The sequence below is a fragment of the Spongiactinospora sp. TRM90649 genome, from assembly GCF_029382225.1.
GTDB lineage: Bacteria > Actinomycetota > Actinomycetes > Streptosporangiales > Streptosporangiaceae > Spongiactinospora.
Genome location: NZ_JARLTC010000013.1, coordinates 167,368 through 224,304, shown reverse-complemented (window position 1 = coordinate 224,304; position 56,937 = coordinate 167,368). Strand labels below are relative to the sequence as shown.

Genomic DNA, 56,937 nt, shown 5'->3' with positions numbered 1-56,937 from the left:
TGCCGTCGTGGCCGCGTCCGAGCTCGGGCTCAGGTGGGAGCGGTGGCCGGTCGACGGCTTCCTCAAGGTGCTTGTCATCGTTGCGGATATTCATGGCGTGTCGCCTTTCAGAGGCGTTTAAGGGGATTTTCCTGGCATATTGCCGGTCGTCGCGGATAGGGGCGGCTGGTCGGGGCGGGGGTGATGCCCGGCGAGTAGTTCCTGGAACAAGCCCTGTCCGCCTCCCGGGATCGATCCATTTCAGCCGTCCTGCCTGGCCGATCCGCCAGATGCCCGTGGGCGGTCTGAGCTGGCGGTGGGCCCACGACTGTTGCGCCGCCTGGTGTCACGGTCCGCCGGAGCGACGGGACCGGGCGGTGACCGGTCGTCGATGGCGTCCTGCCGGCTTCGGACGGTCGACCCGCTCCAGCGCGACCGGGTACGGAACAGGGACACCAACAGCCCGAGGACGCCACCGAGCATCAGGATGACGCCCACGATGCGCTGTTCGACGCCGCCCGCGGATCCGCCCGCCGAGCCGTCGGCCAGGGCGAAGGTGAGGACGGCGCCGACGACGATGACCGCGACGGCTGCGGCGATGGGCATCACGCACCACCGCTGCCACGGCAGGCACGTGAGCGCTGGAATGGGCTGCGGAGCGTGCCCGGCGGGGTCATCGGCGGCCGGCCCAGCGGCCGGAACGTCGGCCGATGATCAGGTTGTGACCGAGTAGCAGGGCTGCCGCGCCGACGATGGCGCACAGCCAGGTGGCCAGGTGGAAGAACCCCTGGATGCCCGAGACGTGCAACACCTCGGTGGCGACGAACCCACCCAGCAGCGCGCCGGCGATGCCGAGCCCGAAAGTGGTGATCAAACCTTGCGTGTCCGTGCCGGGGACCAGCATTCTGGCCACCACCCCGGCGACCAGTCCAAGCATGATCCAAGCGATGATGCCCATGGCGAACTCCTGTGGCGGTGCATCGACGGCTGCGTGGGATCGGTCTTCCGGACCGGTCGAAGCAGGGACCGGCCGCCGCGCGATCGCCGGCGGTCAGGCTCGTTCACTTCGAGCCAACACCCGCGCCTGCCGTACGGGAAACAGGCGATCCGGGAAGGACTCATCTCCAGAACCGATCACCGGGGCATCAGGCAGGCTCATCACTGTGGGTGGTGGCCGTGGGGATGTCTTCGGCGGGCGCCGGCTCGGCGGCCGGGGTGGCGGGTTTCAGCCAGTCGAGCCGCTCGGCCAGTCGCCGGGCGCTGTCGATGACGGTGGCTATGTGCGGCGAGGGGTTGGCGTCGTGCCACAGCAGTGACCAGGGGTAGTGCGTCGCGGGGTCGACCAGGGGCAGCCAGGTGGTGCCGGGCCGGTTGGAGGAGCGGAAAGAGGAGGGGACACAGTACACGCAGCTATGCTGGCGGACGAGGTCGGCGGCGGCCCGGGAGCTCTCGACGGTTCCCTCGTAGAGTGTGGGCACGAATCCGGCCGAACGGCACAGCGCGATGACGAACTCATTGAGCTCCGGCGTCTGGGATTCCTCGCCCAGCAGCAGGAGCTCACCGGCCAGGGCGGTCACGGGTATGCCGTCCATGCCGGCGAAGCGGTGGCCGTCGGGTAGCAGAACGCCGAGCGGATCGAGCCTGATGAGCTTGGAGGTCACCTCGGCCGGGGCCTGGGCGGCGTGTCCGATGGCGATGTCCAGCCGCCCATCGGCCAGTTGCCGGTACTGCTGGGGGCTGCCCGCTTCGACCTGATGGATCGTGATGCCGGGATGGTTGCGCTGGAGTTCGCGCAGGATCTGGGGCATGGTGTCGTAGCCGGCGTCGATGATGCCGACGCGCAGTGTGGGCGCTGAGGCGGCGGCGTGCCGTGCGGCCTGCCTGGCCCGGCCCACGTGGTCGAGGATCTGGCGCGCCTGGATGAGGAAGGCGTCGCCCGCCGGGGTCAGCTCGACATGGTGGGTGCTGCGGTCCAGCAATCGCACCCCCAGTTCGCGCTCCAGCCGCTGGATCTGCTGGCTCAGCGCGGACTGCACGATGTGCTCGCGTACCGCGGCCCGGCCGAAGTGCAGCTCCTCGGCCAGCGTCACGAAGTAGCGCAACTGACGTAACTCCATGCCCGCCACCCCTTCCCAGTCTGGGAGGCGCCGTTCCAGGCCGTTGTCTCCCACTCTAGGGGTGCCTCGCGGGCGTATGAACTTCTGGAAAGGGGGCACTACGTGCCGGGCCGGGGTGTCCGGCAGGCGATCTTCGGATGCGTGCCGAGGTGGTGAAGGGGCCTGCCAGGATCGTCACCGCGATGACGGCCATCCGGTCGAAGCGCTCCATCGGTCTGGTGTGGTGGTTGCGCTGCCCTGCGAGACGGCAGCGGCGATCAGGCTGCAGGATCAGCGCCTGAAGGCGTCCATGGCCCTCCTGCCGGCCTGCCTCAGCTTGCCGGTGGTCTGCTGACGCCGATCGCCGGTGACACGACCGAAACGCTGCCTGGCCCAGCCCCTGAGGGCCTGGGCCTTGTTGCTGATTTCCCAACGTAGACTCATCGCGATCTCCCTTCGCCGCTCCGACATCCCGTACGCCGGTATGTCGGGCGGACTGTTGTTGATCCACGTGCCTGTCTGCCATGGCCCTGGGCAGTGGATGCTCCGCCGTGGTCAGGCGGGCGGAACCGGCAGGGCCATCGGTGTCAGTCCCCGGCCGGGGCCGGGGAGAGCGGGCCGGTACGCAGGCGCTGGATGCGTTCGGGGTCGGGCCAGCGCACGTCGCTCGCCCAGCCGAGCCGTTCGAACAGGCGGATCACCGCGGCGGATGGGTCGATCTGGCCTCGGCCGATGCCGTGACGGGCGCAGGTGGGCTGGCTGTGGTGGCCGTTGTGCCAGCTCTCGCCGAAGGACGGCAGGGCCAGCGGCCACAGGTTCGTGGCCCGGTCGTGGCGGCGGGTCTTGAAGGGCCGGTCGCCGATGACGTGGCACAGGGAGTTGACGCTCCAGGTGACGTGCTGGAGCAGGGCGATGCGGATCAGCCCGGCCCACAGGAACGCGGTCAGGGCGCCGTACAGGGTGCCGGTGATCGCCCACCCGGCCAGGAACGGCAGCACCAGCGACAGCGCGCACAGCGCGGGGAAGGCCCGGGCCACGCGGGTCATTGCCGGGTCTGCCAGCAGGTCAGGGGCGTAACGTTCGACGGGTGTCACGTCGTCGGCGAACAGCCAGCCAAGGTGGGCGTGGGCAAGCCCCCGAAGCTGCCCGCGCAGGCCGGTGCCGTACCGGTAGGGAGAGTGCGGATCGCCTGGCCGGTCGGTGAAGGCGTGATGGCGGCGGTGGACGGCGACCCAGTCGATGACGTTCCCCTGAAAGCCCATCGACCCCGCGCCGGCCAGCGCCACGCGCAGCCATGGCGAGGCGGTGAACGAGCCGTGGGTGAGCAGCCGGTGGAACCCCACCGTCACCCCCAGCCCGGTCACCATGTAGAAGACCGCTGCCAGCAGCAGGTCGGTGAGCGCGACGCCCTGCCCCCACGCCAGGACGATCGCGACGCCGAGCGCGAGGAACGGCAGGATCACGATCGTCGCCGTCAGCCAGATTTGAGCTCCGCCGATCGCAGGGTGCTGCTGTGCTCCGGGGAAGGGAGATACGCCGTCATAGTCCAGCCGATCTTTCATTGGCTGCTGAGACTGCTGAGGCTGCTGAGGCTGCTGATCAATGGTCATGATTTCTCTTTTGTCTTGTCTATGGCTATACGGTCCGCCGGTGCACGTAGCACCAGCGCCAGGCCGGGCCCGGACCGAGGGCGGCGACCACAGGGTGATCGGTCTCCTGGTAGTGGGCCTTGGCGTGGCCGCCGCGCGCATCGTCGCCGCAGGCCACCCACCCGCAGGTCAGACACATCAGTAACCGCGTCCAGGCGCGGCCGGAGTCCAGACATTCCTCGCATTCGGACGCCCTGGGCTCCACATTCGGGAGCAGATCCATGTGATTGCAACGCGGCGTCTGACCGTTCAGACCGGCCCGTCCGGTCGCGCTCGCTTCTCCTGCGTCCAGGGTCATTACGACCCCCTCACGGTGACAGCGACGCAAGTTGCGCCGACTGATCACTCCTCAGTCAATGCGATCCGCGAGCCGATGGAAACGTCGATTCCGAGCAAACCTCATCACTTGCGGCGATGGCGAACCTGCGGGCGCGTTGCCAGCGCATCTTTGCGCCGAGGGTCGGGCCTGATCATAAGCGGCGGCGGCCCCCTCCAAGAGCTGACCAGGCGGTCGAGCATCCAGACAGCCGGCCGGCCACTGCCGGTCACCGCGGCAGGCCATGTCCGTCGCGTTCTGCAGGGCGAGGGCGCGCGAGGCTGCGGCGATCGCCTCTCAAGACACCGGCCAGGGTCTCACTCCGTCACCGGTTGTGACGCCGGCGCGGACGGGCCAGGCGGCGGAGTTGAGTGATGCGGGCGGTACCGAGCACCAAGGTGAGCAAGACCCCGCTGACCATGGCGATCAGCATCGCGACCGCCAGCGGCAGGGTGCCGCGCAGGCCGAGAAAGGACACCTGCGTAACGGTGGTGTTCTGCAGCATGAACACGATGAAGGCGATGGACATGAGCGCGGCACCCCACACGCCCGCCCAGGCCACACTGGTGCGGGTGACGGGCACCGGCCTGGAGTCCTCGGCGCTTGAGCCCGCGTCCGTGGAGCGCGGGGCCAGCGCCGGTGCCGGTGCCGGGGCTGGGGCCTCATCACCGTGGGGCGCAGTGCCCTCGGCCGTTTCGGGGGATGGCTCGGATCTGTTACGGAGGCGGTGCAGGATGTCCATGATGATCTCTCAGTGAGCAGGCGTTGATGGTGCGGCGCTCGGATAGAGATCTCCTGCCGCCCGGCTGCTGGACGAGTCGGATCTTGCTGGGGAGCCGACATAAGAGCCCTCTCTTTGTCGGCCACTTCGACTTGGTCCTTGTCGGCTACTTCGAGCGGGGCGAATGCCCTGTCCCTCAACACCAAGGCGGGGCCTGCCGGGCTCGTGCCCGACGTTTCCGCTCAGCCCACCCCCGCCCGGTCCCGTGCTGAGGCGGAAAGCGGGTCCCAGGCGGAGTCGGTGCGCCGATCGGTCAGGCCACCAGCCGCAGGCTGTGGTCCAGGCCGGTGATGCGCAGCAGCTTGGACATGTACGGGCGGGGAGCGGCCAGGGCGAGGGTGATGCCCATCGCTCGGGCGCGGCGCTGGATGCCGACCAGGACGGCCAGTCCGGAGGCATCGCAGAACGACACCTCCGACAGGTCGAGAATGAGCAGGTTCGTGCTGTAGCACAGGACCCGCATCAGACGCTGACGAAGCGCGTGGCTGGTGAAGATGTCGATTTCACCCGACAGGTGGATGGTCGTCGCTGCGGTGCACGACCCAGCGGGGACAGCACCGGCCCACGGGCCGCTCTTGCCGGTGCGCATGCCGTCCACGGTGGCGCGGGGTCTGTCGATGGTGATCATGATCGCTCCATTCGGAGAACGTCTGCGAGGGCTTGCCGGCCGGGCAGGTCAGGCCGGGTCGCCGGTGGGCCGGTGTTCAGGCGGTGGACGACTGAGGTGATGTTCCCGCTCTCGTTCTCGCAGCCAGCATGGCCGTCCGCATCCGGGGTGCCGAGGCCGGTTGCGGCCGGCCGGTGTGCGGCGCGGAGGATGTCGATGGGACGCTGGCCAGGCGCGCCATCGACGGAAAGGGTGAGCGCGGCGGCTGCCGGGCCGGCGGCGGTATCCGGTGGGATGACCAGCAGTCTGATCGGCTCCGCGCCCATGGAGACCAGGCTGATCAGGTGTGCGTTGGCGCGGCGGAACCAGCCCACCCGGATCCGGCGCCCAGGGGCCGGGACATGCTGCGGAGTGTCGTCCCAGCCGTCGGCATGCAGGCCGATGCGCATCGTGATCTGCGCCAGCCGCTGGTCGACGACGGCGATGAGAGCAGGAAGTTCGGCGGCGGCGTTGCGCGAGCGAGGCCACCACGCCCCGTCTACGGTGCCCCGCCGGCCAAGGAGAGCATTCAGCCTGAGCCGGACCGTAGAGTCGATCGCTGCAGAAGCGCCGCCGGCGGCGTTCAGTGGCTTGAGATGAGCAGGAACTCCCGGTGTCATGCGCGCCTGACCTATCCGGCCCCTTCAAAGGGCGCGGTGGTGATTCGCCGGAGGCGACGCCGACCTGAGTGCCAACGTTCGGAAAGTCCTCGGTACTTTGAGTTTACCTCTTTACTGCTGGAGTTACCAATTTCGGAAGTGGCTGAGCTGGGTCGATGCTGTGATCGCGGGTGGTTTTCACCTCCTGACCGGGCTTTCACCTCCTGACCGGGCCCGGGGTGACGGTGGGTTTCACCGCCATCTCACCCACGGCGCGTTCAAAGCCCCGTGGTGGCTGCGGGTCGGCCTGCCGGTGGCAGGGTCCTTGGCCGGTGCAGGGCCTGGTCATCCAGTGGGGGCCGACCACCGGCGTCATCACGCCAGGGCACGGCGGTTCCCTTCGGTGGTGGAACCGGTTCGGGTAGCGGACGGTGATCTCTGGATGGCGTGAGGGCGCGGTCACGGGGAACGGAGCATCATGGCGGGTGCCGGTCTGCAGCGGCTACTGTGCACCGCCCGCTGGGACGCCGACGAGGTACGCGACGACGTTCGCACCTTCGTCATCGACCGGCTCGACCCCGGCGGCGTACTTATCGCCGATGAGACCGGGTTCGTCAAGAAGGGCGCCGCCTCCGCCGGGGTGCAACGGCAATACAGCGGCACCGCCGGCCGGATCGAGAACTGCCAGATCGGCGTGTTTCTCGCCTATGCCACCCCGGCCGGGCGGCACTGCTGGATCGGCGGCTCTATCTGCCCGAGCACACCTGGCCGCGGCCGATGCCGGGCGGCCGGCGTCCCCGACGAGATCTCCTTCGCCACCAAGCCCGTCTTGGCCGTTCAGATGATCCTGGCCGCGATCGAGGCGGGAGTACCGGCGAGTTGGGTGAGCGGAGATGAGGTCTACGGGCAAGATCCACGCCTACGCGCCACCCTGGAGCAACACCGGATGGGTTACGTACTGGCCATCGCCGGTAACCGGCGGGTCGATCTGGAGGGCGTCCAGGTGAGCGCGGCCGAGGCCGCAACCCGAGTGGCCGATCGGCACTGGCAGCGCTATAGCACCGGCCCGGGCGCCAAGGGCTCACGCTGGTACGCCTGGGCCCGCATCGACGAACGCGAAGCCGGCGGGTATCGGTGGCTACTGATCCGGCGCAATCTGGCCACTGGTGAGCTGGCGTTCTACCGATGCTACGCGCCGACCCGGCAGCCGCTGCTGGCGCTGGTCAAGATCGCCGGGATCCGCTGGGCGGTGGAGGAGCCCTTCCAGGCGGCGAAAGGCCAGACCGGCCTGGATCTATCAAGTACGCGGCTGGACGGCCTGGCACCGGCACATCGCCCTGGCCGTGCTCGCCCTGGCCATGCTGACGGCCATCGTCGCCGCCCAGCCGTCCAGCACGACAGACGACGGCATCCTCCTGACCCTGCCCGAGATCCGCCGGCTGCTCGCCGCCCTCGTATTGATCCGGCACAGGAGGCCATGGCTATGTGGTGAACTTCCAATCCGGCAAGGTCCGCCAGGTGGTGCCGCCAACCGGCGGGCATGGCCGCCAAGCCGGTCCGACCTTGACCCGCGAGCCTTTGAGCCACCCCTCGGCTGCAAATACCGCAAAACTCTATTTGCAAACTAACCTTTGCGGTCTACTCTGGGCGGCGTGGAAAAGACGTATCCGTTCGCCGACAGGCCGGCCGCGTGAACGCCGCGTCGGTACGGCGGCGCTATGCCCTGATCAGCTTCCTGACCTGGCTGCCCGCCGGGCTGATGATCGCCCCGCTGGTGCTGCTCATGCTGGACCGGGGCATGACGATCGTTCAGGTCGGCGTGGTCATGACCGTGTACTCCCTGGTCATCGCCGGGCTGGAACTACCCACCGGGGGGCTGGCCGATGTGGTGGGACGCCGAGTGGTGCTCGCCGTATCCGCCGCCTGCACCGCCCTGGCGCTCGTGCTGCTCGCGGTGGCCGGCTCGTTCTGGATGTTCACGGTGGCCTGCGTGGTGCTGGGAATCGCGCGGGCGTTGTCCAGCGGCCCGGCCGAGGCGTGGTTCGTGGACACACTGCACGCCGCCGAGGGGCCTGATGCCGATCTGCGCCCCGGACTGTCGCGGGGCCACGTCATGGAGGACGTGGCGCTGGGCATCGGCGTGATCGTGGGCGGCCTCGTCCCGCTCGCCGCCCAGGCCGCCGGCGTGGCCGATACGACGGACGCGGACGGCAGGGCCATTGCGGTGTCGCTCGACCCCCTGGCGCTGCCCGCGGTGCTCGGGGCCGTCGCCGCGCTGGTGTGGCTGGGGACCGTGCTGAGCGCGATGCCCGAGAGCGCCCGGCCGTCCGCCTCGGTGACGCAGGTGTTGCGCGGGGTCCCGGTCACGGTGGCGGCCGGGGTCCGGGTAGCGGTACGCGACGGGGTGCTGCGCAGGCTGGTCCTGGTGTGCGCGGTGACCGGGATGGCACTGACCGGCATCGAACTGCTGGTGCCCGGCCATCTCGCCGAGCTGACCGGCTCCGGCGAGGTGGGGGCCACGGCCTACGCGATCGTGTCGGCCGTCGGGTTCGCGGCGAGCGCCGTGGGGGCGGCCCTCGCCCCCGCCCTGGCCCGCCGCCTGGCCCTTCGCGCGGGCGGGCCGGGAGAGGCGGCCAGGGGATCGGTACGCGGGGCCGCGGCCGGGCTGCTGGTCGCTGGAGCCGCGCTCGCCGGGCTGGCCGGGTCGGCGGCCGTGGGCGGCGCGGGCGTCCCGGGCGTGGTGCTCGCGGGCCTGCCCTACGTGGTGTTCTTCGCGGGGTTGGGCGCGCACGGAGTGCTCAGGGCCGAGCTGGCCCACCACCGGGTCACCGCGGACGAGCGGGCCACGATGGCTTCGGCGACGTCGCTGGCGGGATCGGGCGGCGGCGCGCTGGCAAATCTGGCGCTGGCCCCGCTGGCGATGGGGTTCGGCGCGGGGACGGCGTGGGCGGTGGTGGCGGCCGTGGTGCTGATCACGACGACGGCCTTCGCCCGCCTCCCCGAGGCCGCCGGCGGCGTTTCGCCGGCGGCCCCCTGAGCGGCCACGACGAACCGGCCTTGGGCCACCTCCACGACGGTCCGGCAGCGGCGGCCCGGGGGCGTCCGCTCCCGGCCTCGATCCGAGGTCCGGCGGGCGGAGTGCGCGGCACTGCCCGTCGTACTCTGCAAGAGCGATGACCGCGCAGAGAACCGCAGTAATCGCAGGTCACAGACGGGCTCGCCGGATTTTCGCGATTGCCGCCGACACCGTGACGATCCGAATAACCCAGCCGACCCCAAAGGGGATCGGTTACCTCAACCTCCCCTTCAGCAATACGGAGCCTGCCCGCGGTCTCGCCCAGATTTCGTCTACTCCGGTAAATTTCAAAGCCTGTGGTATTTACTTCCCAGAGAAGCGGGGCTGTGGACAGAGAATACCCAGGCATCGAGCATAATAAGTGCAGCGCTGTTTCGGTTGAGCCGAATTTCGGGAGGGCGGGCATGGCCATTTCCATCTCGATCGTCGCCGCCAAGGGCGAGGCTTCTTCCAGCTTCAGCGCCTTCGGCGCGAATCACCTCCGAGCAGCACGATTCCGCAGGTAAAGTGCATCGGAACAGCCATCCATGCCAACCAGGGCGCTGGGCGGCTAAACGAGACTCTTCGTTCGCATGCTGGTCAACCCCCGGCAACACCATGAGGGTCGAGGGCAACTATGTGGACTCGCACGGGGAGTCCGAGCCTGGCTTCGCCGCGACGCGGTTGCTGAATGTGGACCTGCTGCCGCGTATCAACCAGATCAACCGGGTCAGGCTGTATCAGGCCGACCATGGCGACCTGGCCCGGCATGCGAACCCGGCGCCGGCGATGACCCGGCCGATCCGCAGGGACATCATCGCCAAGAATTACGACCAGGTCATCAAGTACGCCACCGCGTCCGCGCCCGTACCGCCTCCACCGAGGCCATCTTGCCGCGCTTCACCCGCACCGCCTCTCACCCGGCCTATCAGGCGATTTTGGAGATTGGCCGCGCGGCGCGCACTGCGTTCGTATTAGTTACGTGGAATTTGACCAGAGGGACGATCATGCTCTCTGCGGTCTCGCCACGAACTGAGGAGATGCGTTGGGCACGGTGGTCCTGGAGGAGAAGTGGCCCGTCCTGGGGAGGCATAAGTAGGCGGCCCGCTGGCTATGGATCTGGACTGATCTGGGACGAGCGCCCCGGGCCATCGACGCCTACGCACGTGGCCTGGCCGAGTACCTCGACCGGTGCGAGCGGGAGAACATCGACCCGATGAAGGCGACGCGGGAGCACATCGCCGGCCACGTGCGGGAGCTCACCACCCGGCCGAGCCGCCGCAGTGTCAACGTGATGTCGATCGACTCGAGGTCAGGGCTGGCCAACGCCACGATCCAGCAGCGACTGGTGCCAGTCCGGTTGTTCTACGACTTCCTCGTTGAGGAAGGGTTGCGCGAGTCGAACCCGGTCGGGCGCGGCCGCTACACCCCGGGTCGGAAGTTCGGCGGCCACCAGCGTGGCCTGGTGCCCCGGCTGACGAAGCTGCCCTGGATCCCCACCGACCAGGAATGGCTGGCCTTCCTGCAGGCGGCTAAGTTCGAATCGCCGCGCAATCGTGTGATGCTCGCGCTGGCTTACGATGCGGCACTGCGCCGTGAGGAGTTGTCCTCGTTACGGACCGACGATCTGGATCTGGGTCGTCGTACGCTCCGGGTTCGGGCCGAGACCACGAAAAGCCGCTACGAGCGCGCGCGCTGGCCGCCGCCCAGGTGCACACCGTCAAGAACATCGTGGACCGGATCGAAACCTTCCATGAGCTCAAGGGGCGCCGTCACTGCGGTGCCGGCGCGCGTGCCCACGCCCACGCCCGCCCGCTGCGCGACCGCGCCATCATCTACCTGCTGTTCGGCACCGGGCTGCGCCGTGGACGCACCGAGATCGAGCCGGGGGAAGGAGGTACGAACAGCCTGGACATGATGGACGCGATGGGCTTCGTCAAGAAGTCCACGATCACCGCGTGGGATCCGGGCAAGCGCCTGGCCTTCCGTGAGCACAGTCCGGACGGCACATTCTCGGCCGTCGAGTACCTGTTGGAGGGCCGGGACGGCGGCAGTACCGTCCTGCGCTTCGTGCACAGCGGCATCCTGGGCGACAACTGGGATGCGGAGTACTACGACAGCCTGAAGGCAGGCGACCTGATGTACCTCAGGCAGCTCGCCACCTACCTGAAGCACTTCCGGGGCCGCCACGCCACGCGCAACCTGTTCCTGGCCGGCCCGGCCATGCCGGACAACGAGCGGGTGTGGTCGCGGTCCGCGGCCGCACTGTCGCTGACCGGTGAGATCACCCAGGGCGCGCCCGTGCGGCTGAACGTGCCCGGCCTGCCCGCCACCGACGGTGTGGTCGAGTTCCTCGGCACGCCGTATTTCGCCGGTGTGCGCACACCGCACAGCATCCACCTGTTGGTGAAGGGCTACCGGGACACGCTTGTCGTTGGGTACCACGGCTTTTCCGACGACGAGGACGAGAAGGAGATCGAGCCGGCATGGAGGTCCTGGCTCGCGTCGGCTGCCGTATGACACCGACATGACACGCACGACCGACTTTTCACGAGACCGCGGCATCCCCTGATACGGCGGTCGGTTCGATCAGAACCTTGCAAAAATCATGCAAGCGCCCACCTAGTACTCCAGTGTCATTTTGCGATCATGGTTGGGATCTGCGCTGGTAATGGCAGTGTCGGGCAGTGGCTTGGTGCCGTCGTCGCCATGAGGACCAGCGCAGCACCTCAGCGGTCGAGCGGCGCGGGGACAGGACAAGGGCAGCCAGCAGGCGACGGATCTCGGGCATGGTCAGCGGGATGTGCCGCTCATCGCAGGGTGGCTGATCTGCGGCGAGGGCGGCCAGGAACGCCAGTGCCAGCATGGCCAGGGTGACGTGCCGATACCAGGCCCGCCACCTGCGTACCTGGTAGTGGTCCAGCCCGGCTTGTCCCTTGGCGGCCTGGAAGACCTCCTCCACCGCCCACCGGATGTCCGCGATCTTCACCAGTGCCGCCAAGGGCATCGGCTTGGGCGCGTAACAGCCGTAGAACGCCAGTTCACCGGTGGTCAGGTTGCGGCGGATCAACAGCCACCGATACCCGTGCCCTTCCCCTTCGTCGTCGGCTTCGGGGCCGGGATCATCGATGCGGGCCCAGGCCCAGGCGTACCAGCGCGGGCCTTTGGCGCCCTGACCGGCGCGGTAGCGATGCCAGTGCCGGTCGGCCACACCGGTGGCGATGTCGGCCACGTCGCGGTCGATGCCCTCCAGACCGACCCGCAGATTCCCCGCGATGGCCAGTACATAACCGATCCGGCGCCGCTCCAGCATGGCGCGCAGCCGCGGGTCTTGGCCATAGACCTCATCACCACTGACCCACCGCGCCGCAAGACCGGCATCCAGCGCATCGGCGACCATCTCGGCGGCGAGCGCGGGCTTGGTGGCGAAGGTGGTCTGCGCTGGGACCCCGGCGGCATGGCAGCGACCCGGATCGGCGAGCCAGGAGCGTTCGGGCAAGTAGAGCCGGCGATCTAGGAGCTGTTTGAGGTTCGGATCTAGGTGAGCCCCGGCGACAGGCCGGCCCGGTGGCTGGTAGAACCTCGGATGTGGCGCGCTTTGATCTGACGGATGCCGAGTGGACCTTGATCGAGCCGCATCTGCCGGTGGCGGCCACCGGGCCGCTGCCACGGCGGGTGCGTGATCAGTTCAACGGCATCTTGTGGCGGTTTCGCACCGGGTCCGGCTGGCGTGATGTCCCAGAACGCTACGGGCCTTGGTCCACCATCTACTCCCGGTTCAGCGGCTGGGCCAAGGCCGGGGTGTTCCAGGGGCTGATGGACGCGCTGATCGCCGAGGCGGCATCGCGTGGGCAGGTCGGGCTGGAACTGGTCAGTGTGGACTCCACGATCGTGCGGGCGCATCAGGAGGCGGCCGGGCTGGCGGTCGCCGGGGAGACCCTGGACGCGCTGGAGCAGGCGCTGACGGAGGAAAAGGGGGCTCCGCTTCCGGAGCAGCCGCCGGTGCTGCGGGTGATGCGCCGCAGGTCGCATCCGGCATCCAGGAGGCGGGTACGCCCCCGGGCCAGGATCGCGCCCGCACCCGGCGACGCCGCAAGGCCCGGGCAACGGCTGCCGGGCTCGGCCGATCCCGGGGCGGGCTGAGCAGCAAGATCCATGCCGCGGTCGACGCGGCCGGGCTGCCGCTGGCCTTCGTGCTCACCCCAGGCCAAGCCGCCGACTGCCCGCGGTTCATCACCGTCCTGGACAAGATCCGCATCCCCGGCCGGGTCGGCCGGCCCCGGACCCGCCCGGCGGCGGTGGCCGCGGACAAGGCCTACTCCTCCAAGGCCAACCGTGCCCATCTGCGCCGCCGCCGGATCACCGCGGTCATCCCGGAGAAGATCGATCAGCAGGCCAACCGGAAGAAGAAGGGTTCGGCGGGCGGGCGGCCGGTCGGCTTCGATCCGGAGCGCTACCGGCAGCGCAACACCGTTGAACGCTGCTTTCAGAAGATCAAGGCCTGGCGCGGCCTGGCGACCCGCTATGACAAAGCCCGGGAAAGCTATGAGGCCGGCCTTCACCTCCGAGGCTCGATCATGTGGTTGAAACTCCTCACCTCAACCATATGATCCGAACCTCAAACAGCTCCTAATACTACAACCAGCCTTTGTGATCTATAGCCTGAACGCATGGTTGGTGAGTTAACGCCGGATGATCTCCAGGAGTGGGTCTCGGGGTTGAACGTGCTGTTCGGGCGCGTGGCATGCCGGTTCGGGCGGGTGGAACCGCGCCGTCAGGCGCGGGCGTATGTGACGGGATTGCTGGCTCCGATCGAGCGTAAGAACGGCTGGCAGTTGGCGGAAGCGGCTGGGGATGCGGCGCCGGATCGCATGCAGCGTCTACTGAACAGTGCCCGCTGGGACCCTCGCGAGGTGCGGGTTGACCTGCGCGATTACGTGATGGATAACCTCGGGCACCGCGATGGCGTGCTGATCGTGGATGAGACGGGGTTCCTGAAGAAGGGGGACAAGTCGGCTGGGGTGCAACGTCAGTACTCCGGTACCGCGGGCCGGGTGGAGAACTGTCAGCTGGGTGTCTTCCTCGCCTACGCGTCTCCGTCGGGCCGGGCGCTGATCGATGCCGAACTGTATCTGCCGAAGTCCTGGACCGATGATCGAGTCCGATGCGCCCAGGCCCGCATCGGCGAAGAGGTGCAGTTCGCCACCAAGCCCATGCTGGCCCGGATGATGCTCACCCGCGCTCTGAAGGCGGGCGTACCAGCCTCCTGGGTAACGGCCGATGAGGCGTACGGCATGGACTTCAAATTCCGGCGCTTCCTGGAGGAGCACCACCTCGGCTATGTGGTCGCGGTGCCCAAGAACCAATGGATCGGCCAGGGGTGGGGCGGGCAGATCCACGCCGGCACCGCGACCACCCAAGCCCCGCCTGAGGCATGGAAGCGCCGCTCCTGCGGCAACGGCGCCAAAGGGCCGCGCCTTTATGACTGGGCCCTGGCCACTGTGCACTTCGAGACCGAACCCGGCTACCAGCGCCAGCTACTGGTCCGCCGGAGCCTGACCCCTAACGCCAAGGGTGAGCTCGAACTGGCCTATTACCTGTGCCATGCCCCGGTCGGCACCGCCCTGGAGGACCTCATCGCCGTCGCCGGCGCCCGATGGGCCATCGAGGAATGCTTCCAGAGCGCCAAGAACGAGACCGGCCTGGACCAGTACCAGGTCCGCCGGTTCGACGCCTGGCACCGGCACATCACCCTCGCGATGCTCGCTCACGCCTATCTGGCCGTCACCGCCGCACACGCCCCAAAAGCCCAAGCGGCATGGTCCGCCTCACACCCGCCGAGATCCGTCGTCTCCTGGCACACCTGACCACGATGATCACCCGACCGCTCGACTTTGCCCTTGCCTGGTCCGACCGCCGACGCCAGGACCAGACCCGCGCCCGCAGCAGCCACTACTGGAAGCGCTGGCTCAGACATCACAAAATCATGTTGTAGTACTAAGGGGGACGGCGAAATCCACGTCGGCACCATGCACCGCTTCAAGGGCCTGGAGTACCAGAGGCTCGCCGTCGTCGGCGTCAGTGATGGCATCATCCCGCGTAGCGGTGTCATCGAGCGTCATCGCGTGGAAGACCCGCTTCGATACGAACGCGAACAACGCAAAGCTCGCTCGCTGCTCTTCGTCGCCGCGACTCGCGCCCGGGACGCCTTGACCATCAGTTGGCACGGCAAACCCAGCCCGTACCTCCCGATCTGAGCCTGCGATGCGCTCCGGCGACGTATACATGCCGTCGCCGGAGCCAAGCGGTCTGGTTTACGTCGCGGGTTCGGACCGCGACAGCGAACTCGACTCGTACCGCAACTGATAGGTGCGGACCCCGCCGCCGTTCACCCGGTAGAGCGTGATCGCGGACAGGAACTTCTCCTTGACCTGTACCGTACGACGGCGTTCCTGCTCCCCGATGCTGCTGATCCACTCTTCGATATGCTCCGGGAGCTTGAAGGTCAACTCGTAGGCGTCCACGGCATCGACTGGCGACAAGGTCCACTCCGCCGCGGTTCCCATGCCACGCCGCCTGATCCGGACCGTATGATCCGGCCTGTCCTCCGCGTACTCCAGAAACCGCCGATGATCCTCCGACGCCAGCGGCAGAATGAACGGCGCGGAAGGGAAACCCAGCAGCAACTCGGCTTCGCTGCGCCGCCGCAGCACAGTGGCGAATGCAGTGACCGCGGCAGTGGCCGCCTGCTTGAACGTCTCGCCCGCCACGACGGCGGGAGGCAACAGATCCAACGGAGAGGTCCCCAGCGCCCGCCGCAGTTCCGCGCGCATCCAGGTCACCGGAAAGCGAGCCGGCTTCGTCAGGTGCCTCTGCGCAACGGTCAAGGTCGACGCTGTGGCTCCAATATGACCGAGCAGCCAGGCGAAGGAGGCGCCGGAGAGGTCTACCAGGGAGATCTGGTGTGCGAGCGCGTACTTCTGGGCATCCGCGGTGAAACCACTCGCGGAGAACAGGGCATACGAGTACTTATACCGCTGTCGCGGGCCTCTTCCCTGGTCCGCCATGAAGTTCTCGTTCACGTCGTGCACCACACCGTGGGCATTTCGTACGATCTCCAGGCCGCATCGGTCCTGATAGTACTTCGCTTCAAGGAACAGCCGCACCGGCATGGAGAACGCCGGGGTGAACGTGAACTCCCCGAGGACGTCTACTTGATGGAGCGCACCCCGTCCGCGTACCCGCAGTGTTTCTCCATCCGTGACCAGCTCAACGGGGTCCTGGTTCTCGTGGACGAGCAGCCGGTAACCGCTTGAGCGCAGTAGCCAGGCCAGCGACTCTTCGAGCAGATAGCCCCGCAAAGCAGAGTCCTTGATCGCCAATATCCCCTCCCCGGGAGCGGGCCACGCGCTGTCCGAGATCAGCGGATCGCATCTGAGCTCGTCCATACGTCATGAACCGAGCCAGGTGGGCGACCTGCAAGCAGATCGTCATCGTCCTCAGCAGCCCGTGTCGAAGCAAGCGCCATCGCGTCGTACACCATCGGCATGCCGCTCAGACAGTGCCGGTGCCACCTGTCGTGGGCGCGTAGTGATCGTGGAGTCGGTTGAGTTGCCCCACCCAGAACTCCACCTTCTGCCGAGCCGATGGCTTGCGTGGAAGAAGTCCTAGGTCAACAGCGAGGCTGTAGAAGCCGCTACCCGCATCGCTTCCATCCAGGTAGATCACCAGGGCCGAGATCATCAGTCCACTCGCTGGACGATTCTGCTCCACGATTCGCCTGAGGAGATGCCCCATGGCCGCTCGGCCGTCCTGCCGGCCGAAGTCGAACCCAGAAAGCCCGGTTCGACGCTCGAGTACGGTGTTCAACTCCGTGTACGACGTCGTCTTTCGGAGCCGTGCGCGTTCGATCAGAAACTTCAACCCAGCTTCTGTGAGCTGCTCCCAGGTCTCGTCGTCACGACCGTACAAAGACATCGCATCGCCTCCACATAGAGAATAGCGGGACTTCTTCAAGCACCGCATGAAGAGCTCATCGGCGAAGGGGTTAGGGGGCGGGCTGCCGAGGCGAGATGAACCGACTTGAATACAAGTGTGGTGATCTGTTGGCTGCTGTCATATCTTGTACTCTCTTGGCATCGTCGATCTTTCCTCGCTGAAGTTGATGACGGGCAAGCTGGTCGATGCCGCTGACGGTGAATTGGACAGCCTGGTGCGCAGGGCCGACCAGATGCCCTCTTACAGCGTGCCGGTGCAACCATCCGGTGAGCGCGCAAGGCAGGCGGCAAGAACCGCGTCATGCAAGGACCGCCCGATCAGCCCAATCCGGCTTCGCCCGGGCGCCCTGACTCCGCGGCACCGCCACCTCATCCGTCATCGGGCAACGTAGTAACCCTTGTGCGTGTTGGTCTTGATGAACTCCATCAGGTGCTCACGGGAGATGAACTTGCGCGAGCCGACAGCCACCCACTCGACGTCCCCCTGATTCATCATCTGGTACAGGGTCGAGTAGCTGATGCCGAGTGCCTTGGCGGCGTCTTTGATGCTGAGTAGCAGCGGCCCTTTGTGTGACAGGTGAGTCGGCCCGATCACCGTGGTCTGCTCGGCCTCGATTACGTCGACCTCCGAGCTGGTCGTCTTCCACGAGCCGAAGTAGCCGTAGGGACGGTCGAACTCCGCTTGGACCTTTGCCGCGGCGTCCTCCTCGTTGGTGGCACGGACAAGGCGTTCGGCCACTTGGACCCGCGTGACCACGACCTTGTAGCGCATGTATGTCTCCTTGATCTCCCGCCTCGTCTGCTTGACCTCGACGGGTCTGGGTCGGTTGGCGACGCGTCTCATGGCGCGTGAGGTGGCGTCCGATGGAGAACTGTCTGGAACGGCGTGCGCAGGCCCAGCTTGCCTGCGGGGCCCCTCGGCTCCGAGCCGTTCGGCCTCGAATGTGGGCTTTGGCTGGTATGCACCGTGTTTGAGGTAGTAGCTGCCGGCCCCGGTGATGGTGGCCGCCCAGATCTTGCGCTTACGGCTGACCTCGGCAAGACCGCGGCTCTGAAGCGCTCGAGCGGTGATCTTGTGGGTCTCATCCGGCCACGAGCGCTCGGGGCAACCGTCCGCAATCCAGCGCAGGACCTCGACCTGGCGATCGGTTAGTTTCGGACGGATCACGGACAGTAGTCCACCACACCACGTGGACGCCACACATGTGAAATGCGAGACTGCGGCTGCCGAAACCTTCATCCGCGGCGTGCGAGCGTGTCGATGCGGATTTGACAGCGAGCGTTCTCAAGAGCCTCAGTCGAGCCTGTCTCGTGTCAGCGGTGAAGACAGAGCAGGCCGCAGTTACTTGGGTAAAGCCCTGCAGGCTGGCCTGTGGTTGCTCGCTGGTTGCTCGTGCATGCGCGGTACAGCCTGACAGACATCGTCACGGCCTGGGATTCCAGGGAGCGCAACTACAGAAAGAACGGCACAAACCGTCACTTCCTAATACTTGGCAGTGTTGATCAAGGGCGCTTTTAATCTGTAGGTTCAGGGTTCGAGCCCCTGGCGCCCCACCACCCCACCCCACCCCACCTGACCTGCGGTTTCTCGCTCCGAGAGACCCGCGGTGAGGTGTTGCTCTCCCAGGCCCGCTCGCCCGCTGCTCGCGGGCACCCATCGGCCTCCCCGGCCGGTCATTCCGCCGGCGCGCGTCGCGCATGGTCCTTGCTCCGTCGGCTCGGCCACCCGGTGCCCTCGGGCTCCCACGTCAGTGGGGAGCCGTTCTCTTCGGGAAGGTGCCGTGTCCGGATCATCGAGTGGTCCATGCGGTTGCGGCGGGCGCGGTTGGGTGCGCTGTCTCAAGCTCTTACCAGTTGACCCGCGAGAAGCGGGCAGCAGCGGAGTTTGCGGAGGACGCGCCAGGTCTTCAGGACCGCGTTGGCGCGTTCGCCGGGGCCGCGGAGCTTGGCGTGTGCTGAGTTGGCCGTCTTCTGCGACCGCGGCTTGTCGCGTCCCTTGTACGGCACCAGCACTCGCTGACCAGCGCCGATGTCTGCCTTGTCGGCGAGTGCCACCAGTCCGGCGGCCTGCAGGCGGCGGGTGATGCCCCAGATGCGCGCCGCCGTCAGGTCGTGCACCGATCCGGGCAGGGAGCCGGAGGTTCACAGCGGTGTGCCGTCCGGAGCGGCCAGGATCTAGATGTTCATGCCGTGCTGTTTGTGTTTGCCGGAGTAATAGGGCCGGTCGGCGGCCACGCGGTCGATGGGAATCAGCGTGCCGTCCAGTACGACGAAGGCGTGCCCGGCCTGTTCGGCGGTGCGGATGGCCTGGTCCAGGCGGGGCGAGCGGCGGGCGAGCAGGGTGATGGCCTCTCGTACGTAGCGCCGGGCGGTGGCGGTGCCGATGTCGAAGCCGGCGGCGATCTCGGCGAAGGTCTCGCCTTTGCGCAGGTGGATCAGGACCAGCAGGGCTTGCCGGGCGGGGCTGAGCCGTCGTGGGGTGGATCGGATCGCGTGGCGGTGGTGGCGCAGGACGCCGGCCAGGTAGTTCAGGGTTTGGGATGGCAACGGCAGCGCGGCACGGTAGAACTGCACTCAGGCCCCTGGTTGGACTGGTTGATCTTGGTCGACGACCCTTCTACCAGGGGCTATCTGCGTTCCGGGTCAGGAGCCGTGATCTGTAGTGAGCTTGTGACCTGCGACGTCACGGTGAAAAAGGCTCACTGTGTGGACTTCAGCAATCCAGCACCGTACGAGATGGCGCCCTTTCCACGCGCGAAACGGACAGAAGTTTATATTTGGGTGACAACCTTACGCTCTCCGATCACTCCACAAGAGCCGCACCCAGACTGCTGATACGGTTTGGTTCACGCCCATCGGGGGTTAAATCCCCCCATCCTCCGCCTCTCTTGTGCGTCCTTTTACATGGAACACCGGGGTCGAGAACGACGATCATCTGGTGTGTTCCTCAGCAATCATGCCGTCTTCGCCAGCTCCGACCTCGACCAGGTCCGCGGCGAGGTCGCCAAGGTGTTCTGCCCGCACCGGCTGGACCTGGCCGGCGACGCGGACCTGCTGTCGGCCCGGTTCAACTCCGTCCAGCTCGGCTCGGTCCGCGTCAGCTACCTCAATTACGGGGCCGACGTGCATATCGAACCAGGCGATCTCGACACATTCTTCCTGGTCATGATCCCGATCGCCGGGCGCAGCCTGATCCGCGCCGGCGATGAGGAGATCGTCTCGACCCCGTCGCTGGCCTCGTTACCCTCGCCGACCCGCCACCTTGACATGCGCTGGGTTGCCGGCTGCCCCCAGTTGGTGGTCAAGTTCGAGCGCACCTCGATCGAGCGCTCTCTGGAGCAGATGCTTGGTGAACAGCTCGACGGTCCAGTCATCTTCGACCTCGGCATGGACCTGACGACGGGCTGGAGCCGGTCCTGGCGGGAGATGGCCGACCTGCTCGTCAGGGAGGCCGAGCGCGACGACGGGCTGACCGGCCATCCGCTGGCCATCGCGCACCTGGAGAACGCCATGATCACCCTGCTGCTGACCATGCAGCGCTCCAATTACCTGGAACGGCTGACAGCGCCCAGGCCGCCCGCGCTGCCAAAGGTCGTGCGCCGGGCGATGGAGTTCATCGAAGGGCACGCGCACCTCCCGCTCAGCACCACCGACATCGCCGGCGCGGTCGCGGTCAGCAGTCGCTCTCTCCAGGAGGGTTTCCGCGCGCATCTCGGACTTACCCCGATGGCTCACCTCAGGCAGGTACGACTGGCGCGGGTACACGACGAGCTCAGGATGGCCGACCCCGCCAGGACCACGGTGACCACGGTGGCCGCCCGATGGGGCTTCCTGCACCAGGGACGTTTCGCCGCCCAGTACCGCGGGAGGTACGGGCAGCCGCCGTCGGAGACGCTGCGCAAGGTTTCCGCGTCAGGTGGATGAGATCCGCGCTCAGCGGATGGCCCGGGCAGACGCGCCGGCCGTACCTTTCTTGTCAGGCGCCGATCGCAAACCGCACTCCTGACACCGAAGGGACACATCACCATGCGCGACATCCTCATCGTCGGCGCCGGCCAGGCCGGCCTCCACCTGGCCATCGGCCTGCTCCAGCACGGCCACGACGTCACCATCGTCACCAATCGCACTCCCGAGTCCATCCGCGACGGCCGAGTGATGTCCGGCCAGGCCATGTTCGGCACCGCACAGGCCCACGAACGCGAGCTCGGCCTGGACTGGTGGGCCGACGCCTGCCCGCCTATCGAGGGCATCGCGCTCACGGTTCCGAGCCCGGAGGGCGGCAAGGCCCTCGACTGGGCGGCGCGGCTGCACGTCCCGGCCCGCTCGGTCGACCAGCGGCTGAAGATGCCGGCCTGGTTGGGCGAGTTCGAACGGCTCGGCGGCGAGCTCGTCCTGCACGACGCCACCCCCGAGGATCTGGAGAGCTATGCCGCCCGGTACGACCTGGTCCTGGTCGCCGCGGGGAAGGGGCCGATCGCCTCGGTCTTCGAGCGGGACCCCGCACGTTCCCCGTACACCGCTCCGCAGCGCGCGCTGGCGGTCACCTACGTCAACGGCCTCGCCCCCCGCCCCGATCACTCGGCGGTCTGCTTCAACCTGCTCCCCGGCGTGGGTGAGTTCTTCGTCTTCCCCGCGCTCACGCACACCGGCCCCTGCGAGATCATGGTGTTCGAGGGCGTGCCGGGCGGCCCCATGGACTGCTGGGGCGACGTACGTGGTCCCGCCGAGCATCTGGCACGCAGCCGCGAGATCCTGGAGACCTTCTTCCCGTGGGAGGCCGAGCGCTGCGCCGGGATCGAGCTCACCGACGCCAACGCGGTCCTGACCGGCCGCTTCGCTCCCACGGTCCGCCGTCCTGTCGCCGTTTTGCCCTCCGGGGCACCGGTGCTCGGCGTCGCCGACATCGTGGTGCTCAACGACCCGATCACCGGGCAGGGCAGCAACAACGCCGCCAAGTGCGCCGACACCTACCTGCGGGCCATCGTGGAACGGCGCGATCAGCCGTTCGACGCGGACTGGATGCTGCGGACCTTCGACCTCTTCTGGACGCAGGCCCAGCACGTCACGAACTGGACCAACGCCCTCCTGGCACCGGCCGAACCCCATCACCTGGCGCTCCTGGGCGCGGCCGGGCAACGTCCGGAGATCGCCTCCCGATTCGTCAACGGCTTCGATGACCCGTCCGACTACGCCGGCTGGTTCATGGACGCCGGCCGCGCCGAGGCCTACCTGAACAGGGTCGCGGCATGAGATCGCTCCGTGAGGCCCTCGGGCAGTTCGCCACCGGGGTGGCGGTGATCACGACGGTGACCGCCGACGGGCATCGGGCCGGCGTGACCGTCAACTCCTTCACCTCGGTCTCCCTCGATCCGCCGCTGGTGCTCTTCTGCCTGTCGAACCAGGCCCCCAGCGCGCCGATCTTCCTGCGGGCCGGGCGATTCGCCGTCAACGTCCTCGCCGCCGACCAGGACCACCTGTCCAGGCGCTTCGCCACGCCCTCGACCGACAAGTTCGCCGGGGTGGAGCTGCTCGGCACGCCGTTGCCGATACTCGCCGGGACGCTGGCCAATTTCGTCTGCCGTACGGAGCGCGTCCATGACGGCGGCGACCACCACATCTTCGTCGGGGCAGTGGAGTGCTACCAGAGGGCCGAAGGGCAACCGCTCGTCTTCCACTCCGGCCGCTACCGGGAGTTCTGGCCCGAGATGACCATCGGCGAGGGCCGCATGGCCAGCTAGGTCGTCACGGCCGGCGAACAGCTCCGGCTGACCCCGGCCATCCGGGAGCTGTTCCGGCTGACGGGAGCCCGGCTGCACAACCACTACGGCGCCACCGAGTTCCAGGACGCCGCCACCCACACGCTGGAAGGTGAGCCGTCGACGTGGCCCGGCGTCGTGCCGATCGGGCAGCCCATCGACGGGGTGCGGATCCGCATCGTCGACGGTGAGTTGCGTGAGGTGCCGGACGGCGCCGAGGGGGAGCTGTGCGTCCTCGGCGCCGGGGTGTCGCCCGGCTATCTCGGCCGTCCCGATCTGACGGCGGAGCGGTTCGTGCCCGACCCGGCAGGGGGCGGCCCCCTCTACCGGACCGGAGACCTGGCGCGGCGCCGGCCGGACGGCGTCATCGACCTTCTCGGCCGACGCGACGGCCAGGTCAAGGTGCACGGAGTGCGGGTCGAGCCGGGCGAGATCGAGGCACTGCTGCTGGCGCATCCCGGGGTCGGCGAGGCCGTGGTGCTGGCGCACGTCGGCGAGGCCGTGGTGCTGGCGCACGAGATCGGCGGGCACCCACGGCTCGTCGCGCACATCGTGCCGCGCGGCTCACTGGCACCCGCCGAGGCGTCCAGGCTGTTCAACACGTTTCTGTCCGCCAGACTGCCGTCCACCCTGCTGCCCGAGGCCTATTGCCTGCTGCCGGGGATGCCGCTGACGTCGAGCGGCGAGACCGACCGCTCCCGGCTGCCGCCACCGGCCACGCTGGAGCGGCTCACGGCACAGGATCCGGTTCCCCCGCGGACCGCCACCGAGCGCGTGCTGGTAGAGGTCTGGGGGAAGGTCCTGCGGCTGACGGAGGTCTCCGTCGAGGACCGGTTCATGGATCTCGGCGGCACGTCGCTGCTCCTGGTCGAGGTCCGGAGCGAACTGCGACGGCGGCTGGGCCGCGACATCGAGATCGGCGACCTCTTCCAATATCCGACGATCAGGGCCCATGCCGCCCGGCTCGACGCCATCGGCCCCGACCCCGCCGAGGACGCGCGGAGCGAGCGGACGCGCGGCGGCACCGCGGACATCGCCATCGTCGGGCTGGCCCTGCGTGTGCCGGGCGCCGCCGATGTGGAGACCTTCTGGCACAACCTCGTCAACGGCGTCGAGTCCGCCGGCCCGCTGCCCGGCGCGGCGGACGGCCAGCGTGACCCGCGGCTCGCCACGCACCCGGACTTCGTCCCCGCCGGTGCGCCGCTGCCGGACATCGACCGGTTCGACGCGGCCTTCTTCGCCCTCAGCCGGAAGGAGGCCGAGCTCCTCGACCCACAGCAGCGGGTGTTCCTGGAGTGCGCGTGGGAGGCGCTGGAGTCGGCGGGGTACGCGCCGGGCGGACGGATCGGCGTCTTCGCGGGGTGCGGCATGAGCACGTACCTGATCAACAACCTTGCTCCGCATTTCGGGTACGGCACCGCCAAGGCGATGACCGAGTCCGACCTGGAGCAGTTCCAGTTGAAGCTCGGCAACGACGGCAACCACCTCGCCACCCGCGTGTCCCACGCGCTGGATCTGCGCGGCCCGAGCGTGGGCGTCCAGACGGCGTGCTCGACCTCGCTGGTGGCCGTCCATCTGGCCTGCCGCAGCCTGCTGGACGGGGAAAGCGACATGGCGCTGGCCGGCGGCGTGCACATCGTGGTGCCGCAGAACGCCGGCTACGTGCACGAAGCGGGAATGATCATGTCGGCGGACGGTCACACCCGGACCTTCGACGCGGACGCCTCCGGCACCCTGTTCGGCGACGGCTGCGGCGTGGTCGTCCTCAAGCGGCTGGCCGACGCCCAGGCGGACGGTGACCGGATCATCGCGGTCGTCAAGGGATCGGCCGTCAACAACGACGGGGCCGAGAAGATCAGTTTCACCGCGCCGAGCGTCGGCGGCCAGGCGGAGGTGAACAGGACCGCGCTCGGCCGGGCCGGGGCGGACCCGTCCGAGGTGACGTACCTTGAGGCGCACGGAACCGGCACGCACCTCGGCGACCCCATCGAGATGAGCGCCCTGGGCCAGGTCTTCGGCCGCCGCCCGGACGAGGCGGCGCCCCGCTTCATCGGCTCGCTCAAGACCAATGTCGGGCATCTGGACGAGGTGGCCGGGGTGGCGGGGCTGATCAAGGCCGCGCTGTGCGAGCAGCGTGGCATGCTGGTGCCGAGCCTGCACTACGACCGGCCCAATCCGGAGATCGACTTCGGCCGATCCCCGTTCCGGGTGTCGGCCGACGCGAGGGCCTGGGAGACCGGCGACCTCCCACGGACGGCGGGCGTGACCTCACTCGGGGTGGGCGGCGCCAACGCCCACGTCATCATCCAGCAGGCCCCACCGCCCGAGACGCGGCCGGAGCCGCCGCGCGAATCGACGCCTGAGACGCGGTCCACGGCGGCGCCCGCGCGGCGGGAGCCGGGCCTGCTCGTCATCAGCGCCCGTACCGACGCGGCCCTGGCGGAGCTGACCGAGCGGTATGCCGCCCATCTGCGGTCGGTCCCGGCCGGCACGAGCCTCACTGACGTGTGCTCGACGGCGGCCCTCGGGCGACGGCACTTCCCCCGCCGCCGCGCGGTCGTCGCCGGCGGCCACGTACCGGCGGGATCTGGTGGAGGGGATGCGCTACATCAGGACGCATCCGGTGGTGCGCTGGTCGCTCAGCGTCTACGGGATCATCTTCCTGCTCGCCGTGGCGCCTTCGATCGCGACGCCGCTCCTGGTCGCGCGCACCTTCGGCACCGAGAAGTGGATGCTCGTGGTCCCGGAGGTCGCCTTCAGCCTCGGCATGCTGCTCGGCGGGGCGCTGATGTCCACGGTGCCGGCCCGTCGCGGCGGGGGCGGTCTGACGCTCCTGGCCGGTTACGGGTTCGGGGCCGTCACCGTGCGGATGGGGCTGACCTCGAACCTGTGGGCGTTCTACGCCTTCATGTTCGTCTTCGGGCTGCTCGTGCCGCCCTTCGCCACGCCGATGACGACCTTGCTTCAGAAGAGCGTCGAGCCGGCCATGCACGGACGGGTGTTCAGTTACGTCGGCATCGTCATGGCACTCGCCACGCCGGTCGGCATGCTGGTGTTCGGCCCGCTGGCGGATCTGGTCAGTGTGCAGGTCCTGCTGGTCGCCGCCGGGCTGTGCGCCTTCGGGGTGATGACGATCGCCACCCGCCTGCCGTCCGGCCGCGCGGCGCTCGCCCGATGACCGGCCGCCGTCATTTCTCCACTCCGGTGCTCATGATGCCGCGCACGAACGTGCGCTGGAAGCAGATGAAGAGGATCACCGGCACGGCGATCGTCATCATGGCGCCGGCCTGGATGTAGGCGGGCTTCGTGGAGTACAGGCCGTTGAAGGCGGCCAGGCCCACCTGCAGCGGTTGTAGCTCGGGACGGCCGACGGGGACCGTGCGCGTGTCCGGCACCGAGGCGTACGCGCAGACCTTCCCCGGCGCGGTGGCGCGGCCCGGTGACGGCGTGCAGAGCACGGAGGCTGAACGCTTCTCCGGAATGGTCATTCGTGCGGCCACAGACCGGTGAGGCGGGCGATTCGGAGGCCGGCATGGAGTTCGAGGCGGATTGAGCCGTCGGTGATGTCACAGCCGGTGAGTTCGCGGATGCGGTCCAGGCGGTAATAGAGCGTGCTGCGGTGGATGCTCAGCCGGCGGGCCGCGCCCTGGATTTCGCCGCCGCTGTCGAGGTAGCCCTCCAGGGTGGCGGCGAGTTCGGCGCCGTGCGGGGCGTCCAGCAGACGGCGCACTCCGGCGGGGAACTGGCTCGGGGTCAGCCGGTCGAGAGGGAGTTGCAGGAACAGGCGGTCGAGGCCGAGGTCGTCCCAGAAGACGCGTTTGCCGTAACGGGACGGGTCAAGGCTGGACGCCCGGTGGGCGAGCCGGGCCTCGTGGTAGGAGTCGACCGCCTCCGTCAGCGACGGTTTCACGCTGCCCACGCCCGCCACCACCGCTTCCAGGCCGGGGCCGGCGAGCGCGCGTTCCAGCCTGTCGTGATTCACCGGACGCGGGAACAGCACGATTCCCTCGGCCCCGAGAACGGCGCCGACGATCTTCACGGTCGTCGATCTCCGGGTGAATTCGAGAGTCGCCTCGACGGCAAGTCGGGTAAGGGATTTCGAGGACGATTCCGGGGCCCGGAGAACGAGCACGGCGTAATGCTCGACATCCTCAATGAAATTATCGCGAACCAGGGTTTCCGCCGCCTTCGAGCGGGCCGCCGGTGATTCTCCGAGCAATTCCGCGAGCAGCTGCCGAGAATTCTCCTCGCCGTGTCGGCGATCGGAGATCCGTAGCGCCAGCAGGACCCCGATTTCGGGTGCGGCGGATTCCAGGGCTTCGAGGTCGCCGGGGCGCGGCGTCGCCCGGTCCTCGACGTAGTAGACGTAGCCGATCAGGTGCTGCTCGTGACGCAGCGGGAGGACGACCAGCTCGCCGCCGGGCCGGGACACCCGCACGCCGTGCTCGGCTTGACGGAGCCGATGCTCCCTCACCAGGGACTCCGTCACCGGCGCCGCCGAGCCCGCGAGCAGCCGGGCGAGACGGGCCAGCCGGGCGTCGGTGTCGTGGACGCTGAACGCCGCGACCTTCAGGTCGTGGTCGAGCACCACCAGTGCCACGCCCAGGCGATCGGCCAGCTCTTGGACGGTTTCATCAAGGCTCACGGGGGTTGGTCCTCTCCCGCGACACAACGTCGGATCGGCTGCGACAAGTAACGACAGATCGTACGAAGCGCATCGACGTGGTGTCCGTCTACGGTGGTGCGACACCGCACAAGTTAGCAATGCGGGGGGTGGTAGAGGCAAGCCCCGTCGTCGCCCGGCGGGCCGGATCCCGGCCCTTCACCCGATCAACACGCCGTGCCGAGCAATGCCCTACATGACGGGAAGGAACCCATTCCAGTGACCGAGCGCACCGTCGAGACCAATGGCTATTCCACTTTCTTCCTGGAAAGCGGCGACGAGAACCACGAGAGCGTGATTCTGCTGCACGGCGGCGGCCCCGGCGCCAACGCGGTGTCGAACTGGAGCGGCTTCGTTCCCACCCTGAGCGACGACTATCGCGTGCTGGCGCCCGACCTCGTCGGCTACGGCCGTACCGACCATCCCGAGGACGGGCCGGCCAGCCTGACCGGATGGATGCGGATGCGGGTCGAGCAGGTGCTCGCCTTGATGGACGCCTGCGGCATTCAGAAGGCGCACCTGGTGGGCAACTCGATGGGCGGCGCGCTCGCCATGCACCTGGTGATGACGGCGCCGGAGCGCTTCGCCCGGATCTCCCTGATGGGCAGCGCGGGCGGGCACTCGCAGCCGACGCCCGAGGTGATGCGGATGGTGTCCTTCTACAAGGACCCGACGATCAGCGCGCTGGAGAACCTCACCAAGTGGTTCGTCTACGACGAGGACGCGCTGGGCACGTCGATCTCGGAGATCACCGAGACGCGTTTCAAGGAGGTCATGCGGCCCGAGGTGCGGCGTTCCTTCGAGCGCTTCTTCTCCTCCTCGCCCGCCGAGATGGCCGTGCCGCCGTCGGCACTGCGCCGGATGCCGCACCCGTTCCTCATCGTGCACGGCCGCGAGGACCGCTTCGTCACCCCCGACTCCAGCGTCTTCCTCCAGAAGCACCTGCCCGACGCGCGACTGCACATCTTCCCGCACTGCGGTCACTGGGTGCAGATCGAGCGCGCCGCCGCCTACGCGGCACTGCTCCGCGGCTTCCTCACCGACGCGTTCTGACCTCGTACGACTGGGAGACATCAGACCATGGACATCAAGCAGCTCGGCTACCTGGGACTGTCCGCGCGCGAGCCGGACGCCTTCACCACGTACGCCACGGAGATCCTCGGCATGCAGCGGGTCGCGGGGGAGGACGGCGCCACCCACTTCCGCATCGACGACGTGCACCACCGGGTCACCGTCGAGGCCGGTGAGCAGGACGGCGGCGCGTACTACGGCTGGGAGGTCGCCGACGCCGACGCGCTGAGCGCCGCGCTCGACGAGCTGAGCGACCAGGGCGTGGTGGCCCACCAGGCGACGCGGCGCGAGCTGGAGATCCGCCGCGTGGCCGGCATGGCGCACTTCCTCGACCCCGCGGGCAACCGGGTCGAGCTGTTCCACGGGGCCTCGGCGGGCGAGGGCGGGTTCACGTCAGCGCGCGACATCGAGCGGTTCGTCACGGGTGACCTCGGCCTGGGCCATGTCGTGCTCGCCAGCCCGGACGTGGCGGCCCAGCAGCGGTTCTACACCGACGTCCTGGGCTTCAAGGTCAGTGACACGATGCGAGAGCCGTTCCAGGCCACGTTCCTGCACACGAACCCGCGCCATCACAGCATCGCCTTCGTGGACGGCCCGTTCTTCGGCATCCACCAGCCCTTCCTGCACCACTTCATGCTGGAGGTCCCTGACATGGACCAGGTGGGGCGGACCTACGACCTCGTGCTCGACCGCGACGTCCCGGTCGCCATGACGCTCGGCCGGCACACCAACGACCAGATGTTCTCCTTCTACGCGACGTCGCCCGTCGGCGTGCACACCGAGTTCGGCAGCGGCGGCGTCCTCATCGACGACGCGACCTGGCAGGTCACCGAGATCCCCGGGCCCGACCTCTGGGGCCACCGGCACTGACGTCAGTCACCTCTCTAGGAGCCATCGAGATGGACAACCTCACCCCCGTCGTGGAGACGGACGTGCTGATCGTCGGGACCGGCCCGGCGGGCGCAACCGCCGCGGCGCTGCTCTCGACGTACGGCATCGCCAACGTGGTGCTCAACAAGTACGCCGGGGTCTCGAACACCCCCCGCGCGCACATCACCAACCAGCGCGGCGTCGAGGTGCTGCGCGACCTCGGGCTGGAGGGGGAGGTGGTGAAGAACGCGACTCCGCAGCACCTGATGGGCGAGCACGTGTACGCCACCAGCCTCGCCGGCCAGGAGCTGGGCCGGCTGCGCACCTGGTACACCCACCCGCACTTCAAGGCCGAGCACGACCTCGCCAGCCCGTGTTCCGTGTGCGACCTGCCGCAGCACGTGCTGGAGCCCATCCTGGTCAACGCCGCCGCCTCGCGCGGGTCGTCCGTCCGGTTCAACACCGAGCTGCTGACGTTCACGCAGGACGACGACGGCGTGACGGCCCTGGTCAGGGACCGGCTGACCGGCCAGGAGTACGGCATCCGCAGCAAGTACCTGATCGGCGCGGACGGCGGCAACTCGACCGTCGCCGAGCAGGCGGGCCTGCCGCTGGTCGGCAAGATGGGGCTCGGCGGCTCGATCAACGTGGTGTTCGAGGCGGACCTCACCCGCTTCGTCGAGCACCGCCCTGGCGACATGTACTGGTTCGTTCAGCCGGGCGTCGGCCACGACGGCAACGGCATCGGCGTGCTGCGCATGGTCCGCCCGTGGACCAAGTGGGTCGGCGTGTGGGGCTACGACGTCAACGCCGGGCAGCCCTCGCTCACCGAGGAGGACGGCGTCCGCATCGCGCACCAGTTGATCGGCGACGACCAGGTGCCGGTGAAGGTCGAGTCGATCTCCACCTGGGCGGTCAACGACGTCTACGCGACCGACAACATCGCGGGCCGGGTCATCTGCGTCGGCGACGCCGTGCACCGGCACTCGCCCATGAACGGCCTCGGCTCCAACACCTCCATGCAGGACAGCTACAACCTGTGCTGGAAGCTCGCGATGGTGCTGCGCGGCGAGGCCGCGCCGGCGCTGCTCGACAGCTACCGGGACGAGCGGCTGCCGGTCGCCAAGCAGATCGTCCAGCGCGCCAAGCGCAGCGACGGGCTGATGCCGCCGATCTTCATGGCGCTGCGCCTGCCGCCCGCGTCGGGCGCGCGGGAACTCCGCGACGCCCTCGACGGCCTGCTCCAGCCGACGGCCGATGGACGCGAGCGACGGCAGGCGTTCGACGCCGCGCTGCAGGCCACGATCATGTGCTTCAACACGCACGGCGTCGAGACCAACCAGCACTACGCGTCCGGCGCGATCGTCCCCGACGGCACGCCCGAACAGCCCGCCCCCCGCGATGAGGAGATCTACTACCACGCCTCGACCCGCCCGGGACGTCACCTGCCGCACGTGTGGCTGACCAAGGACCAGCGGCGCGTCTCCACCTTCGACCTGTGCGGCAAGGGCCGGTTCACCCTGCTCACCGGCGTCGACGGCGCGGCCTGGCGGGACGCGGCCGAGCGCGTCGCCAAGCGCCTGGGCGTGCCCGTCCAGGTCCGGTCGATCGGCCGCGGCTGCGACTACGAGGACGTCTACGGCGACTACCAGGCACTTTCCGAGGTCGCGGAGGACGGGGTTCTCCTGGTCCGCCCCGACCACATGGTGGCCTGGCGGTCCGCCTCCGTGGCGGATGATCCGGAGGCGGCGCTGACCGCCGTGCTCGGCCGGATCCTCGGCCGCGCGGCCCAGGAGTAGCGGCCGTGCGCATCGCGGTGGCCGGCGGCGGGCCCGGCGGGTTGTTCTTCGCCGCGCTGATCCGGCAGGCGGACCCGTCGTCGGAGGTGACCGTCTTCGAGCGCAACCGCGCCGACGACACCTTCGGCTTCGGGGTGGTCTTCTCCGACCGGACCCTCGCGGCGATCCACGAGGCGGACCCCGTGCTGCGCGGCGCGCTGACCGAGCACGGCAGGCACTGGGACCACATCGAGCTCCGGCTGAAGGGCGAGAGGATCAGGTGCGGCGGCAACGGCATGGCCGCGATCGTCCGGCGCACCCTGCTCCTGCTCCTGCAGGAGCGGGCCCGCTCGCTTGGGGCGGACCTCCGGTTCTCCACCGAGGTGACGCTCGACGACCTGGCGGGCTACGACCTCGTGGTGGCCGCGGACGGGGCCTCCTCGAAGATCCGCGAAGCGCTCGGCCCCGGTCTCGGCTCGGAGGTGGAGACCGCCGCGGCCAAGTTCATCTGGTTCGGCACCGACCATCTCTTCGACGGGCTCACCTTCGTCCACGAACGAGGCCCCGACGGCGTCTTCGCGGTGCACGGGTATCCGATCTCCGACACCATGTCGACCTTCATCGTGGAGACCGACGAGGCGTCCTGGCGGCGCGCCGGTCTCGACGCGTTCGACGAGGGTCAACCGGCCGGGGTCAGCGACACGCGCTCCAAGGCGTACCTGGAGGAGCTGTTCGCCGAGCAGATCGAGGGCGGGCGGCTGCTCACCAACAACTCCCGATGGGGCAGCTTCCGCACGCGCCGCACCCGCCACTGGCACACGCCGGCCCCGAGGCCCGTCGCGCTGCTCGGTGACGCCGTGCACACCGCGCACTTCTCGGTGGGCTCGGGCACCAAGATGGCCATGGAGGACGCCGTCGCGCTCGCGCGGGCGCTGGCCGCGCACCCGGGCGATCTCGGGGCCGCCCTCGCGGGCTACGAGCGGGCGGCCCAGCCGCCGGTCCGGCACATCCAGGACTCGGCGCGGCCCAGCCTCGCCTGGTGGGAGAGTTTCGGCCGCTACTACGACGCCCTCGAACCGTGGCAGTTCGCCTACCACTTCCTGTCGCGCAGCATCTCGGACGCGCGGCTGGCCAGGCGTGCGCCGGACTTCGTCGAGTGGGCCCACCGCCGTTGGCGGGGCCTGCACGGGGCCGCCCCCCTGGAGACGCGCTTCGAATCGGAGGGCTGGTCGGCGCCCGGACGGCTGCTCGACGTCGTGCCCGGCCCGGACGGCGCCCCCGCCGCCGTCCGGGGAACGACCGATCTGCCGCTGTCCGCGGTTCCGCTGCCCGGCGCGTGGGGCGCGCTGCTGGAGGCGCCGGACACCGAGGCCGACCTGCCTCACCCGCCCATCGCCACGGGCGCGGCGCTGGTCGCCGTGCACGGCGGCACGGCCCTGACCCGCACCCGGCTGTGCGAGGAGGCACGAATGCGCACGGGACGTCCCGCGCTGCTGATCGAACCGGAGCTCGACCGGGACCGGGCGCTGACCACGGTGCTGTCCGGCCGCGCGGACCTGGTCGGGGTGCTCGCATGAGCGACCTCGGCCCGCTGTTCGCGCCACGGGGCATCGCGGTCGTCGGGGCTCACGCCGCGTTCGACGCCATCGGGGCGGCGGTGGCCGTGAAGCTGCTGGACGCCGACGTCCTGCACAAGACGGAGATCGAGGTCAATCCGCTACGGCTCACGCCGCGAGGTCTGGTCGCGCTTGACGCCGTCATCCTCACCAGGAAGGCCGACGATGCCCACCCCGATCAGTGAGCACACCGTGCCCTGGCCCGACGCCGACGTCGCCCGGTTCACCGAGCGGGGTTACTGGGCCGGGGCGGCGATCGGCACCCTGCTGCGGGAGGTCGCCGACCGCGATCCCACCGCCCCGGCGCTGATCGACGGGACGGGGTTCCGCCTCACGCACGGCGAGCTGGCCGGCCGCGCCGACGCCGCCGCCATGCGCCTGCGTGACCTGGGCATCGCCCCGGGCGACCGGATCGTGATGCAGCTCGGCAACACGTGGGAGTTCGTCGTCCTGCTCCTGGCGTGCCTGCGCACGGGCGTCGTGCCGGTGATGGCGCTGCCCGCCCATCGCCGGTCCGAGCTCACCTATCTGGCCGTGCACGCCGAGGCGGTGGCGATCGCCGTCCCCGACCGGAGCAGGGACTTCGACCACCAGCGGCTCGCCCACGAGCTCGCGGCCGATGTACGCGCCGCCACCGGGGCCGGATGGCGGGTGCTGGTCGCCGGGGACGACGTCGAACCCGGGAGCATCGACCTGCGGGCCCTGTGCGGCCCTCCCACCGATCAGGCCGGGTTCGACGCGCCGCCGCCGTCTTCCCGGGACGTGGCCGTCTTCCTGCTGTCCGGCGGTACGACGGGCCTGCCCAAGCTGATCGCCCGCACGCACGACGACTACGCCTACAACGCCAGAGCCAGTGCCGAGGTCGCCGGGATCACATCCGAGTCGGTTTACCTGGTCAGCCTGCCCGCCGGGCACAACTTCCCGCTCGCCTGCCCGGGGATCCTGGGCGTGCTGCTCGCCGGTGGGCGGGTGGTCATGCTGCCCTCACCCGAGCCGGTACGGGCCTTCGCCACGATCGCGGCCGAAGGCGTCACGCACACGGCGGTGGTGCCCGCGGTCGCCGGCCGCTGGCTGGACCACGCCGTCCAGCACGGCGCCGACCAGGTCGCGAGCCTGCGGGTGCTCCAGGTCGGCGGCGCCCGCCTCGCGGACGAGCTGGCCCGCAAGGTGCGGCCGGTGCTCGGGGCGACGCCGCAGCAGGTGTTCGGCATGGCGGAGGGCCTGCTGAACTTCACCCGCCTGGACGACCCTCTGGAGACGGTCTGCACCACCCAGGGCCGTCCCATCTGCCCGTCCGACGAGATCAGGATCGTGGACGAGCAGGACCAGGACGTACCGGACGGACAGCCCGGATTCCTGCTCACCCGCGGCCCGTACACCCCTCGCGGGTACTACCGGGCGGCGGAGCACAACGCCCGCTCCTTCACCGGCGACGGCTGGTTCCGCACGGGCGACATCTGCCTGCGCACGCCCGAGGGCAACCTGGTGGTGGCCGGCCGCGACAAGGACATGATCAACAGGGGCGGCGAGAAGATCTCCGCCGAGGAGGTCGAGAACCTCGTCTACCGGCTTCCCTCCGTGAACCAGGTCGCCGCCGTGGCCATGCCGGATCCCGTGCTCGGGGAACGCGTGTGCCTGTACGTCGTGCCCCGGGCCGGGGCCACCGTGACGCTGGAGGAGATCCGCGCGCGGATGGAGAGCGCGGAGGTCGCCCGCTTCAAGCTCCCCGAACGGCTCGTCGTCGTCGACGAACTCGCCTGGACCAAGGTCGGGAAGATCGACAAGAAGGCCCTCAGGGCCGACATCGCCGACCGCCTCAAGGCGGAGCCGTCCGGAGACGTCCCGGGCCGGCCGGGTCGTGGCGTGCCGGGGTGAACGCGCGGGCGACGAGTGAGCGGAGTGCCTCAAGGCCGCCTTCGGCGACGCCCGCGGCGCGGGCCTGGACGAGGACGTTGCCGATCGCCGTGGCCTCCACGGGGCCCGCGAGCACCGGGAGGCCCGAGCGGTGGGCCGTGCGTCGGCAGAGCAGCGTGTTGAGCGCACCGCCGCCCACGAGGTGGATGGTCTCGACGGCGACGCCAGAGAGGGCCGAGGCCGTGCGCACGGCTCCCGCGAACGCCTCGGCCAGGCTCTCGACGATCGAGCGGGCGAACTCCGCGCGGCTCCGGGGCGCGGCGACGCCGTGCTCGGCGCACCACTCGGCGATGCGTCCCGGCACGTCGCCCGGGGCGAGAAAGCGTGGGTCGTTCACATCGAACACGGGCATCGCGGTCGTGACCGCCTCCGCCTGCGCGAGAAGCCGGGGCAGCTCGATCGTCGAGCCGTCGCGCTCCCACCAGCGCACCGACTCCGACAGCAGCCAGAGCCCCATGACGTTGCGCAGGAACCGCACCCGGCCGTCCACACCGCCCTCGTTCGTGAAGTTCGCCTCGCGCGCGGCGTCCGTGGTCACCGGCCGTTCGAGTTCGACGCCGACCAGGCCCCAGGTGCCGCAGGAGATGTAGGCCGCGGACTCGGGGCGCATCGGCACGGCGGCGACCGCCGAGGCGGTGTCGTGCGAGCCGACGGCCACGACCCGCGTCCCGGCGGGCGCGCCGAGTTCGGCGGCGACTCCCGGCCGCAGGCCGCCGAGCGGGTCCCCCGGCGAGACGAGGCGGGGCAGCAGCGACGCCCTGAGCCCGAGCCGGTCGGCGAGCTCGCGGTCCCACTCGCCCGTCTCGATGTTCAGCAGGCCGGTCGTCGAGGCGTTGGTGCGTTCGGCGGCCTTCGCGCCGGTGAGCCGGAAGCCGATCAGGTCGGGGATGAGCAGGAGCGAGTCGGCGAGCCCGAGGTGTCCGTCCGCCCGCTCGGCCGCGAGCTGGTACACGGTGTTGAACGGCAGGAACTGCAGGCCGTTGCGGCGGTACAGCTCCTCGAACGGCACCCGCGCGTGCACCGCCCCGGCCGCGGCCCCGTTGCGTTCGTCGCGGTAGTGGAACGGCTCTCCGAGGACGCGGTCGCCGCGCAGCAGCGCGTAGTCGACGGCCCAGGAGTCCACGCCGACCGACGCGACGCGGGGCTCGCGGCGGAAGGCGTCCGCGAGCCCGCGCGTGAGGTCGCGGTACAGCACCGTGAGGTCCCAGTGCAGGCCGGACGCCAGGCGCACGGGCTCGTTCGGGAACCGCGCGACGTGGTCGAGCCCGAGCGTGCCTGCCGCCTGGTCGACGTGCCCGACGACGACCCGGCCGCTCGTGGCCCCGAGGTCGACGGCGGCGAACGCCCCGGCGGTCATCGCAGGAACGCGGCGGCGACCCCCGCGTCGACGGGGACGTGCAGGCCGGTGGTGTGGCGCAGCTCGGGGCCGGTGAGCACGTACACCGCGTTCGCGACGTGCTCGGGCAGCACCTCGCGCTTCAGGATCGTCCGCCCCGCGTAGAACGCGCCGAGGTCCTCCTCGGCGATGCCGTAGGTCTTCGCCCGGTCGGCGCCCCAGCCCGAGGCGAAGATTCCCGAGCCGCGCACGACGCCGTCGGGGTTGACCCCGTTGACCCTGACACCGTGCTCGCCGAGTTCGGCCGCGAGCAGGCGCACCTGGTGTGCCTGGTCGGCCTTCGCCGCCGAGTAGGCGATGTTGTTCGGCCCGGCGAACACCGAGTTCTTCGACGAGATGTAGACGATGTCGCCGCCGAGGCCCTGCTCGACGAGCACCCGCGCCGCGGCCTTCGACACGAGGAACGAGCCCTTGGCCATGACGTCGTGCTGGAGGTCCCAGTCGGCCTCGGTGGTCGAAAGGAGCGGCTTGGAGAGCGAGAGACCGGCGTTGTTCACCACGAGGTCCAGGCCACCGAAGGCGAGCACCGCCTCGTCGATCGCGGCCCGCACCTGCGCGGCGTCGGTAACGTTCGCCCGTACGCCGATCGCGACATCGGCGCCGCCGAGTCCGGCCGCCACCGCCCGCGCCTTCTCAAGGTCGAGGTCGGCGACGACCACGCAGGCGCCCTCGGCCGCGAGCCGGGTGGCGACGGCCTTTCCGATGCCGGAGGCCGCGCCGGTGACGAGCGCGACGCGCGTCGCGTGCGTCCCGGGCTTCGGCATGCGTCGCAGTTTGGCCTCCTCAAGCGCCCAGTACTCGATGCGGAACTTCTCCTCGTCGGAGATGGGGGCATAGGTCGAGACCGCCTCGGCGCCGCGCATCACGTTGATCGCGTTCACGTAGAACTCGCCGGCCACGCGCGCGGTCCGCTTGTCCTTGCCGAACGAGAACATGCCGACGCCGGGCACGAGCACGATCGCCGGGTCGGCGCCGCGGATCGCCGGGGAGTCCTCGGTCGCGTAGGCGTCGTAGTACGCCCGATAGTCGGCGCGGTACCGCTCGTGCAGCTCCTTCAGGCGCGCGATGCCCTCCTCGACGGTCGCCGACGCCGGCAGGTCGAGCACCAGCGGCTTCACCTTCGTGCGCAGGAAGTGGTCGGGGCAGCTCGTGCCGAGCGCCGCGAGCGGGCGCAGCTTCTCGCGGGAGAGGAAGTCGAGCACCGCCTCGACGTCGGTGAAGTGGCCGACCTGCGGCTTGTCGTGCGACGCGAGCCCGCGGATCGCCGGCGCGAGCGCGGCGGCCCGCGCGCGCCGCTCTGCCTCGGGCAACGGCTCGTAGCCCGGCACGACCGCGCCGAACGGCTCAGGGTCGCCGTGCTCGGCGAGGTACGCCGCGGCGGTGTCGATGATCCAGAGCGAGTTCCGCTCGCTCTCCTCGGCGGTGTCGCCCCACGCGGTGATGCCGTGGCCGCCGAGGACGCAGCCGACCGCGCGCGGGCTGTTCGCCTTGATCTCGGCGATGTCGAGGCCGAGCCGGAAGCCCGGGCGGCGCCACGGCACCCACACGACCCGGTCCCCGAAGATCCTCTTCGTGAGGTCCTCGCCGTCGGCGGCGGTGGCGATGGCGATGCCCGAATCCGGGTGCAGGTGGTCGACGTGCGCGGCGTCGACGAGGCCGTGCATGGCCGTGTCGATGGACGGCGCGGCGCCGCGCCCGCCGTCCGGCCCGCCCAGCCCGAACAGGCAGTGGTCGAACGCGGCGACCATCTCGTCGTCGCGTTCGACGCCCGGGTACACCCGCACGAGGTCGCGGAGCCGGTCGAGGCGCAGCACCGCGAGCCCGGCCTCGGTGAGCGTGCCCAGGTCACCGCCCGAGCCCTTCACCCAGAGCAGTTCGACGGGCTCGCCGGTCACCGGGTCGGTCCCGGCGCCCTTCGCCGACGTGTTGCCGCCGGCGTAGTTCGTGTTCTTCGGGTCGGAGCCGAGGCGGTTCGACCGCGCGATGAGGTCGGCGACTGCCTGGTTCGTCATGAGCGGGATCCTTTCTATGGGGTCACGCGCCCCAGCCGGCCTGTGTGCCGCCGACGCGCTCCCCGGCGGTCCTTTCGAGGTGGCCCGACCGGGCGAAGGCCGTCATCGGGTCGGCGGGCAGGCCCCGCGACTCGCGCCACTCCGCGAGGGCCGGGCGCACGTCGGTGTGGAACGCGTCCATCAGGACGCGGTTCGCCTCCAGCACGTCGCCGCCGCGCTGGGCGGCGGCGAGGGCCGCGCGGTCCACGAGCAGGGCGCGCGCGGTCATCTCCTGCACGTTGAGCACCGAGCGGATCTGGCCGGGGATCTTGTCCTCGACGTTGTGGCACTGGTCGAGCATGAACGCGATGTCGGGGTGGTTGAGGCCGCCGCCGCGGACGACCTCGAAGAGGATGCGGAACAACTGGAACGGGTCGGCCGCGCCGACGATGAGGTCGTCGTCGGCGTAGAAGCGCGAGTTGAAGTCGAAGGACCCGAGCCTGCCCAGGCGCAGCAACTGCATCACGATGAACTCGATGTTGGTGCCTGGCGCGTGGTGCCCGGTGTCGAGGCAGACCATGGCCTGCTCGCCGAGCGCGGCGACCTGGACGTAACTCGTGCCCCAGTCGGGCACGTCGGTGTGGTAGAACGCCGGCTCGAAGAGCTTGTACTCAAGTACGAGGCGCTGTCCCTCGCCGAGCCGGTCGTAGATGGTCTTCAGCGACTCGTGCAGGCGATCCTGACGGCCGCGCAGGTCGGCCTGGCCCGGGTAGTTCGAGCCTTCGGCGAGCCAGATCTTCAGGTCGCGGCTGCCGGTGGCGTGCATGACGTCGATGCACTCGATGTGGTGGTCGATCGCCTTCCGCCGGATCCGGGGATCCTCGTGGGTGAGGGCGCCGAGCCGGTAGTCGTCGTCCTGGAAGGTGTTCGAGTTGATCGTGCCGAGGGCGACGCCGAGGCCCTCCGCGTGCCTGCGCAAGTCGTCGTAGGAGTCGACCCTGTCCCATGGGATGTGCAGGGCGACGGTCGGGGCGAGGGCCGTGTGCGCGTGCACCTGCGCGGCATCGGCGATCTTCTCGTACGGGTCGCGCGGCGTTCCCGGCGTCGAGAACACCTTGAAACGGGTGCCCGAGTTGCCGAACGCCCAGCTCGGCAGCTCGATGGCCTGCCGTTCCAGCTCGGCCAGGATCTCGGGGGAGAGCGTGCTCACGATCGCTTCCTTCTGTGCGGCGGTTGCTGTCGCCTGGGGCCTCGGGACCGGCTCATCGGTCGAGCCCGAGCAGGCGCACGCTCTCCTCGCGCATCTCGACCTTGCGGATCTTGCCGGTGACCGTCATCGGGAACCCGTCGACGACGTGGACGTAGCGCGGGATCTTGTAGTGCGCGAGCCTGCCCGCGCAGAACTCCCTGACGGCCTCGGCGGTCAGGGGCGTGCCGCCCTGGCGGATGACGATCCAGGCCATGAGCTCCTCGCCGTACCGCTCGTCGGGCACGCCGATCACCTGTACGTCGGCGACGTCGGGGTGGCGGTAGAGGAACTCCTCGATCTCGCGCGGGTAGACGTTCTCGCCGCCCCTGATGACCATGTCCTTGATCCGGCCGACCACGTTGACGTAGCCGTCCGCGTCCATGACGGCCAGGTCGCCGGTGTGCATCCAGCGGGCGGCGTCGATGACCTCCGCCGTGCGCTCAGGCTCGTTCCAGTAGCCGAGCATCACCGAGTAGCCGCGCGTGCACAGCTCGCCGGGTTCGCCGTGCGGCACGGTCAGCCCGGTCTCCGGGTGCGTGATCTTGACTTCGACGTGCGGCATCACCCGCCCGACGGTCTCGGTGCGGCGCGCAAGGCCGTCGTCGGACCTGGTCATGGTGGAGACGGGCGAGGTCTCGGTCATGCCGTAGCAGATGGCGACCTCGGCCATGTTCATCTCGCCGACGACGCGCTTCATCACCTCGACGGGGCAGGGCGAGCCCGCCATGATGCCGGTGCGCAGGCTGGACAGGTCGTACCGGCCGGCGAGGGCGAGCTCGGCGATGAACATGGTCGGCACGCCGTACAGGGAGGTGCATCGTTCCAGCTGCACGGCCCGCAGCGTCGCCTCGGCGTCGAAACCGGGCGCGGGGATGACCACGCACGCGCCGTGGGAGGTGGCGCCGAGGTTGCCCATCACCATGCCGAAGCAGTGATAGAAGGGCACCGGCAGGCACACCCGGTCGTGCTCGTCGTAGTGGAGCAGCTCGCCGACGAAGAACCCGTTGTTGAGGATGTTGTGGTGCGAGAGCGTGGCGCCCTTGGGGAAGCCGGTCGTGCCGGAGGTGTACTGTATGTTGATCGCGTCGTCGGCGGTCAGCGACGCCATGCGCTCGCGCAGCCGCTCCTCGGGGACGCTCAGCGACAGCAGCCGGTCCCAGCCGGGGTCGTCGAGGTAGACGACGTCGGCGAACCCGATCTCCTCGACCATCGCGCGGTAGTCGCCGCCCTTGTGCGAGAGCGCGCCGATCAGCAGGCGCAGTCCGGACTGCCGGACGACGTAGTCGAGCTCGTGGGCGCGGTAGGCGGGGTTGATGTTGACCAGGATCGCGCCGATCTTCGCGGTGGCGTACTGGATGATCACCCATTCGGCGCGGTTGGGCGCCCAGATGCCGATCCGGTCGCCCTTGGCGATGCCGGTGGCGAGCAGCGCGAGGGCCAGCCGGTTCACGTCGGCGTCCAGCTCGGCGTAGGTCCAGCGGCGACCGGAGGGCACGTCCACGAGCGCCTCGCGGTCGCCGAAACGCCGTACCGTGCGCTCGAAGTCGTCGCCGATGGTGTCGCCCAGTAGCGGGGCCGGGGCCACCGCGCTCGAATAGGACTGCATGTCACAACCTCCGGTCGGCCGTCCTCAGCGGCGAGGCGGTCCTGTGGTTCCGCGGACGATCAGCGTGGGCGACACCGACGAGGTCACCGAGCGCGAGCGTCCCTCGATGCGTTCGACGAGCAGTTGCGCGGCGGTCGCCCCGATCACGTGCCCGTCCTGGTCGACGCTCGTGAGTGAGATGCGCTTGAGCGAGGCGATGCCGATGTTGTCGTACCCGGCGACGGAGAGATCCTCGGGCACCGACAGGCCCGCCTCGTCGGCGGCGCGCAGCACGCCGAGCGCCGCGATGTCGGCCCCGGCGAAGATCGCGGTGGGCCGGTCGTCGCGCGCGAGCAGTTCCCGCGCGCCGGAGTGGCCGCCCTCTTCGGTGAAGGAGGTGGCCAGCACGTCGTCGGCGAGTTCGTGGGCGCGCATCGCCTGGCGGTAGCCCTCGGCGCGCACCGTGTGCGGCAGTCCCTGGGCGCGGGCCCGCTCCAGGTGGGTGATGTGCGCGATCCGGGTGTGCCCGAGCCCGACCAGGTGGTCGACCACGAGCCGCGCCCCCATCACGTCGTCGTCGACGACCGCGTCGTAGGCCGCGGCGCCGCCGTGCCTGCCCACCACGACGACCGGGATGGCCTTGGCGATGGCGGCGAGTTCGGCGTCCGTCATGACCGGCGAGATCAGGATGAGCCCGTCCATGCTCCGGTCGATCATGGCGTCGGTCATCCTGGCCTGCGTCTTGGGCTCGATTCCGCCGGGTCCGAGCAGCACCTGGTACTCGGTGTCGCCCAGCCGGTCGGTGACCCCCTCGATGATGTCCGGGAAGAACGGGTTGCGGGTGTCGGAGAGCATGACGCCGAGGGTGTACGTGCGTCCGCGCAGGGCACGGGCCGCGGCGTGCGGGCGGTATCCCAGCTCGTCGATGGCCTGCGTTACCTTGGACTGCATCTCCGCGCTAACGCCGTAGGCCCCGCGTACCACCTTGGACACGGCGGCCGTGGACACCCCGGCTCGCCGGGCCACATCGGCGATCGTCACCCGTCCGCTCGACACACGCCATCCTTCCCGGAGCCTTTGTAGAACGAACTACACACGTTGCTGATGAGGGAGGCTAGCTCGTAACCGATCCTCCGTCTAGCTCTTGACGAGCGATTCCATTGTCCCCTAACAATGGAGAACGTTCTACACGATACTCCCCGACACGAACAGGAGCACGGGCGTGAAAGCACCATCCCGTACGCTCGGCGCGGCGATCGGCGCCGTCCTCGCCCTGTCCCTCTCCGCCTGCACTTCCTCCGCCCCGGAGGAACCCGATCAGGTGAAGCTGACCCTCTGGCACAACAGCGCGGACCCTGCGCCGCTGCTGGAGATGTACAAGAAGTTCGAGAAGCAGTCCGGTCACAAGATCGAGCTCGTGTCGATCCCGTCCGACGGGTTCGAGGACACCACCCAGACCAAGTGGGCCACCGGCGAACGTCCGGACATCCTGGAGTACCACGCGACGGCGAGCGGCCTGCTCGCGCTCAACCCGGCCGAGAACCTCCGCGACCTGACCGGCGAGGCGTACATCGCCAGGTCCGGCGACCTCTACCAGAGCGCCGGGTCCGTCAACGGCAAGGTCTACGCCGCGATCACCGGCTTCCCCCAGGTCTTCGGCCTCTACTACAACAAGAAGGTCTTCACCGAGGCCGGGCTGCTCCCGCCCACGAGCTTCGCCGAGCTCAGCGAAGCCTGCCCCAAGCTCAAGGCCGCCGGGGTCACGCCGGTCTTCGAGTCTGGCGGGTCGATCTGGCCGGTGCAGATCCTGCCCATCCTCTACCTGGCGGACGCCAACCAGGCCAACGCGTACGGCAAGGCCATCGCGGGCCACACCGGCACGCTGGCCGACCCGGGCTCGCCCTTCGTCGCCGGGCTGACCGCCTACGCCAAGCTGCAGGCCGACGGCTGCTTCAACAAGGACATCGTGACCGCCAAGTTCGAGGACTCCATGAAGGCCCTCGTGACCGGCAAGGCCGCCATGGTCGCCCAGCACTCCGACATGCTCCCGGCCCTCCTCGCCGCCGCGGGCGGCGACCAGAAGACCGTGGACGAGTCCGTCGGCTTCGTCGGCCTGTCGAGCGACAAGCCGCTGGCGACCTACGCGCCCGGCCCGATCGGCACGTTCTACCTGCCCAAGACCGGTGACCCGGCCAGGGAGAAGGCGTCGCTCGACTTCGTGCGCTTCATGACCGGCCCGGCCTACGCCGAGTACATCGCCGCTTCCAAGACCTTCCCCGTGCTCAAGGACGTGCCCGACCCGCAGGGCGTCTCGTCCGTGCTGCAGGACGTCAAGAAGGCGTACGACGCCGGCGCGGTCATCGCCTTCAACTCCGACATCCCGGGCATGGGCGGGCTGGCCCAGCTCATGTCCGAGCTGATCGCCGGGCAGAAGGACCCGCAGAAGGCGGCGACCCAGTTGCAGGGCCAGGTCGAGCAGGCGGCCAAGGCGGCAGGGCTGCCCGGATGGTGATGCGGAACAGGGCGGCCTGGCTGCCGTGGGCCCTGCCGGCGATCGTGCTGGTCACGGTCTTCTTCGTCGCCCCGTTCCTGCTCAACGTCCGGTTCGCGTTCTCCTCGTGGACAAGCTTCCGAGCCGAGATCACCTGGAACGGGCTGGACAACGTCCGCACGCTGATCGACCAGGACCTGCTGGCCAACGCGGTCACCGTGACCGTGCTGTACGCGATCCTGTGCATGGCCATCCAGAACACGGTCAGCCTCTCTCTCGCCCTGGCCCTCCAGCGGACCAGCCGGATCAACACCGTCTTCCGCTCCGCGTTCTTCCTGCCGACGCTCATCTCGCCGCTGGCCGCCGGATACATCTGGCGCGGGCTGCTGGCCCCCGAGGGAGCCTTCAACTCCTTCCTCGGCATCGAGTGGGCCTGGCTGGGTGAGCCGTCCACCGCGCTGGTGGTGGTCGCGTTCATCGACGCGTGGAAGTGGAGCGGGTTGATCACCCTCGTCTACATCGCGGGCCTCAACTCCATCCCGAAGTCGCTGCTGGAATCGGCGACCGTCGACGGGGCCGGGCCGTGGACCCGGTTCCGGCGGGTGGTGTTCCCGATGCTCGCCCCGGCGCTGACCTTCAACGTGGCGGTCACGCTGGTGGGCGCGCTCAGCGCGTACGACGTGATCGCCGCCACCACCGGCGGCGGGCCCGGCGACCACACGCGGGCCCTGAACGTGGTGATGCGCCAGCAGTGGGGCCAGGGCTTCTTCGGCTCCGCCAGCGCGCTGGGGTTCACCGTGACGCTGCTGGTGATCGCGACCGCCGTGCCCCTCGTGTGGTGGCTGCGGCGCAGGGAGGTGACGGGATGAGAGCGGCGATCAAGTACACGGCGCTGGTGCTCTTCGCGATCCCGTGGGTGCTCGTGCCCGTCTGGCTCGTGGTCGTCAACTCCTTCAAGCCCGCGGGCGAGGCCGCCGAGCTGGGTCTCGGCCTGCCCAGGACGTGGGCGATCGCCGAGAACTACGGCATCGTGCTCGATCGGGGCGGATACCTGGCGGGGCTGCTCAACAGCCTCAAGGTGACCGTGCCGATCGTGGTGGGCGTGGTGCTCCTCGGCGCGGCGGCGGCGTGGGCGTTCGGGCGCGGCCGGTCGCGGTGGCTGCAGGCGGCATACTTCGTGATGGGGCTGTCGATCCTGCTGCCGCCGTCGATCATCCCGACCGTCTACCTGCTGCGCGCCCTGTCGCTGGACGGCGGCTCGCTCGGCTACGTGCTGACCATGACCGGCTGCCGGCTGGGCATCGTGATCTTCCTGGCGACCGGATTCGTCCGAGCGTTCCCCCGCGACCTGGAGGACGCCGCCTCCATCGACGGCGCATCCCGCCCGCAGGTCTTCGTCCGCATCCTGCTGCCGCTGCTGCGGCCGGTGCTGTTCGTCGGCGGCGTGATCCTGATCATCAACGTCTGGAACGACTTCTTCTTCGCCCTCTTCCTGCTCCAGGGCAGCGCGAACGCCACGCTCCCGCTGAGCCTGTTCCAGTTCGCCTCCGGCACCCTGCAGAGCCTGAACTGGAACCTCGTCTTCGCCCACGTCCTGCTCACCACGCTGCCCCTGGTGGCGGTGTACGTCGTCGCGCAGAAGCGCGTCCTGGCCGGCCTTACGGAAGGTGCACTCAAGGGATGACCACTCACGAAATCGCGCTCGACTGGGTCAGGCGCGAGATCAAGGAGGGGCGGCTGCCGTGCGCGGTGTTCGGCGCCGCCACCTCCGGCGGGATCCAGGTGCTGGAGGCGTTCGGTGAGCACGACGGCCGGGAGACCAGGGTCGATGACCACTTCGCGCTGTTCTCGGTGACCAAGCCGCTGCTGGGACTGGCCGCCCTGCGCCAGGTCGAGCGCGGGCTGCTGTCGCTGCGCCGTCCGCTGCGGGACGTGCTGCCGGACTTCCCAAGGCCCGACGTGACGCTCTGGCACCTGCTCACCCACACCGGCGGCATCGCCGAGCAGACGCTCACGCCCGACGACCTGGTGGAGCACCTCGTCACCGCGCCGTCGCTGTTCGAGGCGGGCACCCTCAGCCACTACTCCAACCTGGCCTTCGCCGGGATCGCGGAGATGGTCCGCGACGCCACGGGGCGCGACGTGGCCGACGTGCTCGACTCGTACCTGAACGCGCTGGTACCGGGCGGCGGGCGCATCACGTTCGACCCGGCGTGCGACGCGGCCGAGGTCCACGGCCTCGACCTGCTCGGGCCCGGCTTCGACTTCGACAAGTTCGTACGGCTCCGCCACCCGGCCGGGGCGCTGTTCTCCCGCGCCGAGGACCTCCTGGCGCTGGGCGGGGCGCTGCTGCGCGGCGACCGCGAGCTGATCCACCCGACCACCCTGGCCGCCATGACGACCCCGCAGACCACGGGCCTGGTCAAGCTGCAGCCCGACCCGGTCAACGCCGGGCAGGACTGGGGCCTCACCTGGAACCTGCGCCACTCTGCCCCCGGGCTGCTCGAACGGCGGCTGTACGGGCACGGCGGCGCCTCGGGGTGCCAGTGGTGGATGTACCCGGAGCAGGACGCGTGCTTCGTGCTGCTGATCAACGTGCTGGCGCCGCATGTGTCCGGCGTCGACATCGACGGCCTGCACAACGCCTTCACCACCGGGCTCGATGCGTGAACCGGGATTCGGGGGTGCTCGGAGTGCAGGTCTCTGGCGCGCAGGCGCCGGTCATCCGTCCGGTTCCGCCCGGTTCGCGGGCGGGCCTGACGTGCGGTCTGGCGGATCCGGTGGGCGTGGACGAGCCGTCGCCCCGGCTGGCGTGGGACGCCCGGCTGTCCGGGGAGGCCACCGTGGTGGTGTCCTCGGACGGGGGCGAAGTGTGGCGGTCGTCCGTGGCCGCCGGATCCCACGGCGTGGACGTGCCCGATGAGGTGCTGGCGCCGCTGACGCCGTACACCTGGAGCGTGGCGGGGTACGCGACCGGCGCGTTCACCACGGGCCTGCGGGCGGACGGCCGGTGGGACGCCCCCTGGCTGGCGGGCGACCCCCGGGCGGCGGTGAGCCTGCGCGGGGCGTTCACGTGGCGGCCCGCCTCCGGGCGTGCCTGGCTGGCCGTCACCGCGCTGGGCGTCTACCGGGCGCTGCTGAACGAGGTGCGGCTGGGCGAGGAGGAACTGGCCCCGGGCTGGACCGACTACGGCCACCGGGCGCGCTATCGGCTGGTGGAGCTCACGGAGTCGCTCGTGCCCGGCGAGAACGAACTGGAGCTGTGGCTCGCTCCCGGCTGGTACGCGGGTCATGTCGCCGGCGGGGGCCCGCGCCGCTACGGCGACCGTCCCACCGCCAGCGCCCAGGTGCTCGTGCGGGACGAAGAGGGGGTTCGCCGCGTGTTCGCCACGGACCCGGCCTGGACCCGGCGGGATCTCGGCCGCCCGCGCGCCGACCTGGTGATGGGCGAGACAGTCCAGGCCCCTTCAGGGCAGGCCGGGCCCGCGATGACGACGGCCGTCCCGGAGATCCTGGTGGAGGCCGACCCCGCCCCGCCGGTGCGGGTGATCGGCACGGTGCCCGCCGTGTCCGTGACCGAACCCGCGCCGGGCGTCCAGGTGGCCGACTTCGGGCGGAACGTCGTCGGGCGCGTGCGGCTGCGCGTCGAAGCTCCGGCCCCCGTACGGATCACGGTGCGGCACGGCGAGGAGCTGACCGCGACCGGGCGGCTGTACACCGAGAACCTGCGCACCGCCGACCAGCGTGACGAGTTCGTCCTCGGCCCCGGCTCGCACATCGTGGAGCCCGCGTTCACCCTGCACGGGTTCCGCTACGCGGAGGTCACCGGCTGGCCGGGCGCGCTGACGCCGGACGACCTGGAGGCGGTGCTGCTGTCCTCCGCGCTCGCCGTCACCGGCCGGCTGACCGTGAGCGATCCCGCCGTGCGGCAACTCGTCGCCAACATCGGCGCGTCGGCGGACGGCAACCTGGTGAGCGTGCCGACCGACTGCCCGCAGCGCGACGAGCGGACCGGCTGGACCGCCGACATCTCGGTCTTCGGCTCGACGCTCAGCTTCCTGCGGCACACGCAGGCGTTCCTGTCCGGCTGGGTGACGACTCTGATCGACGGGCAGCGGGCCGACGGCGCGGTCCCGCATGTCGCGCCGGTCCTGCCCGAGTACGGATACGACTCTCCCGTGTGGTCCGACGCGCTGGCCGAGGTGCCGTGGCTGCTGTGGCGGCGCTACGGCGACGACCGCACGCTGCGCCGCGCGTACGACCCGATGCGGCGGTGGGCCGACTATTGCCTGGCCCAGGCCGAGGGCGGCATCAGACCGGGCAGGGCCCTGGGCGACTGGCTGGGCCCCGGCACGGTCGAGACGCCCAAGAGCCTGATCGCCACCGCCGCCCTCGCCCGCACCCTCCGCCTGGTCGCGCACACGGCCGACGTGCTCGGCGAGCCGCACGCGCCGGAGTACGGCGAGGCGTTCACCCGCGTGTCCGGCGCCTTCCAGCGGGTCTTCCTCAGCGGGCCGAGACTGCACACCGAGACGCAGACGGGCTACGCCGTCGCCCTCGCCTGGGACCTGGTCCCGCCCGAGGACCGGGCCGCGTCGGCGCAGGCGCTGGCCGAGCTGGTCCGCGCCGACGGCCACCGGCTCATGACGGGCTTCGTCGGCACCCCGCTGCTGCTGCCCGTGCTGTCGGAGACCGGCCACCACGACCTGGCGTGCCGGATCTTCAACCAGGAGGGCTATCCGTCCTGGCGCTACCAGCTCCGCGCCGGGGCGACGACCATGTGGGAGCGCTGGGACGCCTGGCACCATCGGCACGGCCTGCAGACACCGGCCATGAACTCCTTCAACCACTACGCCTACGGCTGCGTGGGCGACTGGCTGTTCCGGCACGTGGCGGGCCTGGGCGACGACCCGCGCGGGACGGGCGGCGGCTTCGGTGAACTGCTGCTGCGCCCCGGCCCGGTTCCGCTGCTGCGCCAGGCGCACGCCCGCTACGAGAGCGCGTCGGGCACGGTCGAGTCCGGCTGGCGGGCCGATCCCGGCGGGGTCCAGTTCACGTTCGCCGTCCCGGACGGCGTGACCGCCCGTGCGGTGCTGCCCGTGCGCGGCGCGTGGGACGGCATGACCGTCAACGGCACCTTCCTCATGGGCCTCGGCGAGCAACTGCCGACCACCAGGCTCCCCGACGGCGGCTGCGCCCTGAACCTGCCGCCGGGCCGCTGGTCGTTCACGGCCCCCGCGGCGGCCACGACCCACCTCCTCCAGGAGTGGGACGACCTGGCCCGGTGAGCCCAGGGTGACGACTCGGGCTCAGCCTGACGACTCGGGCAGGCTCCCGATCCTCGTGATCGGAGAGCCTGCCCGAGCCGTGTTTCCTGTGGTGGTCGGTGCCGGCCGGACATGAGGCCCGCATCGGGGTCAGCCGCGGGAGGCGGCGACTTCGTCGGCGGGAGCGGCGGCGGGGGTGCGCAGGGTCGCCGCGGCGATCAGGGTGCCGAGCAGGGCGACGGCGGCGGCTCCGATGAACGCGGCGGAGAAGCCGTCGGTCAGCGCGGGCAGGTCGCCGAGCCGGCCGGCGCCGTTGGCGGCGGCGATGGCGGTCATGGCGGCCAGGCCGAGGGCGGAGCCGACCTGGTAGCTGGTGTTGACGATGCCGGAGGCCAGACCGCCCTCCTCGGGGCGGGCGGAGGAGATGGCGGTGCCGAGGGAGGGGATGAAGGCCAGAGACATGCCGAGCGCGGCCACCAGGCTGGCGGGCAGGACGTCGACGGCGAAGCTGCCGTCGGGGCTGATGAACGACAGCCAGGTCATCCCCGCGGTGAGCAGGAGCAGACCGGTGACCGTGGTCGCCTTGGGGCCGAACCGGTTGATGAACCGGGGCGCCAGGACGATCATGCCGAGCATGATGAGGCCGGTCATCGGAAGCAGCGCGGCGCCGCTGGGGAAGGCGCTGTAGCCGAGGACCTGCTGCAGGTAGAGGTTGAGGAAGAACCACATCGGAATCCAGGCGCCGCCCAGCAGGAGCTGGGTCAGGTTGGCGGCGGAGAGATTCGGGGTGCGGAAGATGGACAGGCGCATCAGCGGCTCGCGGCGGCGGGCCTGGATGGCGACGAACCCGGCCAGCAGCACCAGGGCGGCGGCGAGGGTGATCAGCGTCTCGGCGGAGCCCCAGCCCGCCTCGGGTGCGCGGACGATGGCGTAGACGGCGGCGCCGATGCCGAGGGTGACGGTGAGCGTGCCCAGGACGTCGATGGAGCCGCGCCGGGCGGGGGCGGCCGGCATCAGCGGGCCGGTGGCCAGGAGCGCGATGACCGCGATGGGAATGTTGATGTAGAAGACCCAGGGCCAGCTCAGGTATTCGGTGATGAGGCCGCCGAGGAAGACGCCGGCGGTGCCGCCGGCGGGCGCGGCCGCGCCGTACAGGGCGAGGGCCTTGGTCAGTTCCCTTGGGTTGCCGCCGAACAGCATCATCAGCAGGGTGAGCGCGGACGGCGCGATCAGCGCGGCCCCCACGCCCTGGACGGCGCGGCCGGTCAGTTCGACCCACACCTCGGGCGCGATGCCGGCGAGGAGTGAGCCGGCGAGGAGGATCACCCACCCGGTGCTGAAGAGGCGGCGGGCGCCGAACAGGTCCGAGAGCCGGCCGCCCAGCAGCAGGAGGCCGCCGAAGGCGACGACGTAGGCGTTGAAGACCCAGGACAGGTTCTCCTGGGAGAAGCCCAGGTCCTGCTGGATGCGGGGGAGGGCCACGCCGATGATCGACGTGTCCATGATGACGATGAACTGGGCGGCGGCGATCAGGGCCAGGGCGGACCAACGCCGGGTGGATGGTGCGGACATCACGAACTCCAAGGCTCATACCATACCCATGTAGGGTATTTTTGGATCTTGCCTGTACCCCCGGGGGGTGTGCAGGCAAGGGCTAATAAATACCCAAGGGGGGTATATGTCAAGTCCCCCGGCCGGGCGTCAGGTGAGGCCGACCCCGTGGCGGCGCAGTTCGCGGCGGGCCAGCGAGCGCAGATGCACCTCGTCGGGGCCGTCGGCCAGGCGGAGCGTGCGCGCGTGCGCCCACAGCGCGGCCAGGGGCTGGTCCTGGGAGAGCCCGATCCACGTCTGGACGACCCCCTGACCGGCCAGGGTGCCGCCGAAGGCCGTCCGTGCCCCGGCGCGGCGGCACATCGGCTCCAGGGCGCGTTCGGCCATGCCGATGAGGCGCATGCAGTGGTGGATGCGGCCGGGCCCGAGACGTGCCTGCGCCGCCGCGAACCCGCCGCCCTCTTCGGCCGGCAGGTGGCCGGCGGGCACCCGCGCGTTCTCGAAGGTGATCTCGGCGTGGCCGCCGTGGGCGGCGTCGGTGTAGCCGAATACGTGCATGCCCCAGGTGACGCGGACGCCGGGGGTGTCCCGTGGCACCAGGAGCATGCTGTGCCGTCGGTGCGGCGCGGCGTCCCCGGTCTCATGAAACGCGAACTCGCCGCCGCCATCCGGCACTACGGCGTCCGGGAACCCGCCCAGGGTATCGTCGTCACGGGCGCGGGACGGCCGAGGCGTTCCGGCTCAGCCGATCCGGCCACGTCAGGGGCAAGATCGTGCTGACCGGCTTCCGCTGAGGGCCGCGGGTCAGTTGTTGGCGACGAAGTCGGTGACCAGCCGGTTGAACTCGTCGGCGTGCTCGATCATCGCCCAGTGGCCGCAGTGGTTGAGCACCACCAGGCGGCTGTCGGGGATGTTCGCCAGCAGGTACAGCGAGGTCTCGTAGGAGACCACGCGGTCGTCCCGGCCGTGGATCAACAGGGTCGGCACCTGGATGGACGGCAGCAGCTCGGGCCTGACCCACTTCGGCAGCGGCGCGCCCTTCGGCAGCCCCTCGACGTAGTTGCGCAGGTGTTCCGGACGGGCCAGCGCCGCGTCGGACCGGGCCTGGCACAGTTCCGGGGTGGCGAAGCGGGGCTTGTCGTAGACCATGATCTCGACGAGCCGGCGCATGTTCTCCGGGCTCGGGTCCCGGTACGCCTGGATGAGCACCTTCAGGCCCTCGGACGGGCCGTCGCCCGCGCCGAAGAGGGTCGGGAACCGGCCGACGGGCGGGCCCATGGTGACCAGGTGCGAGATCCGGTCAGGGTGCTCGGTGGCCAGCCGCAGCGAGGTCTGGCCGCCCATCGAGTTGCCGACGAACGCGGCCTTCTCGACGCCGACGGCGTCCAGGAACTGGATCACCGCTGCCACGTGGTCGAGGCGGTCGACCGTCGCCGGGTCGGACTCCCCCCAGCCGGGCATGTCGATCGCGTACACGTGGAACCGCTCGGCCAGCGCCTCGATGTTGCCGGCGAAGTTGCTCCACCCGGTGGCGCCCGGCCCGCTGCCGTGCAGCAGGACGAGCGGGTGACCGGCGCCCGCCTCGTAGTAGCGCAGCTTCCAGTCCTCGGTCTGGACGGTGCGCGCGATGTCGTCCGGGGCGAGGGTCATCGGGCGTCCTCCGGCGCGAGTGCGGCGGTGTAGAGCCCGGCGACGACCTCTGGGGGACGGTGACCCCAGTTGTTCAGCCGGTCGAGCGTCTTGACCTCCCAGGTCTCGTCGTCGATGATCAGCCCGCCCCAGCCGTACTCGACGCTGAAGCCGGAGGGGGTGCGGACGTAGAAGCTGAACATGTTGTCGTTCGGGTGCATGCCGAGCGTCATCTCGAACGGCTGCTTGGCGTCCAGGCACCGGTCGTAGGCCATGCCGACGTCGCGGATGTCGGTCACCTCGACCATGAAGTGGTGGGTGCTCTTCGGCGACGGCAGGTCGCCGAAGGCCACCGTGTGGTGCCGGCCGTTGCAGTGCAGGAAGATCAGGTCGGCGACCACGCCGGGGGCGAGCTCCTCGATGATGATGTCGCTGACCTTGAAGCCGAGCAGGTCGATGTAGAAGGCCAGGTAGGTCTCCCGCGAGACGCCGTGCGCCAGCAGGACCTGGTGGCCCGCGCCGCCCGCGCCGGTCACGAACTCGCCGAGCAGCTTGGCCGACTCGAACGGCGTGGCCGCGTCGGCCAGGCCGGTGACCAGCTCGATCCGGTTGCCCATCGGGTCGGCGGTGACCAAGATCCGGTCCACCTTGCGGGCGGCGGCGAGGGCGGCGCCGCCCTCGGTGATCTCGATCCCGGCGGCTCGCACCTTCTCGGCCAGCGCGTCCAGCGCGGCGTCGTCCGCCACCTCGTAGCCGGTGGCCACCAGGTCGTCGGCGGGGCCGCCGGTGACGATCCAGCGGTGGGCCTTCTCGTCGGTGCGCAGGGTGAAACCGTCGCCGGTCCGCTCGCCGATCCGCATGCCGAGCAGTTCGACCCCGAAGTGCTCCCAGTCGGAGAGGCCGCTGACCTCGTAGACGACGTAACCCAGTTCCTTGACGTGCGACATTCTTTCCTCTCCTCGTTCTCAGGGGGGCTCTCGGGCGGGGCTCTCAGGCGGGTACGGCGAGCCCGCTGACGTCGGCCGCCGCGACGAACTTGTCGGGGCGGAGCGCGACGGCGCGCACGCCGTACCGGCTCAGCCACGGCAGGATGACGTCGTCGAGATCGACTAGTTCGTCCGGTCCCTGCGTGTAGGCCGTTTTCGGCCGCACCGCGACATAGCGGGCGCCCAGCGCGTCCCAGGCCGACTTCTCCTGCTCGGTCAGCAGGGCCGCCGGATCGACGTCGGCGCCGAGCAGCACGAAGCCCGAGCCGAGCAGGTCGTCCAGGCGCCCCATCCGGCCGACGGTGTCACCGGCGATCGGCTGCGGGATCATGCGGCCGACGATGCTGGCGTCGCCCAGCGGGCCCCTGATCCATCCGCCTTCGAGCACCGGCGGGGCGATGAGCGGCGGCTCGAACGGCGTGACCGTGTCCTGCGGCACCGCGTTCATCGCGGCCTGCTCCTCCTCGGACAGCTCCTGTTTGATGACGCGCCCGAGCTGGACGGCCAGGCCCGTGTAGAAGGCGGCGTTGGGGCGCCGCTCCGCCTCGTAGGTGTCCAGCCAGCTCTCCGGCAGTTCGCCGGTGATCACGCGGGCGAGCTTCCAGCCCAGGTTGTGTGCGTCGCGCATGCCGGTCTGCATCCCGGCGCCCGCCCACGGCGGCATCAGGTGGGCCGCGTCACCGGCGAGGAACACGCGTCCGCGGCGCCAGGTGTCGGCCATCCGGACGTGATGGCGGTAGAAGGCGTGCTGGTGGATGTCGACGTCCCGCTCGGTGACGCCGAGCGCCTTGAGCAGCGGCCACACCTCGGCGCTGGTCGGGTAGTTCGCGGGGGTCTCGTCGGGCTTGAGCGGGATCTCCCACCGGTGGTTGCCTGCGGAGAGCGCGATGTCGACGACCGGGCGCTCCTTGTCGGACCAGAAGGTGAGGAAGTCGCGGTCCGGCCACCAGCGCTTGACCTTGCAGTCGATGACGATCCAGGTGACGTCGTTGGTGTCGCCCAGCAGGCTGCAGTCCACGGCGGCCCGGGTGGAGCTGCTGCCGCCGTCGGCGCCGATCGCGTAGCGGGCGCGGACGGTGCTGACCTCGCCGGTGGCGGTGTCCTTCGCGGTGAGGGTGACGCCGTCGGCGTCCTGGTCGACCCGGGTCACCTAGGAGCCGTAGCGGACGGCGATGCGGTCGCCCTGCTCCTGCGCGGCGGCGCGCAGCTCGGCCTCCATGGTCGGCTGGTAGATGTTGTAGAAGCGCGGCTTGCGGCCCAGCGTCGAGGGAGGATGCTCGACCCGCATGATCTCCGTGCCGTCGTACGTGACCCAGCGCAGGGCCCGCTGGGGGTCGATCCTCTTGTCGATCCGCTCGTCGATGCCGAGGTCCTGGAAGATCCGCATCGTCCAGTCGTTGACGGTGACCGCGCGGGCCCGGGGGTAGATGTCCGCGTCGCGTTCGAGAGCGATGGCGGACACGCCGTACCTGGCGAGGGTGAGTGCGGCGATCACGCCGGTCGGGCCGTACCCGATGATCGCTACGTCCGCGTCGTGGCTCTCGGTCATGCGCTGGCTCCGTTGTCTCGTCGCCGGGCTCCTGGCGACTCTTTTGGACCGAACGTTCGGTTCGATTGTGGTGAGGGTAACAAGGAGCCACCGCGTCATGTCAAGGGCCCACCGAGAGTGACCTTGAGGTGAAGCCGGTCCCGTCGGCTCCCTAGACTGCGGCAGGTGGAAATGTCGCAAGCGCGGGCGGGAAACCGGCGAGGCCGCCGGTCACGGCAGGAAATCCTCGACGCGGCCGCGCGGGTGATGTCCGTACGCGGCTACGCCGGCACGTCGATCTCGACCCTGGTCAAGGAGACCGGCCTGCCGAAGAGCGCCTTCTACCACCACTTCGAGTCCAAGGCCGGGCTGCTCTCGGCCGTCATGGCCCAGGGCGCGCAGGGGTTCTTCGAGGCCATGCGCGACGCCCACCGCGAGCCGCCGGAGCACAACGGCCCGCGCGAGCGGCTCGGGTGGTACCTGCGGAGGACCGGCGAGGTCTTCGTGCACCGGGAGGAGTTCCTGCGCCTGCTGCTCGTGCTGGTGATGAGCCACGAGGCCGCCGAGGCGCCGGAGGCGCAGCGGACGGTGAGCGCGGTCCGCGACGAGGGGCGCGACTACATGCGGCACATGATCCGCTCGTCGTTCCTGAGCGAGGGCGAGGACGCCGCGAACCGGGTCGCCGACGCCCTCGCGCACTTCGGCATGGCCGGATTCGACGGCGCGTTCGTCTCGCTGCAATCGGCGGACGGCAAACCGATGGCGGAGTTCATGTCCGAGCTCACCGACGCCATGGCGACGATGGGCGAGGCGTTGATCGCCGGCCGCTGAGCCGGGCCGCGATCAGGCGGGCCGCTGAGCCGGCCGGCGATCAGATGGGCCGCGCCTCGCGCCCGGCGGCGATCGTGAGCGCGATATCGACGATCATGTCCTCCTGACCGCCCACGAGACGACGGTGCCCGCACTCCATGAGGATGTCGCGCACGTCCACGCCGTACCGCGCCGCCGCCGCCTCCGCGTGGCGCAGGAACGACGAGTACACACCGGCGTACCCCAGGGTCAGGGTCTCCCGGTCGACGCGCACCGGACGGTCCTGCAGCGGCCGGACCAGGTCGTCGGCGGCGTCCTGCAACAGGAACAGGTCGCAGCCGTGCTCGAACCCGGACAGGTCCGCGACCGCGATGAACGCCTCCAGCGGGCAGTTGCCCGCCCCCGCGCCGTGACCGGCCAGCGACGCGTCCACCCGGCGCACGCCGTTCTCGACCGCGACGACCGAGTTGGCCACCGACAGCGAGAGGTTCTCGTGGGCGTGGACGCCGATCTCGGTCCCGGCGTCGAGCACGTCACGGTAGGCGCGGACCCGCGCGGCCATGTCGTTCATCGTCAGGCGGCCTCCGGAGTCGGTGACGTAGACGCAGTGCGCGCCGTACGACTCCATCAGCTTGGCCTGCTCGGCCAGCTTCTCGGGCGGGGCCATGTGGGAGAGCATCAGGAAGCCGGACACGTCCATGCCGAGCTCGCGCGCCGCGGCGATGTGCTGCGCCGAGATGTCGGCCTCGGTGCAGTGCGTGGCCACCCGGACGGAGCGGACGCCGAGGTCGTAGGCGCGCTTCAGCTCGTGGATGGTGCCGACGCCCGGCAGCAGCAGCGTGGTGAGCCGGGCGTTCTTCAGCACCGAGGCCGCGGCCTCGATCCACTCCCAGTCCAGGTGCGAGCCGGGGCCGTAGTTGAGCGACCCTCCGGCCAGGCCGTCGCCGTGCGCGACCTCGATCGCGTCGACGCCGGCCCGGTCGAGCGCGACGACGATGCGTCGGACGTCCTCAGGGGTGATCCGGTGCCGGACGGCGTGCATGCCGTCCCGCAGGGTGACGTCCTGAACGAAGATCGGGGTGCCCATCAGCCCGCCCTTCCCGCTGCGATGAGCTCCGCGACGCGCATGGCGGCGGAGGTCATGATGTCGAGGTTTCCGGCGTAGGCCGGGAGGTAGTGCGCGGCGCCCTCGACCTCAAGGAAGACCGACACCTGGTGCGTGGGCCGGACGGCCCCGCCTTCCTCGGTGAGAAGCGTCTCCACCGGCTGGTCGGCGGGGATCTCGGTGATCTGCACCTGCTGCTTGAGCCGGTAGCCGGGCACGTAGGCCGCCACGTCGGCGACCATCTTCTCGACCGACCGCCGGATCTCGTCCTGGACGGCGGCGTCCGGCGCCGAGACGAGGCAGTAGACCGTGTCCCGCATGATCAGCGGCGGCTCGGCCGGGTTGAGGATGATGATCGCCTTGCCTCGGCGCGCCCCGCCCACCTTCTCGATGGCGGCCGAGGTGGTCTCGGTGAACTCGTCGATGTTGGCGCGCGTGCCCGGCCCGGCCGACTTCGACGCGATCGACGCGACGATCTCGGCGTACCCGACCGGCGCGACCCGGCTGACGGCGGCGACGATCGGGATCGTGGCCTGGCCGCCGCAGGTGACCATGTTGAGGTT

General features: G+C 69.9%; 48 protein-coding genes and 5 pseudogenes (2 of these 53 cut by a window edge). 24 read left to right on the top strand and 29 right to left on the bottom strand.

The window, feature by feature from the left end; translation table 11 throughout:
* The 10 genes from P3X83_RS18660 to P3X83_RS18615 all read right to left on the bottom strand — a co-directional run.
* Positions 1-94, bottom strand: partial view of a hypothetical protein gene (locus P3X83_RS18660; RefSeq protein ID WP_277306388.1) — the start only. 110 nt of this gene lie to the left of the window's left edge; only the first 94 of its 204 coding nucleotides appear in the window; it begins with the start codon at positions 92-94; its stop codon lies off the left edge, out of view.
* Between the two features lie 146 nt (positions 95-240).
* A complete protein-coding gene (locus tag P3X83_RS18655) occupies positions 241-585 on the bottom strand; it encodes a hypothetical protein (RefSeq protein ID WP_277306387.1) in 345 nt (114 codons plus the stop codon).
* A gap of 67 nt (positions 586-652) precedes the next feature.
* Positions 653-937 carry a GlsB/YeaQ/YmgE family stress response membrane protein gene (locus P3X83_RS18650; RefSeq protein WP_277306386.1) on the bottom strand — a complete coding sequence of 95 codons (285 nt, stop codon included), beginning with the start codon at positions 935-937 and terminating at the stop codon, positions 653-655.
* Between the two features lie 187 nt (positions 938-1,124).
* Positions 1,125-2,096 carry a LysR family transcriptional regulator gene (locus P3X83_RS18645; protein WP_277306385.1) on the bottom strand — a complete coding sequence of 324 codons (972 nt, stop codon included), beginning with the start codon at positions 2,094-2,096 and terminating at the stop codon, positions 1,125-1,127.
* A 270-nt stretch (positions 2,097-2,366) separates the two neighbouring features.
* Positions 2,367-2,519 (bottom strand): CsbD family protein, encoded by a 153-nt coding sequence (locus tag P3X83_RS18640; RefSeq protein ID WP_277306384.1) that lies wholly within the window; start codon positions 2,517-2,519, stop codon positions 2,367-2,369.
* Between the two features lie 143 nt (positions 2,520-2,662).
* On the bottom strand, positions 2,663-3,637 hold the full coding sequence (locus tag P3X83_RS18635) for an acyl-CoA desaturase (protein WP_277306383.1): 975 nt from the start codon (positions 3,635-3,637) through the stop codon (positions 2,663-2,665).
* A 73-nt stretch (positions 3,638-3,710) separates the two neighbouring features.
* Positions 3,711-3,947: a UBP-type zinc finger domain-containing protein gene (locus P3X83_RS18630; protein WP_277306382.1), complete on the bottom strand. Its 237-nt coding sequence runs from the start codon at positions 3,945-3,947 to the stop codon at positions 3,711-3,713.
* A gap of 418 nt (positions 3,948-4,365) precedes the next feature.
* Entirely contained in the window at positions 4,366-4,623 is a 258-nt protein-coding gene (locus P3X83_RS18625; RefSeq protein ID WP_277306381.1) for a lipopolysaccharide assembly protein LapA domain-containing protein, read from the bottom strand.
* Between the two features lie 451 nt (positions 4,624-5,074).
* Positions 5,075-5,449, bottom strand: coding sequence for an STAS domain-containing protein (locus tag P3X83_RS18620; RefSeq protein ID WP_277306380.1), 375 nt, complete (start codon positions 5,447-5,449; stop codon positions 5,075-5,077).
* Positions 5,446-6,087, bottom strand: coding sequence for a DUF5994 family protein (locus P3X83_RS18615; protein WP_277306379.1), 642 nt, complete (start codon positions 6,085-6,087; stop codon positions 5,446-5,448). The genes P3X83_RS18620 and P3X83_RS18615 overlap by 4 nt, the downstream gene beginning before the upstream one ends.
* A gap of 457 nt (positions 6,088-6,544) precedes the next feature.
* Between P3X83_RS18615 and P3X83_RS18610 the strand changes: the two genes are divergently transcribed.
* The 4 genes from P3X83_RS18610 (at position 6,545) to P3X83_RS18595 (ending at position 11,641) form a co-directional block, all read left to right on the top strand.
* Positions 6,545-7,558: an IS701 family transposase gene (locus P3X83_RS18610; protein ID WP_277306378.1), complete on the top strand. Its 1,014-nt coding sequence runs from the start codon at positions 6,545-6,547 to the stop codon at positions 7,556-7,558.
* A gap of 198 nt (positions 7,559-7,756) precedes the next feature.
* On the top strand, positions 7,757-9,103 hold the full coding sequence (locus P3X83_RS18605) for an MFS transporter (RefSeq protein ID WP_277306377.1): 1,347 nt from the start codon (positions 7,757-7,759) through the stop codon (positions 9,101-9,103).
* Between the two features lie 636 nt (positions 9,104-9,739).
* Positions 9,740-10,099, top strand: coding sequence for a Tn3 family transposase (locus tag P3X83_RS18600; RefSeq protein ID WP_277306376.1), 360 nt, complete (start codon positions 9,740-9,742; stop codon positions 10,097-10,099).
* A gap of 753 nt (positions 10,100-10,852) precedes the next feature.
* A complete protein-coding gene (locus P3X83_RS18595) occupies positions 10,853-11,641 on the top strand; it encodes an SRPBCC domain-containing protein (protein WP_277306375.1) in 789 nt (262 codons plus the stop codon).
* Between the two features lie 127 nt (positions 11,642-11,768).
* Here the strand turns inward: P3X83_RS18595 and P3X83_RS18590 are convergent, their stop codons facing one another.
* The gene (locus tag P3X83_RS18590; RefSeq protein ID WP_277306374.1) at positions 11,769-12,791 is read right to left on the bottom strand and encodes an IS701 family transposase; all 1,023 of its coding nucleotides are present in this window, start codon (positions 12,789-12,791) and stop codon (positions 11,769-11,771) included.
* On the opposite strand from P3X83_RS18590, the pseudogene P3X83_RS18585 reads away from it, so the two are divergent.
* The 3 genes and pseudogenes from P3X83_RS18585 to P3X83_RS18575 all read left to right on the top strand — a co-directional run bounded on the left by P3X83_RS18585 (position 12,710) and on the right by P3X83_RS18575 (position 15,378).
* A pseudogene (locus P3X83_RS18585) lies at positions 12,710-13,731 on the top strand (IS5 family transposase). The gene P3X83_RS18590 and the pseudogene P3X83_RS18585 overlap by 82 nt on opposite strands.
* A 60-nt stretch (positions 13,732-13,791) precedes the next feature.
* A complete protein-coding gene (locus P3X83_RS18580; protein ID WP_277306373.1) occupies positions 13,792-14,988 on the top strand; it encodes an IS701 family transposase in 1,197 nt (398 codons plus the stop codon).
* 27 nt (positions 14,989-15,015) lie between these two features.
* The gene (locus P3X83_RS18575; protein ID WP_346742720.1) at positions 15,016-15,378 is read left to right on the top strand and encodes a 3'-5' exonuclease; all 363 of its coding nucleotides are present in this window, start codon (positions 15,016-15,018) and stop codon (positions 15,376-15,378) included.
* 57 nt (positions 15,379-15,435) lie between these two features.
* On the opposite strand, the gene P3X83_RS18570 is transcribed toward P3X83_RS18575, so the two are convergent.
* From P3X83_RS18570 to P3X83_RS18555, 4 genes and pseudogenes are all read right to left on the bottom strand, one after another.
* Positions 15,436-16,503, bottom strand: a complete 1,068-nt coding sequence (locus P3X83_RS18570; RefSeq protein WP_277306371.1) for a restriction endonuclease — start codon at positions 16,501-16,503, stop codon at positions 15,436-15,438.
* A gap of 172 nt (positions 16,504-16,675) precedes the next feature.
* Positions 16,676-17,098, bottom strand: coding sequence for a hypothetical protein (locus P3X83_RS18565; protein ID WP_277306370.1), 423 nt, complete (start codon positions 17,096-17,098; stop codon positions 16,676-16,678).
* Between the two features lie 396 nt (positions 17,099-17,494).
* Positions 17,495-18,286 (bottom strand): helix-turn-helix domain-containing protein, encoded by a 792-nt coding sequence (locus P3X83_RS18560; protein WP_277306369.1) that lies wholly within the window; start codon positions 18,284-18,286, stop codon positions 17,495-17,497.
* Positions 18,287-18,957: 671 nt separating this feature from the next.
* Positions 18,958-19,692, bottom strand: a pseudogene (locus P3X83_RS18555) (transposase family protein).
* Between the two features lie 366 nt (positions 19,693-20,058).
* Here P3X83_RS18555 and P3X83_RS18550 point away from each other — a divergent pair.
* The 5 genes and pseudogenes from P3X83_RS18550 to P3X83_RS18535 all read left to right on the top strand — a co-directional run bounded on the left by P3X83_RS18550 (position 20,059) and on the right by P3X83_RS18535 (position 26,171).
* The gene (locus tag P3X83_RS18550; RefSeq protein ID WP_277306368.1) at positions 20,059-21,042 is read left to right on the top strand and encodes an AraC family transcriptional regulator; all 984 of its coding nucleotides are present in this window, start codon (positions 20,059-20,061) and stop codon (positions 21,040-21,042) included.
* A gap of 102 nt (positions 21,043-21,144) precedes the next feature.
* Positions 21,145-22,368 (top strand): styrene monooxygenase/indole monooxygenase family protein, encoded by a 1,224-nt coding sequence (locus P3X83_RS18545; protein WP_277306367.1) that lies wholly within the window; start codon positions 21,145-21,147, stop codon positions 22,366-22,368.
* The gene (locus tag P3X83_RS18540) at positions 22,365-22,856 is read left to right on the top strand and encodes a flavin reductase family protein (protein WP_277306366.1); all 492 of its coding nucleotides are present in this window, start codon (positions 22,365-22,367) and stop codon (positions 22,854-22,856) included. The genes P3X83_RS18545 and P3X83_RS18540 overlap by 4 nt, the downstream gene beginning before the upstream one ends.
* 18 nt (positions 22,857-22,874) lie before the next feature.
* Positions 22,875-23,126, top strand: a pseudogene (locus P3X83_RS43340) (AMP-binding protein); the annotation flags it as partial.
* A gap of 411 nt (positions 23,127-23,537) precedes the next feature.
* A complete protein-coding gene (locus P3X83_RS18535; protein WP_346742721.1) occupies positions 23,538-26,171 on the top strand; it encodes a beta-ketoacyl synthase N-terminal-like domain-containing protein in 2,634 nt (877 codons plus the stop codon).
* On the opposite strand, the gene P3X83_RS18525 is transcribed toward P3X83_RS18535, so the two are convergent.
* Both P3X83_RS18525 and P3X83_RS18520 read right to left on the bottom strand, forming a co-directional pair.
* On the bottom strand, positions 26,063-26,362 hold the full coding sequence (locus tag P3X83_RS18525; protein WP_277306364.1) for a hypothetical protein: 300 nt from the start codon (positions 26,360-26,362) through the stop codon (positions 26,063-26,065). The genes P3X83_RS18535 and P3X83_RS18525 overlap by 109 nt on opposite strands.
* Positions 26,359-27,519 carry a helix-turn-helix domain-containing protein gene (locus tag P3X83_RS18520; protein ID WP_277306363.1) on the bottom strand — a complete coding sequence of 387 codons (1,161 nt, stop codon included), beginning with the start codon at positions 27,517-27,519 and terminating at the stop codon, positions 26,359-26,361. The genes P3X83_RS18525 and P3X83_RS18520 overlap by 4 nt, the downstream gene beginning before the upstream one ends.
* 237 nt (positions 27,520-27,756) lie before the next feature.
* Between P3X83_RS18520 and P3X83_RS18515 the strand changes: the two genes are divergently transcribed.
* From P3X83_RS18515 to P3X83_RS18490, 6 genes are read left to right on the top strand one after another with little or no spacing between them, the layout of a single operon-like run.
* Entirely contained in the window at positions 27,757-28,590 is an 834-nt protein-coding gene (locus P3X83_RS18515) for an alpha/beta hydrolase (RefSeq protein ID WP_277306362.1), read from the top strand.
* 27 nt (positions 28,591-28,617) lie between these two features.
* Positions 28,618-29,478, top strand: coding sequence for a VOC family protein (locus P3X83_RS18510; protein ID WP_277306361.1), 861 nt, complete (start codon positions 28,618-28,620; stop codon positions 29,476-29,478).
* Positions 29,479-29,507: 29 nt separating this feature from the next.
* Positions 29,508-31,277 (top strand): FAD-dependent monooxygenase, encoded by a 1,770-nt coding sequence (locus P3X83_RS18505; RefSeq protein WP_277306360.1) that lies wholly within the window; start codon positions 29,508-29,510, stop codon positions 31,275-31,277.
* Positions 31,278-31,282: 5 nt separating this feature from the next.
* A complete protein-coding gene (locus tag P3X83_RS18500; RefSeq protein WP_277306359.1) occupies positions 31,283-32,833 on the top strand; it encodes an FAD-dependent monooxygenase in 1,551 nt (516 codons plus the stop codon).
* Positions 32,830-33,057: a hypothetical protein gene (locus P3X83_RS18495; protein ID WP_277306358.1), complete on the top strand. Its 228-nt coding sequence runs from the start codon at positions 32,830-32,832 to the stop codon at positions 33,055-33,057. Before P3X83_RS18500 ends, P3X83_RS18495 begins: the two co-directional genes overlap by 4 nt.
* Positions 33,038-34,747 carry an AMP-binding protein gene (locus P3X83_RS18490; RefSeq protein ID WP_277306357.1) on the top strand — a complete coding sequence of 570 codons (1,710 nt, stop codon included), beginning with the start codon at positions 33,038-33,040 and terminating at the stop codon, positions 34,745-34,747. Before P3X83_RS18495 ends, P3X83_RS18490 begins: the two co-directional genes overlap by 20 nt.
* Here P3X83_RS18490 and P3X83_RS18485 read toward each other — a convergent pair.
* The 5 genes from P3X83_RS18485 to P3X83_RS18465 are packed head-to-tail and all read right to left on the bottom strand — an operon-like array spanning position 34,689 to position 42,063.
* Positions 34,689-36,143: a rhamnulokinase family protein gene (locus P3X83_RS18485; RefSeq protein ID WP_277306356.1), complete on the bottom strand. Its 1,455-nt coding sequence runs from the start codon at positions 36,141-36,143 to the stop codon at positions 34,689-34,691. The genes P3X83_RS18490 and P3X83_RS18485 overlap by 59 nt on opposite strands.
* Positions 36,140-38,194 (bottom strand): bifunctional aldolase/short-chain dehydrogenase, encoded by a 2,055-nt coding sequence (locus P3X83_RS18480; protein WP_277306355.1) that lies wholly within the window; start codon positions 38,192-38,194, stop codon positions 36,140-36,142. Before P3X83_RS18480 ends, P3X83_RS18485 begins: the two co-directional genes overlap by 4 nt.
* A 22-nt stretch (positions 38,195-38,216) precedes the next feature.
* Entirely contained in the window at positions 38,217-39,383 is a 1,167-nt protein-coding gene (rhaI, locus tag P3X83_RS18475) for an L-rhamnose isomerase (RefSeq protein ID WP_277306354.1), read from the bottom strand.
* Between the two features lie 52 nt (positions 39,384-39,435).
* Positions 39,436-41,028, bottom strand: a complete 1,593-nt coding sequence (locus tag P3X83_RS18470; protein ID WP_277306353.1) for an AMP-binding protein — start codon at positions 41,026-41,028, stop codon at positions 39,436-39,438.
* A 24-nt stretch (positions 41,029-41,052) separates the two neighbouring features.
* A complete protein-coding gene (locus tag P3X83_RS18465) occupies positions 41,053-42,063 on the bottom strand; it encodes a LacI family DNA-binding transcriptional regulator (RefSeq protein ID WP_277306352.1) in 1,011 nt (336 codons plus the stop codon).
* Positions 42,064-42,229: 166 nt separating this feature from the next.
* On the opposite strand from P3X83_RS18465, the gene P3X83_RS18460 reads away from it, so the two are divergent.
* From P3X83_RS18460 to P3X83_RS18440, 5 genes are read left to right on the top strand one after another with little or no spacing between them, the layout of a single operon-like run.
* Positions 42,230-43,519 carry an ABC transporter substrate-binding protein gene (locus tag P3X83_RS18460; RefSeq protein WP_277306351.1) on the top strand — a complete coding sequence of 430 codons (1,290 nt, stop codon included), beginning with the start codon at positions 42,230-42,232 and terminating at the stop codon, positions 43,517-43,519.
* A complete protein-coding gene (locus P3X83_RS18455; RefSeq protein WP_277306350.1) occupies positions 43,519-44,367 on the top strand; it encodes a sugar ABC transporter permease in 849 nt (282 codons plus the stop codon). The genes P3X83_RS18460 and P3X83_RS18455 overlap by 1 nt, the downstream gene beginning before the upstream one ends.
* Positions 44,364-45,182: a carbohydrate ABC transporter permease gene (locus P3X83_RS18450; protein ID WP_277306349.1), complete on the top strand. Its 819-nt coding sequence runs from the start codon at positions 44,364-44,366 to the stop codon at positions 45,180-45,182. Before P3X83_RS18455 ends, P3X83_RS18450 begins: the two co-directional genes overlap by 4 nt.
* Entirely contained in the window at positions 45,179-46,168 is a 990-nt protein-coding gene (locus tag P3X83_RS18445; protein ID WP_277306348.1) for a serine hydrolase domain-containing protein, read from the top strand. The genes P3X83_RS18450 and P3X83_RS18445 overlap by 4 nt, the downstream gene beginning before the upstream one ends.
* Positions 46,165-48,786 carry an alpha-L-rhamnosidase gene (locus P3X83_RS18440; protein ID WP_277306347.1) on the top strand — a complete coding sequence of 874 codons (2,622 nt, stop codon included), beginning with the start codon at positions 46,165-46,167 and terminating at the stop codon, positions 48,784-48,786. Before P3X83_RS18445 ends, P3X83_RS18440 begins: the two co-directional genes overlap by 4 nt.
* 129 nt (positions 48,787-48,915) lie before the next feature.
* Here the strand turns inward: P3X83_RS18440 and P3X83_RS18435 are convergent, their stop codons facing one another.
* The 5 genes and pseudogenes from P3X83_RS18435 to P3X83_RS18415 form a co-directional block, all read right to left on the bottom strand.
* Positions 48,916-50,337 carry an MFS transporter gene (locus P3X83_RS18435; protein WP_277306346.1) on the bottom strand — a complete coding sequence of 474 codons (1,422 nt, stop codon included), beginning with the start codon at positions 50,335-50,337 and terminating at the stop codon, positions 48,916-48,918.
* A gap of 129 nt (positions 50,338-50,466) precedes the next feature.
* Positions 50,467-50,958: pseudogene (locus tag P3X83_RS18430) on the bottom strand (acyl-CoA dehydrogenase family protein); the annotation flags it as partial.
* 162 nt (positions 50,959-51,120) lie between these two features.
* Positions 51,121-51,966: an alpha/beta hydrolase gene (locus tag P3X83_RS18425; protein WP_277306345.1), complete on the bottom strand. Its 846-nt coding sequence runs from the start codon at positions 51,964-51,966 to the stop codon at positions 51,121-51,123.
* Positions 51,963-52,892 carry a VOC family protein gene (locus P3X83_RS18420; protein ID WP_277306344.1) on the bottom strand — a complete coding sequence of 310 codons (930 nt, stop codon included), beginning with the start codon at positions 52,890-52,892 and terminating at the stop codon, positions 51,963-51,965. The genes P3X83_RS18425 and P3X83_RS18420 overlap by 4 nt, the downstream gene beginning before the upstream one ends.
* A gap of 43 nt (positions 52,893-52,935) precedes the next feature.
* A pseudogene (locus P3X83_RS18415) lies at positions 52,936-54,480 on the bottom strand (bifunctional 3-(3-hydroxy-phenyl)propionate/3-hydroxycinnamic acid hydroxylase).
* Between the two features lie 171 nt (positions 54,481-54,651).
* On the opposite strand from P3X83_RS18415, the gene P3X83_RS18410 reads away from it, so the two are divergent.
* Positions 54,652-55,290 (top strand): TetR/AcrR family transcriptional regulator, encoded by a 639-nt coding sequence (locus P3X83_RS18410; protein ID WP_277306406.1) that lies wholly within the window; start codon positions 54,652-54,654, stop codon positions 55,288-55,290.
* Between the two features lie 40 nt (positions 55,291-55,330).
* Here the strand turns inward: P3X83_RS18410 and dmpG are convergent, their stop codons facing one another.
* Positions 55,331-56,356 carry a 4-hydroxy-2-oxovalerate aldolase gene (dmpG, locus tag P3X83_RS18405; RefSeq protein ID WP_277306343.1) on the bottom strand — a complete coding sequence of 342 codons (1,026 nt, stop codon included), beginning with the start codon at positions 56,354-56,356 and terminating at the stop codon, positions 55,331-55,333.
* On the bottom strand, positions 56,356-56,937 hold the 3' portion of the coding sequence (locus P3X83_RS18400; protein ID WP_277306342.1) for an acetaldehyde dehydrogenase (acetylating). Its footprint extends 366 nt past the window's final position; the window shows 582 of its 948 coding nt (coding positions 367-948); the start codon falls outside the window, past its right edge — the gene reads right to left on this strand; it ends in the stop codon at positions 56,356-56,358. The genes dmpG and P3X83_RS18400 overlap by 1 nt, the downstream gene beginning before the upstream one ends.

What these genes read in the sequence shown, in the direction of transcription:
- P3X83_RS18655 (WP_277306387.1), bottom strand. Translation starts at nt 585, where the DNA reads ATGCCCATCGCCGCAGCCGTCGCGGTCATCGTCGTCGGCGCCGTCCTC.
- P3X83_RS18650 (WP_277306386.1), bottom strand. Translation starts at nt 937, where the DNA reads ATGGGCATCATCGCTTGGATCATGCTTGGACTGGTCGCCGGGGTGGTG.
- P3X83_RS18645 (WP_277306385.1), bottom strand. Translation starts at nt 2,096, where the DNA reads ATGGAGTTACGTCAGTTGCGCTACTTCGTGACGCTGGCCGAGGAGCTG.
- P3X83_RS18640 (WP_277306384.1), bottom strand. Translation starts at nt 2,519, where the DNA reads ATGAGTCTACGTTGGGAAATCAGCAACAAGGCCCAGGCCCTCAGGGGC.
- P3X83_RS18635 (WP_277306383.1), bottom strand. Translation starts at nt 3,637, where the DNA reads ATGAAAGATCGGCTGGACTATGACGGCGTATCTCCCTTCCCCGGAGCA.
- P3X83_RS18630 (WP_277306382.1), bottom strand. Translation starts at nt 3,947, where the DNA reads ATGGATCTGCTCCCGAATGTGGAGCCCAGGGCGTCCGAATGCGAGGAA.
- P3X83_RS18620 (WP_277306380.1), bottom strand. Translation starts at nt 5,449, where the DNA reads ATGATCACCATCGACAGACCCCGCGCCACCGTGGACGGCATGCGCACC.
- P3X83_RS18615 (WP_277306379.1), bottom strand. Translation starts at nt 6,087, where the DNA reads ATGACACCGGGAGTTCCTGCTCATCTCAAGCCACTGAACGCCGCCGGC.
- P3X83_RS18610 (WP_277306378.1), top strand. Translation starts at nt 6,545, where the DNA reads ATGGCGGGTGCCGGTCTGCAGCGGCTACTGTGCACCGCCCGCTGGGAC.
- P3X83_RS18600 (WP_277306376.1), top strand. Translation starts at nt 9,740, where the DNA reads ATGAGGGTCGAGGGCAACTATGTGGACTCGCACGGGGAGTCCGAGCCT.
- P3X83_RS18580 (WP_277306373.1), top strand. Translation starts at nt 13,792, where the DNA reads ATGGTTGGTGAGTTAACGCCGGATGATCTCCAGGAGTGGGTCTCGGGG.
- P3X83_RS18565 (WP_277306370.1), bottom strand. Translation starts at nt 17,098, where the DNA reads ATGTCTTTGTACGGTCGTGACGACGAGACCTGGGAGCAGCTCACAGAA.
- P3X83_RS18545 (WP_277306367.1), top strand. Translation starts at nt 21,145, where the DNA reads ATGCGCGACATCCTCATCGTCGGCGCCGGCCAGGCCGGCCTCCACCTG.
- P3X83_RS18540 (WP_277306366.1), top strand. Translation starts at nt 22,365, where the DNA reads ATGAGATCGCTCCGTGAGGCCCTCGGGCAGTTCGCCACCGGGGTGGCG.
- P3X83_RS18535 (WP_346742721.1), top strand. Translation starts at nt 23,538, where the DNA reads ATGCCGCTGACGTCGAGCGGCGAGACCGACCGCTCCCGGCTGCCGCCA.
- P3X83_RS18525 (WP_277306364.1), bottom strand. Translation starts at nt 26,362, where the DNA reads ATGACCATTCCGGAGAAGCGTTCAGCCTCCGTGCTCTGCACGCCGTCA.
- P3X83_RS18510 (WP_277306361.1), top strand. Translation starts at nt 28,618, where the DNA reads ATGGACATCAAGCAGCTCGGCTACCTGGGACTGTCCGCGCGCGAGCCG.
- P3X83_RS18505 (WP_277306360.1), top strand. Translation starts at nt 29,508, where the DNA reads ATGGACAACCTCACCCCCGTCGTGGAGACGGACGTGCTGATCGTCGGG.
- P3X83_RS18495 (WP_277306358.1), top strand. Translation starts at nt 32,830, where the DNA reads ATGAGCGACCTCGGCCCGCTGTTCGCGCCACGGGGCATCGCGGTCGTC.
- P3X83_RS18490 (WP_277306357.1), top strand. Translation starts at nt 33,038, where the DNA reads ATGCCCACCCCGATCAGTGAGCACACCGTGCCCTGGCCCGACGCCGAC.
- P3X83_RS18485 (WP_277306356.1), bottom strand. Translation starts at nt 36,143, where the DNA reads ATGACCGCCGGGGCGTTCGCCGCCGTCGACCTCGGGGCCACGAGCGGC.
- P3X83_RS18480 (WP_277306355.1), bottom strand. Translation starts at nt 38,194, where the DNA reads ATGACGAACCAGGCAGTCGCCGACCTCATCGCGCGGTCGAACCGCCTC.
- P3X83_RS18470 (WP_277306353.1), bottom strand. Translation starts at nt 41,028, where the DNA reads ATGCAGTCCTATTCGAGCGCGGTGGCCCCGGCCCCGCTACTGGGCGAC.
- P3X83_RS18455 (WP_277306350.1), top strand. Translation starts at nt 43,519, where the DNA reads ATGCGGAACAGGGCGGCCTGGCTGCCGTGGGCCCTGCCGGCGATCGTG.
- P3X83_RS18450 (WP_277306349.1), top strand. Translation starts at nt 44,364, where the DNA reads ATGAGAGCGGCGATCAAGTACACGGCGCTGGTGCTCTTCGCGATCCCG.
- P3X83_RS18445 (WP_277306348.1), top strand. Translation starts at nt 45,179, where the DNA reads ATGACCACTCACGAAATCGCGCTCGACTGGGTCAGGCGCGAGATCAAG.
- P3X83_RS18435 (WP_277306346.1), bottom strand. Translation starts at nt 50,337, where the DNA reads ATGTCCGCACCATCCACCCGGCGTTGGTCCGCCCTGGCCCTGATCGCC.
- P3X83_RS18425 (WP_277306345.1), bottom strand. Translation starts at nt 51,966, where the DNA reads ATGACCCTCGCCCCGGACGACATCGCGCGCACCGTCCAGACCGAGGAC.
- P3X83_RS18420 (WP_277306344.1), bottom strand. Translation starts at nt 52,892, where the DNA reads ATGTCGCACGTCAAGGAACTGGGTTACGTCGTCTACGAGGTCAGCGGC.
- P3X83_RS18410 (WP_277306406.1), top strand. Translation starts at nt 54,652, where the DNA reads ATGTCGCAAGCGCGGGCGGGAAACCGGCGAGGCCGCCGGTCACGGCAG.
- dmpG (WP_277306343.1), bottom strand. Translation starts at nt 56,356, where the DNA reads ATGGGCACCCCGATCTTCGTTCAGGACGTCACCCTGCGGGACGGCATG.